We start from the raw sequence: 55,811 nt of genomic DNA on the forward strand, positions 1-55,811 counted from the left end.
GCCGCGCCTGTTGGCCATCATGACATCAGACGGATCAATTCCATGGGCGATCGCCGCAACGATCGCCCTGTTCAGCCTTGATCTGTCTGCCGCGCAGGCCGGCGCCAACTGGCTGGGCCGGTGCCGATTGCGTGCGCGGCGTGTTCGTACCCGGGCCACGACAGATGAAATGCTACCGACTATCGCGCCGCCAGGCGCGTCAAGGCGCCGACTCCCGGCTGTCGACGGTTGAATAACAGCAAGACGGCGCGGCAAGTCCGCCCTAACATGAGTTGAGGACCAGACCGGGAAATATCCGGCGGCAGACGGGGTGGACCAATCATGGAAGCTGTCCGACAGGGCCGCAGTCCGCAGATCTGGGCGATAGCCCTGGCGCTCGCCGTGCCGTTATCGGGCTGCCAGTCGAAAGGCGGCGTTTCCGAAGTGCTCGATCCGGCCGCGGTCGCCGCGCCTGCGGGACAGAATGGCGCCGCCAGCACCAGTCCGGCCCAGGCGAGCCAGTCGCTCGGTACCGGTTCGGCCAAAGTCACGATGCTGCTGCCCTTGTCCGCTTCCGGGACGTCGGGGGAAACCGGCAGGAAGATGCTCGACGGCGCCAAGCTGGCGATGACGGATATCGGCAATGGATTGCTGACGCTGACGATAGAGGACACGAAAGGCGACAGCGCGCAGGCCGGCAAATTGGCCGTGCAAGCCATAACGACGGGATCCAAGGTCGTCATCGGCCCGACTGAACTGCCGGCAGCCCAGCATATTGCCACGCTGTCCGGCTCGACGCGCCCTCTGGTTCTGGCGCTTGCCGACAATTTCGCCGGCAGCGCCGGGGTTTATGCCGTGCGCCTCAGCGAAGCCGACAGCGCCGCGGCTGGTGCCGCGGGGCTCGCCGCGAAAGGCCGCAAGAAGTTCGTGTTGCTTGTCGCGGAAGGCTCGAACGCCAGCGCCGTGGAGAAGCGGGTGGCGAACGGCCTCAGCATCTATGGCGCGACGCTCGCGGTCACCTTGCCCTATTCGGCCGGCGACGGGGGCACCAAGGCTGTCGACCAGATGGGCTCACTCGTCGACGCTCCCGACGCGGTCATTGTTGCCAGCGGCGATGCCAGCCCCGCGCCCGTCCTTGCCGCCCTCAAATCAAAGGGCATTCCGAGGAAAGCGGTTTCAGTCGTCGGAACCGACCGTTGGCTGGAGCGCCCGATAGATCCACTGTTCGAGGGGGCATACATCGCCACGCTCGATCCAGGCGAAACCGGACCGATCGCCGACCGCTTCAGGACGACATACAACTACCCTGCCGACGTCAATGTCGCCTATGCCTATGATATGGTTGCCCTGACGGCAGGGATCGCCAGCGCGGTCGGACCCGACGGCTTCAGCAAACAGACCCTCGAAAACCCGAACGGGTTTCGCGGATCGACAGGTCTGTTCCGTTTTCGCGCTGACGGTTCCAGCCAAAGATCGATGCCATTCTATCGGATAGAAAAGGGTGCGCTCAAACTGGTTGCCAAATCGACGTCGGGTTTCTGACCGGCCGCCGGCGGGTCATCGCGCGAACGCCGCGCCGGCCTGATGGGTTGGCATGCCCGCCTGGTGATCGCGATCGGGGGCCTCGAGCTCGTGCTCGGAATTGTCCTGATCATGCGGGCCGGAGCCTTGCTTTCTCTCGACCGGCCCGTCCCTGCGCCATCCCTGGAAATTGCCGGCAAGCAAGCACCCCCGGCAACCGCGGCCATTCCCGACCGACAGTTGCGGGAACCGGCGCGGCGGATTGCCGAGAGCCTTGTCGCCCCGCCACCGGTCGACGTGTCGGAAATCGAGCGGGTCGAAGCCCGGCCGCCGCTCGGCGAACTCGGCCTAGCAATCCGCCCCAAAACGCCCATGCCGCAAAACTGGCGCGAAACCCTGCTCTACCGTCCGATTGCAACGTCGTCGGCGACTTTCGAATCGATGGGATGGAAACTGGCGATCAGCGGAGCTCTGGACATCGGCGTGGACCAGACCTGTTCGTTTCGCGACGAGGTCTGGCCCTGCGGCCAGCGGGCTCGCGCGGCCTTCAATGCCTGGCTGCGGGGGCGCGCGCTTAACTGTTTCCTGCCGCCGGAAACCGAGCGCTTTGCCATCGCAGCATCATGCCGGCTGGGCAAGCAGGATGTCGGCGCCTGGCTGGTGTCCAATGGCTGGGCGACGGCGCTGCCCGGCGGTATCTATGGCAAGGCGGAAACAATTGCCAGGAATGCCGGGATGGGTATCTTCGGACCGCCGCGATAGGCAGCAGTTGATCGTCAAAACGCGGGGTTTTTCGCAAACCCGCTTCGTCCCGGTATGGAAAAACACCATTCGGCCTTTTTCCATCAAATTGTACAGTTCCGCGAAACCGAAATTACGGCAGGCAGGCCTTATACCAGCCGGCCTGACAGGAGATCGGCCGATGACGAGACCAATGGCGACCACCACTGCCCGGCCCTGGAAGCAGGTCGCGTGGCTGACATTGCTGGGAACCGCCGGGAGCCTCGGCCTTTCCCTTGGCCTCAACTACCTGCTCCTGTTCAGCGACGCGCTGACGCCGTTCGCCCGCAGCATGATCACCGCGGGACTGCTGCCGGTGATCATCGGCCTGCCGCTTTTCGCGCTGGTCGGCTGGAATCGGGTCGAAATCCACCGCTACCGGCAGGAACTCAACAGATCCGGGACGTATGACAGGCTGACGGGCTGCCTGAACGGGCCGGTCTTCACGTCGATGGTCGAGCGACGGGCAGCCAGGCGATCGGGGCCAGGACCGCGCTCGGGCGCCTTCCTGATCATCCATCCCGAACATCTACGGTCCATCAACATGCGCTTCGGCCTTGAATGGGGCGACGAGGCCTTGCGGCTCATCGTCTCGACCATCCAGTCGTCGGTGCGCGAGGAGGACCTGATCGGACGCATCGGGGCCTCGATGTTCGGAGTTTTCCTCTCGGGCGCCACCGAAGCGGAGGCCAAGGAGATCGGCGAGCGTATCCGCACGCGCATCGCGCAAGTCTACTTCGCGCCAAAAGGCACCGAGGATGTCCTCACCATCAAGGTTGGCGGTGTGATGCTGGAGAGCGAAATGGAGTTCTCGGACATGTTCCGGTCCGCCGAACAGCACATGTCCGACGCCCAGGATGACGCCGGGTTTGAACTGACGCACCTCCACAGCTGACAGCAGCCGGCGGCGCCAAAGAGGGTCAATTCAGGAACCAGGGAAATCTGGTGCTGCGAGAGAGGATTGAACTCTGGCTATCTATAATAAAATCAATATCTTACGAGACATTTTGTAACACTGTGACGTCCGGAGAAATGACCTCGCCTGTCGGTCTATGGGTAGTCACCGCGTGGCGCGGGACGCGCCTTTGCCTAGGCCCCCTGTTGCGCTAGCATAGACACAAATTAGCTATGCCTGACGAATCGGATTTCGCTGAGGGGGCGAAAATTCATGGAAATGCAGCAGGTCCGCTATTTTCTGGCCCTGTCCAGCACGTTGAACTTCACCAGGGCAGCCGAAGAGTGCAACGTCACTCAACCTGCCCTGACGCGCGCGATAAAGACCCTTGAGGATGAATTGGGTGGAGAACTCCTTCGGCGCGAGCGCCAGCATTCTCATCTCACCGAGCTTGGCCGGCGTATGCTTCCTCTACTGCAACAGTGCTACGACGCGGCCACTTCCGCCAAGTCGCTCGCCAAGGCTGTGCAAAGCAGCGACGTGGCGCCTCTCAACGTCACCATTTCCAACAGCGTCAACATTGCGCTGCTGGTATCGCCGTTCACGGAACTTTTCCGCGCCTATCCTGGAGTGCATCTCAAGATCAACCGTGGCTCGCCGACTGCTGTCGTCGAAGCCCTCAAGAACGGCGAGGTCGAGCTCGCCGTCGCCGGGCCCTTGGGGCAGGCCTGGGACCGGCTCGACACATGGCCACTCTTCCAGGAGGGCATTGAGCTCGTCGTCAATTCGGATCATCCGCTTGCCCGTCGCAACGAGGCCGATGTCGCATTGAGCCAACTGGCCGGGGAGCCTGTGCTCAGCCGTATCGATTGGGAAACGAGCGATGAGCTGTCGCGATGCCTCGCAGCGAAAGGCTTGACGCCTCGCACCGCGCATGAAGTCGAAACCGACCACGACCTGCTGGCACTACTGGAGGCCAACGCCGGGGTGGGCTTTGTCTCCGTAACAGCACCGCGAACGCCCAATATCCGCCGACTCAAGCTTCGTGATGTCGATATCTCGCGGGTCGTCTCCGTCTACGCGGTCGCCGGCAGACATCGTTCGCCCGTGGCCACGACTTTGCTCAACCTGTTGCGATCGACGGACTGGTCGTCTTTTGGTGTCAGCGAGCCCGTCTGAGCGAGTTGATCAGGTCGTCGATCTCCATGCGTCGCCGGTAGTCGGGATCGACGAAGCGATCGGTGATGATCCCGTCCGTCCCAACGATGAAGGTTGCCGGGATCGGGAGGAACCAGCTGCTATTGCCCTGATAGTTGGGGAGATCGAGGCCAAGGCCCATCAGCCGCTCCATCTCCGCCCCGACCCAGATCGCTAGGTTGAGGGACAGGGCGTAGCCATTGTCCATGTCGGTCAGGAAGGGGAACCTCGCCCCGACCGCAGCCTTCATCGCCTTCGCAAACTTGCGCCGTTCGGGCATGATCACCACGACCTGGCCGCCGAGGGCGGCAATCTCGTGCTGGGCTTCGACGATGCCAACCGCGTTCAAGCGGCAATAGGGGCACCAATGCCCGCGCTGGAAGGTGATCACCGCTGGCCCCCGTTGCAAGACGTCGGCCAGACTGACCAGCCTGCCCTCGTCGTCAGGCAGCAGGAACCCCGGCATGATGTCGCCTGGCGCCGGCGCCATGGCGCCTGCCCCTTGTTCCTCCAGACGCGCCACCAGGCGGTCAACGGCATCGGCGAAATCCGCGTTCAGGCGACGCACCGCGGCGGCAATCACCGCCAACCGCTCGTTCAGGGACGCATCAAGTTCAATGGCAGCCTGGACGGACTGTTCAAATGTCATTGCCTCTTCGTCGGCGGCCATTTCTGCACTTTCATGGACTGCGTGCACCCTATCATTGGCCCCCCTCGGATAGGGCCATGCTTTCCTTGCATCGTTTCGATGCCCAACATGCATCGAGGCGACAGGGTTCGTATTCTGTTCGCGGCCTCCCCTCAATTCGTTACATCATGTTCCTGATATCCGAAGAGAAGGTCGGGAAGCCGTAGACCATGTCGGATAACTGCGATGCTGTGATGCCGTGCTTCATGGCAAGTGCGAACAGATGGATCAGCTCTTCGCCGGCATGGCCGACAATGTGAGCGCCAACGATCCTGTCGGTGGCCTCCTCGACGATGATCTTCGACCACGCCACTGTCTCGGCATAGGTCCTGGCGGAGAGCCAGCCGCGCATGTCGTTGACATGGACCTTCACCCCAAGTCCTTGCTCTTTCGCCTTGGCCTCTGTCAGTCCGACACCCGCCAAGGCAGGGACGGTATAGAGCGCCGATGGTATCTGGCCATAGTCCGGCCGGTGTCTCGGTCCGTCGACGATATTGCGGCCAACGATACCACCCTCGTAAGTTGCGACAGGTGAAAGCTGCGGAGAATTCCACACCGCGTCCCCGCAGACATAGACGTCAGGGTTCGACCGCGAACGCAGATGGTCATCGATCTCGATACGGCCTTCGCGATGCACGACGACACCAGCGCCAAGGTCGAGCCCCTCGACATTGGCAACACGCCCGGCGCAATTCACAACCCTGTCCGCGTCCACTGCCCGCTCGACGCCATCCGCCACAAAGGTGACGCGTAGTCGTCCTTCGGCCTTCTCGATCTTCTTGACCCAGGCAAGCGTGCGGACCCGAATCCCTATGCGTTCGCTTTCGCTGCGGATCTGGGCCACGGCATCTGCGTCGAATGCCCCCAGAAGATGCGGCAAGGCTTCGAGGATCGTTACGTCAACGCCGGCGCGCGCATAAACGTGGCCTAGCTCGAAGGCGATGACGCCGCCTCCGACGAACACGACTGCATGAGGGAGCACCGGATCATTGAGGACATCGTCGGAAATCGTCATGTGGTCGGCGCCAGGAATTGGTAGCGATCGCGGCTTCGAACCGGTTGCGATGACAATGCTGCTGGCTTCAAGCTTACGGCCGTCGACGCCGATGGCATTGCTGCCCATGAACGAGGCCTCGCCGACGATGACATCGACACCGCGCTTGGCCATCAATCCGGACAGCCGGGACGGAATGTCGTCGATAATGTCTTTTTCGCGTTCGATCAGGGCTCGCCAGTCGAGCCTCGGCCTGCCTATCGCAATCCCGTGCCTATCGGCCCGTTCGATCTCGTGGAGCGCATGGGCGGCCGCAACGAGCACCTTTTTCGGTGTGCATCCGCGATTGGGGCAAGTGCCCCCGAGCTCGCGTGCCTCGATCATCGCCACCGATAGCCCGGCAGCACGAGTTGCCACCGTCACGCCCATCCCGGCATTGCCACCGCCAAGGATCACGACATCATACTTTTTCATCGCGCCGCCCGCTGAGGTTCAATGGAGCTTGATCCGAGACCTGGTGCGCCTCGCCACCATCTCGCCAATCGAATCCAGGGTGGTCTTCGCGAGGCCGTGCACCGCCTTGAGATGCAGCTTGTAGAGCGAGCGATACACCAGCCGGGCGAGCACACCTTCAATCTTCAACCCGCCGATCAGCCTGCCGAATGAGTCGTAGTCGGCGAGCGAAACAAGGGATCCATAGTCTCGATAGCGGAAAGCCGGCGCGGCCCGTCCTTCGAGGCGCGCGGCAATCACCTTGACCAGGTGATCGGCCTGCTGATGAGCGGTCTGAGCGCGCGGCGGCAATGGCTCGCCTCCGCCAGGCAGAACACAGCTTGCGCAGTCGCCGATTGCAAACACGTTTTCGTCCTCCCCAGCTTGGAGTGTCTCATCCACGACCAGGCGGTTGATGCGATCCGTTTCGAGGCCATCAAGCTTTTTCAGGAAATCCGGCGCCTTGATCCCGGCCGCCCAGACCACGAGCTCGGCCGGCACGAACAGTTTTTCACCGAGCCTGATGCCGTCTTCCCTCACCTCGCTGACTCTGATGCCGCACCGTATCTGCACGCCGAGCTTGACGAGCAAACGTGCGGAAGCCTGCGCGATGTGCTCCGGCAGGGCCGGAAGGATCCGTGGCCCCGCTTCAACGATGGTGATGCGGATCAGTCTCTCGAAGTCGATGTTGTCGAGATTGTGCGAAGCAATCTCGCGCATCGACTTGTGAAGTTCCGCAGCCAGCTCGACACCGGTGGCTCCGGCACCGACGATGACGCAATGGAGCTGGCCGGGCGACAGCTGCTCGTATTGCGCGTTGGCACGCAGGCACGCGTCGATCATGCGTTTGTTGAAACGGGCGGCCTGCTCCGCCGTATCCAGCGAAATGGCGTGGCGCGCGGCACCAGGCGTGCCGAAGTCATTGCTGACGCTGCCGACGGCCATGACCAGCGTGTCGTAACCCAGCACGCGCGGCGGGATGACCTGTCGACCGTCATCGTCAAAGCTGGGCGCGACAAAGACCTGGCGTTTGGCACGGTCGATACCGACGACCTCGCCGATGCGGTATCGATAGCCGTGCCGGCTGGCATGGGCGATGTATTCGACAGCGTCGTGTGACGCGTTCAAGGCGCCGGATGCCACCTCATGCAGCAGCGGCTTCCAGATATGGGTGCGGTTGCGGTCGACAAGCGTGACGGAAAGCCGTCGCTTGCCGAACTTGCGGCCAAGACGCGTCGCCAGCTCCAGCCCGCCCGCGCCGCCGCCGACGATGACCACGCGATGCAGTGATGTGTCCACATGGGAAGGCGTCTCTGGAATCGTGCGGAAAAGAGCCGCGTCGTTGGCAAGCACTGCCTCGGGGACGAGCCGCATGCCGGGGGTGATGATCTGCATCCGTATTCTCCGTCGTTTCCGAGGCCCTGGCCGGTCATTCCTGCGATTCGTGGATGACGATGCCCTGCAGCATGTCGACCTCGCACTCCCACGGCTTTTCCGAGAGCACGCGCTGGCCATGTTCGTATCCCGCCTGCCAGCGCGTGCGGATGCCGGCGCGCGTGAAGTCGATGTCCTTGGTGTGGTCCTCGCCATCCAGGCGTGGCGAAAGCAGCCGAACGAGATGCATGACAGAGGGACAGCCATAGGATGCGAGTTCCCTGAACATCGGATCCTCGCGTCGTTCCTCGGGAACCAGCTTTCCCATTTCGCGCACGACGTGGCGCAGGCGATGCAATTGCTCCTGGCGGGCAACGTGGCTTCTGCCGCGGCTGGCATATTGGAGATCCTTCTGCCGCCCCATGACCTGCCAGATCGATTTCGGCTCCGTCGCGCGCGGCTGCCACATGTTGACGGCAAAGATCAGCGCGTCGCGCCGTGGGCGCTCGTCCAGGACGACCTCGATGGGCGTGTTCGAATAGATGCCGCCGTCCCAGTAGGGTTCGCCGTCGATGCAGACCGCCGGGAAGGCCGGTGGCAAGGCGCCCGACGCCATGATGTGCGCCGCCGACAGCGTCATCTCACGGGTGTCGAAGTATTTGAGTTCGCTGGTGTTGACGTTGACCGCGCCAACGGTCAGCCGCGTATGGCGCCTGTTGAGGCAATCGAAGTCGATCAAATTGTCCAGCGTCCGCTTGAGGGGATCCGTGGTGTAGTAGGAGGCATTCTCCACACCGACTTCGCGATTGACCCCTAACATGGCGCTTGGGTTTGGTTCGAAGAACCCCGGTATGCCGCGCATCACCGTGCCCATATTGGCAAAGATGTTGCTCGGAACCATCATCCGGAAAAACTCGTCGAGCGGGCTGCTGCGGCTGACGCCATCCCAGAACTCGCGCAGCCTCGGCAGGCGGTCCTGCGGTTCGTTTCCGGCGATCAGTGCCGCGTTGATGGCGCCGATCGAGGTGCCTATGACCCAGTCGGGTTCAACGCCGCCCTCGACGAGCGCCTGGTAGACGCCAGCCTGATAGGCGCCGAGAGCGCCGCCACCCTGCAACACCAATACGGTCTGTCTCTTGACCGAACCCTCAGCGATACTAGCGACCTCCGGCACGGGTTCCGACGTCGAGGGATTTCGAGAGATCTTGTTCATGGCGTTTGCGTTCCTCCTAGCCGGTTTCAGTGGGCGGTCCAGCCGCCTTCGATCGGCATGATGGCGCCGGTGATCGAGGCCGCATCGTCCGAGGCCAAAAACAGACAGAGCGACGCAACCTGCTCGACCGTTACGAACTGCTTGGTCGGCTGTGCGGCCAGAAGCACATCCTTGATCACTTGCTGTTCGGTGATCCCGCGCGCCTTGGCCGTGTCCGGTATCTGTTTTTCCACCAGCGGGGTGAGCACGTAGCCGGGGCAAACCGCATTGACCGTGATGCCCTGCTCGGCCACTTCCAGCGCCACCGTCTTGGTCAGGCCGGCAACGCCGTGTTTGGCTGCGACGTAGGCGGATTTGTATGGTGAGGCGACGAGGGCGTGGGCCGAAGCGACGTTGATGATGCGGCCCCATTTGCGCTCTTTCATCGCCTGCAGGGCGCGCCGGATCGTATAGAACGACGAAATCAGATCGATCGCCACGACGGCTTCCCATTTCTCGATCGGGAAGTCGTCGATCGGCGCCACATGCTGGATGCCGGCGTTGTTGACCAGGATGTCGATCGCCCCGAATTCTGCGATGGCCTTGTCCATCATGGCGGTGATCGCGCCGCCCTTGCTCATGTCCGCATTGTCGTAGCGAACGGTCACCTTGTGGTCGGCGGCCAGCTTTGCCCGCAGGCGCTCGATCTCATCGGCATCGCCAAAGCCATTGAGAACGATGTTGCAGCCCTTGGCCGCGAAAGCTTCGGCAATGCCTTGGCCGATGCCGCTGGTCGAGCCTGTTATCAGCGCCGTCTTTCCTGTGAGCATCGTCGTTTCCTTCTGTTGGAGGCGCGGCAGAGCCATTCTGCAGCCACTGCGGGCAACGGTCTTCGCGCCCAGGTCAGAAATCCTGATCAAGTATGGCGAGCAGCCCGAAGCAGCGGAAATGCCGTTGAGACATGGATTCGATAGCCGACGGTCTGACCGATGCGGCGGCGATGTAGACCTGAAGGCTGGGTTGTTTGACGTTGGGGCAGCTAGTAAGATTGAGCCGCAACACGGGTCGTGCCGTATGCTCGCCCGTCGAGGGGAGTTGCCGTGGAGATCAGCCAGGTCAGATATTTCTTGGCCGTTGCCAAGGAACTGAATTTCACCAGGGCTGCCGAGCAGTGCAACGTCACGCAGCCGGCGCTGTCGCGCGCAATCAAGCTTCTCGAAGACGAATTCGGCGGGGCGCTTTTCCACCGCGAGCGCCGCTTCACCCATCTGACCGAGCTTGGCCGCATGGTCGAGACCTATCTTGAGGGTGTCTTCGAGAACTCCCGCCAGGCAAAGCAGATTGCCGAGCAGTATGTGCATCTCAAGAAGACACCGCTCAAGGTCGGCATCATGAGCACGATCGCGCCGGACGAAATCATCGAGCTGATCGCGGCCGTCCGGGCGCATCACCCCGGTGTCGAGCTTCATCTTTGCGACGCAGATGCCGTGAGCCTGCGGCGAAGGCTGCTCGAAGGCGATCTCGAGGCCGCCATCTATGCCTTACCCTCGAACGTGCCCGACGAGGACGTGCACTCGCTTCCGCTCTTCCAGGAGCAGATGGTGATGGCCGTCCATCTGAACCATCGCCTCGCCAACCAGCGTAGCGTGCGGGTGAAGGATATGAGCAATGAAACTTATATCCACCGCAACAATTGTGAGTTTGCCGGCTATGCCGATGCCATCCTTGCCGAGCAGGGCGTCACCGTCAGCCCGGTCTATTGGAGCGATCGTGACGACTGGACGCTGGCGATGATCGCCGCCGGACTTGGCTTCGGTTTCATGCCCGAACATACCGCCAAGCACCCGGGCGTGGTGCCCTTGCCGATCACCGACCCGGAATTCTGGCGCGAGGTCAATCTTGTCACGGTGCGCGGCCGCAGGCATTCGCCCGCGGTTGGCGCACTGGTGCGCGAGGCCACGCAGAAGAGGTGGTTCGGCGAACGGGCGAAGGCATTGTCCGCCGCCGAGTAGCCTCTCGCGAGAAGCAGGCTGCCTCGTCATGCACGGGCGGCGGATCTCCTTCACCTCATCCGCACTCAGTTCTTTTTGATCGTCGAGGTCACGGACTGGATGACTTCGGTTGCCATCTTGAACTGGGCCTCGCGGTCGGTGATGCCATGCCGCTTGGCGATCCAGGCAAAATCACTGTAGGCGGCATAAACCGTTCCATCCGAGGTCTGGTAGACCAGGACGCGGACGGGCCAGTCGAGACCGGCCTCGGGATTGGAGGTGATGAAGGTCGTGCCGAGCGCCGGGTTGCCAAACATCACCAGCCGCGACGGCTTGACGTCGTTGCCGGCGTCCTTGCCGAGCTTTGCCTGGTCGATGACGCCGAAGAACTTGATGCCCTTCTTGAGGACATCCTTCCTGATGCGGGCGACAGTCTCGGCGACCGAGTAGTCGCTCTTTACCGTGACGACACCGTCCGAAGCGGCCGCCGGGACGACGACGGCCATCAGCACGGCGGCGCCGGCAATCATGGTCTTCATGTAGCTGTTCATGTCAGTCTCCTTGTTGGATTTGCCTAGTTTTGGTCGTTCGGTCTCAGGTCCTTGGCGTTTGCAGCACGCGCGCCACCGCGATGGCGCAAGCCAGGACAGCGGCGAGCACAGTCACGCATGCGGTCCAGCCGATCCGGTCGTAGACCTGTCCAATGACGAAGCTGCCGGCGAGCCCGCCTGCATAGTAGGATGCGAGATAGATGCCGCTCGCGGCGGCGCGGTCGCGCGACGCGGTCCGGCTGACATGCCCGGTGGCGATTGCCTGCGCCAGGAAGGTGCCGATGGCGACCAGCGCCATGCCTGAAAGCACCACCGGCAGGCTGCTTGTCAGAAGCAGGAGCAAACCCAGGATGGCCAACGCAAGTGTTGCGCCGATCCCGATCCTAGGCCCCAGTCCTGCCGCAACACGCCCGGCGAGCGGAGTGGTCAGCATGGAGGGCAGGAAGACGAAATAGACCAGCCCCAGAGCCATCGGGGACAGCGATAGCGGCGCGGCGACGAGTTGGAAGTTCACATAGGTGAAGGTGCCGATGAAGACGAAGAGGATCAGGAACCCGATGGTGAAACAGGCACGCAGCTCGACATTCATCAACGGGCTCTTCCACGCGGCGCGGCTAGGTTCCCTCCTGGCGTCAGCGCGCATCATTGCCGATGTCTTCTGCAGGGTGAGCCAGACAAGGGCCGCGCCAACCAGATTGAGAGCCGCGAACGTCAGGAAGTTGGTGGAGATGCCACACGTGTCGGCGACGGCGGCAGACATTAACCGTCCGAAGAAATTGCTGGCGACGTTGCCGGTCACATAGGCCGCAAGTGCGCCGGTCGTCTGCCGCGCGGAAAAGTGTTCGGCGAGATAGGCCATCGTCAGCGTGAACGCTGTCGACATACACAAGCCCTGGACGACGCGCAGCAGCGCAAAGATCACGATGCTGTCGGTGAGCGACAAAAGCGTCGTCGGTATCGCCAGCACCGCAAGGCTTATCCAGATGCCGTTGCGTCGATCTATGCCGCGCCCGAAGAGAGCGACAGCGATGCCGGCCACCGCCATGCCGAACGTGCTGGCATTGACGGCGAAGCCCATGGTCGCTCGACTGACGCCGAATTTGATCACCAGCGAAGGCAGGATGGCCTGGGTGGCGAACAGGTCGACAAGCGTCAGAAACGCGATCAGCGCTATCAGGCCGAAGCGCCAGCTGTCCGCGGCAATCATGCCAAGCCGCGCTGGTCCAGTGTGTTCGCTTGTCGTCATGGCAGGAAGCTCCCGTTGCGCACGTCCCCGGGCGATCACCCGAGGACGCGCTTTCAGATGCCGGTCATGAAAAGATCGCTCGAGAGCGACGTTCACATCATGTGATCGTCGTGCATCGCAGGCGGCAGAACGTCGGCCGAATAAAGCACAGCCGGAACCTTGCCGTTGTTCTTCCACCAATGGGCGAGTTGGCCGAATTCGGCCGTCACGTCGCCGGCCGGATGTTCGATGCCGACCTTGCAGGTGCTGCGGTATTCGGTGATCGAGCCTTCGACGATGAGGATGTTGGCGGGGCGAACATTGTGCTCATGCCACGGCACGACGCCGCCGGGCTGAACGACGAGCTTGCGCAGGCGCAGCATGTTGCCTTTCCAGGCCTCGCCCTTACTGCTCAGGTCGATCGCGGAGAGAACCGTGTCGACAACGCCGACCGGCTTGCTGGGATGCTCCTGGATGTCGCTCGTGGCCGCCTGGCCGGCAGGGCAGTCGCCGGCAGAAGCCGGCGCCACGGAAAAGGCAGCGGTCGCGGTAAGCAGTCCGAGTGTCAGCGCCAGGTTCAGCGGCGCCCGTAATGCAATAGTCTTGGAAGCCATGTTATTTCTCCTTTGTCAGTGCCCAATCGCAGAGGCGGGGCATGGGAAGAGAGTGACGGCAGCCTCGAAGAAAGAGAAATGCTGACTGGCTCTTAAATCGATACCTGAAAACTATGGTCGGAGATCACGACGCACGAAAGTGCGCGAGAGGTTCTGTCGCGCAACGCAGGAGTTTATTTGATTTTTATTCAGGCCGCGGTCCTGCGGATTGCTTGAGCCAAGGCACTTTCCGGCCAGCCATGCGCCTTGACGCTGTTGACGAAGGCAGATGCCGCTGGTGAGAACCTGCGCCCCGCCACGACCACCAGAGACACTTCCCGCCAGACTTCCGGGTCGATGACCGGCCGGACCTGCAAGCCCGGGATCACCGCGCTGAACTCGGGGATGAAGCAAATCCCGAGACCACCTGAGACCATGTTCTGGATCCAGTCCTCACGCTCGCTGGCGTAGGAGATCCTGAGCTTCACGCCCCGGTCATTGCACAGGCCGGCGAGGTGATCGCGATACTCGCAGTTCAGCCGCCTGAGGTAATTCTCGCCGTCGAGTTCGGAGATGGCGACATTGTCGTTGCGGGCCAGCCGATGGCCGTTTGGAAAGGCCAGGACGAAGCGCTCGCGATACAGCGGCGTGACATCGAACCGCTCCGGAAAACTGTTGCTGGACGCCATGATGGCAACATCGATTTCGCCGGATTCAAGCAGTTGCGAAAGCGAAGCCGGCACGCCTTCCACCAACTGCAGCTGGATGCCCTGCTGGCGCCTGTTGAATTCGGCCAGCAGGCCGGTGAAGCGGCGCGGACCGATGGTGCACATGACGCCTACCTTGAGATTGGCATTTTCCAGGCACAAGAACCGCGAGGCCTCCTGCCGCACTCCGGTCAGTTCGTCGAGGATCTGTTGAAACCGGGGGCGCAGCAGCGCGCCCAGGTCGGTCAGGTGGGTCAGGTTCCGCTCGCGGCGAAACAGCAGGCCGCCGACCTCGTCCTCCAGCTGCTGGATCGCACGCGACAGCGCCGGCTGGGTGACGTTGCACTTTTCGCCGGCGCGCGTGAAGTTTCGCGTCTCGCACACGGCCAGGAAGTAGCGGATGTGATGAATGTCCATGCCGATTTGTCCCGAATTGCAAACGAAGGTTTTTCGTAGCTTCGGAGCGTGCAGCAAAGCCTGTCTCGGCGCCAATGCACTACCGCTATAAAGTCGATAGCGGTCCGTCATGGCGCGGCGATCGCGCGTGGTAGGCATCGTGTTCGGCTGGGACTCGCCGAAAGAGACGATGGCGAGCAGGAGGCTCGCCATCGTCCTGGTGCCGGTGTTGCCCGGGGCGGCCCGAACAGCTCAGTTGGCGCCGCCGAGCGCCTGCAGGTTGGCGCAGAATTCGGCGTGCGGCTTGCTCATCGCCGCATCCTGACATTCCTTCATCATCGCGCCCTGCTTGTCCTTCGCCATCGCGTCCCAGGCGGCCTTGAACTCGGCCTTGGGCTTCATCGTCTTCATGCTGGCGTCGGTGAAGAAGGGTTGCATGTTGGACGGTTCGTCGAGTGCGCCGGCGAACGAAACGCCGCTCAGGACGGAAAGGGCAAAAGCGCCGAGGCAGATGGCCTTGATATTCATGGTAAGATCCTTCTCTGAGGTTGGGCAATCGTCCCATCGACGACTGCGGTATTGATCGGCAGCAATTTAAAACTCTGCGGTTCCTCCTTGCCGAAATGGACTTTGCTTCAGTCGGCCTGCAACTCGCCAATGCCATCTGCGTATGAAGTTTATGCCGGTTCTGCATCCTGCAGATCCTTGGCGGCACGCCGCTAGTTGGCACCACCCAGAGCGAGCACGTTGGCGCAGAATTGGGCATGAGGCTTGCTCATGGCGGGGTCATTGCACGCCTTGGTCATCGTCCGCCGGTCGTGCTTTGACATGGCGAACCAGGCCTTCTTGAACCCGGCCATCGGCTTCATCGTCGACATCGCGGCGTCGGTATAGAAGGTCGGCAACGCTGCCAGGTCGCTGAAGGGGTCGGCACAAGCCGCCCCGGCAAGAAGACCGAGGGCAATCGCCCCCAGACACGCAATTCGTATTCTCATGACACACGCTCCTTTGTGCTGAGGCGACCGCCTTGGTGCGGGGTTCAAGCAAGGTTCCCGGATTTCCGCCTGTCTGACAAAAGCTTGCGGCGTGTGGGCGATCGCAGCCAATGCAATCTGCCTATGGAGTTCATGCCACCTTGGCATTTCGCCGACGGAAGAAGTTGCGGCAGTCTTTCCATCAAACGCCCAGCCTGGCGTTTTGGGGATGGAGACTGAAACATGCATATCCAGACCGGAACCGAGACCGACCAAGCCGTCGTTGCAAGACCCACAGTGGATGACCGGCAGGTCGTGGACATTGTCCTGGCGAGCGACGCGCACGGCGCCTTTGTCTGGGGCGTCTTCGACCGCTTGCTTGACGAACCCAGCCTTTTCATCGGCAATATCACCGCGTCCGGCTTCGGCGCGATGGAGGCCGCTGTTCTGGCCTATGGCCTGGCGCTGGGCGGCCGGCGCGGCGCGCGCACCGCGCTCGCCAACTTCTGGCGACGCGTCAGCCACGCATCGATGTTTACCGTCAATGCGGCAAGTCCGCTGCGATCGATCCTGGAGCAGTCGATCGATATTGCGGTGATCCGCAACAAGAGCCGCCCACTGCAACTGAGCATCCTGGCCTCCAATGCCCGCACCGATGCCGTGAAGATCTTCGCCGGCGATCAGTTGTCGATCGACGCGATCCTGGCGGCCGCGACGATCCCGTTCCTCTTCCCGGCCGTCGAGATCGACGGGGAAACCTATTGGGGCGACGGCGATCTTTCGGCTTCGCCGGCCCTGCCGTCAGATGCCGGTCATCGGCTGGTGGTCACGGGCAAGCCGGCACTGTTCATGACGCCGTGCGCGGATCGCCGCCCCGCCGCCACTCCTTGTGCGATGAAGTGCGCCCCAACCCAGGCCATCTTCGACAGCCAACACCGCGCCGGCGCGGCCCTGTTCACGAGGCCCTGGACCGACTGGGGTGAGCTGACCGACATGCGTGACCGGGGACGCGAACGTGCCGGAGACTGGCTTTTCGCCGAGCATTCCATCGCAGACGAATGCTCGGCCGTCGACCGCAAGAACCGATACGTCTAGGCGCCTCCTTCCCGCCTAGCCGCACCTGCTTCGCACACTCCCGAACGCAGGCGCCCAGCCCTCCGGTGCCCCCGCCGGAGGGCTTTTTGCGTGTGGCCGCTTCAACATAGTGGCCGCGTATCAAATCCATGCCGAGACAGCATTTCAGCTCAGCATACGGATCGGGGACACTGCTGGCAGACAGGTCGCAAGGCCAGTCTTTCCCTCGAAACGCAACCAGGAGACACGACCGTGATCAATACCAGGACCCTCATCGGATCGGCCCTCGCAGCCGCCACTTCGCTCGCCGCCACGGCGGCCTATAGCGGCCCCGCCGCCAAGCCCAGTTTCTCGTTCGAGAAATGCTACGGCGTGGTCAAGGCCGGCCAGAACGACTGCCAGACCGCGACGCATTCCTGCGCCGGCACCGCCACCGCCGACAACCAGCCGGATTCCTGGCTCTACGTGCCCGCCGGCAGCTGCGCCAAGATCTCCGGCGGCAGCGACAAGCCGAAAGCCTGAACCATCCAGACTTCAAGCCACCCCTTGAAAGGAGCAGACCGATGCCCCGTGCGTTTCAACCCCTCGCGATTCCCGCATCAGCGGGCATCGGTCTCCGCTCCCCTCACATCGGTGAAATGCTGACCCGAAGGCCTTCCGCCGGCTGGCTCGAGGTTCATGCCGAGAATTACATGGGAGATGGCGCCGGCGTCGAGGCGCTGGAACGATTGCGCCAGACCTATCCGCTGTCGGTGCATGGTGTCGGCCTGTCGCTGGGCAGCGCGCGAGGAGTGAGCCCCGATCATCTGGAGCGGCTGCGCAAGGTCTGCGAGCGCTTCCAGCCGGATCTTGTTTCCGAGCATCTTGCGTGGAGCGTCGCCGACGGCGCCTACCTCAACGATCTTTTGCCGCTGCGCTACGACGAAGAGGCCCTGGCGATCGTGGCCCGCAATGTCGCGACAGTCCAGGATACGCTGAATTGCCAAGTGCTGATCGAAAATCTGTCCGCCTATGTTGCCTTTGCAGACTCCTCGATGAACGAGGCCGAATTCCTGGCCGAGCTCGTGGAGCGGACCGGCTGCGGACTGTTGCTGGATGTCAACAATGTCCAGGTCTCGGCGCACAATCTGCAATATGATGCAAAAGCCTTCATCGATGCGCTGCCAGTAGAGGCTATCGGTGAGATCCATCTTGCCGGACATGCGACCAATCACGTCGGGACCGACACCGTGCTCATCGACGATCATGGCTCGCGCGTGCCACCGGTTGTCTGGAGCCTCTACCAGCATGCCATAGACCGGCTCGGACCGCGCCCGACGCTGATCGAATGGGACACCGACGTCCCGGTTCTCGATGTTCTGCTCGGTGAAGCCATGTGGGCCGACATGCTCACTGCTTCGATCATGTTCAACCGCAAGCAAGCCGCCAGACAAACTGCGACAGTCACGCCGCAGCCGATGCCCACCTCCCTTTCCTTCGAAACCGAAACGACGACGAGCATGCCAGTGCTTGCCGCATTTGCAGCTGCCAGGGCCGCCCGGCCTTCTGCAGCGCTGCCCTCAATCGAGGAGGGATACCATGCTGCCGCTTGAGCATCTGCAGACCAGCATGGCGCGCTCCGTGCTTGCCATCGAGCCATTGGTCAGCGCGAAAATGCTGACCGCCGGCAAGGCCGATCCGTTGGCCCGCCTGCGCATTTATCAGAACAACACGCGCAGTTCGCTCACCGCGGTGCTGATGGCGGTCTTTCCCGTCACGGTTCGCCTTGTCGACGAACGGTTCTTCCGCTTCGTGGCGAGCGAGTTCATCCGGCGCCACCCACCGGTGGAGTCCCGGCTGGCGCACTATGGCGCCGGCTTCCCGCGCTTCCTGAAGACGATCGACACGCTTTCCGATATGCCTATCGTCGCCGAAACGGCGCGGCTCGAATGGGCCATTGCCGAGGCACTCGACGTGGCCTCGCTACCGCCTCGGACCCTGGCGGAATTTGACAATACCGATCTGGGGCCTTCGCTCGATATCCTGTTGCAGCCATCGCTGCGATTGATTGTCTCGCACTGGTCGATCCTGTCGGTGTGGACAGCGCATCAGCAGGGCGCGGCCGTCGACCACCACAGCCCCTGGACGAGGCGCTCCGAACGCGTGGCGTTGTGGCGCGCGGGAGACAGCGTCCGGCTGGTTCTGCTCGATCGCGCGAATTTCGCCTTCCGGCATTCCCTGAATCACGGTCTTGGCCTGGAGCACGCAACAACCCGTGCCCTCGCCCTCGATCCGGCGTTCAACCTCGTGTCCGCGCTCGTGCGCCTGTTCGGCGACGGGCTCGTCACAAACCTGCGCATCGCCGCGCATCCCCTCTCGAACTGATGGAGACAATCATGTCCGCAATTTCAGATCATTCCTCGACCAGCCTAGGCGGCTTCGTCGCTGTCTACCGGCGCATCATCAAGCTGCCAGAACGCATTCCATTTTCGCTGATCCAGCTTGCGGCCCGCGTCGCGGTCTCACATGTCTTTTGGCAATCCGCGCAGTCGAAGCTGGCATCCTGGCCGGTGACGCTGCAGCTCTTCGCCAATGAATACAATCTGCCGTTCATCGATCCGTCGATCGCGGCGCCGCTCGCAACGGCCGCGGAACTCACGGGTTCGGTGCTGCTCTTCCTGGGGCTATTGTCCCGCCTTGGCGCACTGATGCTGCTCGGTGTCGTATCGGTAATCCAGATCTTCGTTTTCCCGGAAAACTGGGCCGAGCATCTGCTGTGGGCCTCGCTGCTGCTGCTCGTGCTGACCCGGGGCGCTGGCGTCTTTTCGCTCGATCACGTTGCAGAGCGGTCTTTTTCAGCATCCAGAAAGTGAAGATGTCGACCAGATAGGGAAGCACGATGCGCATCTTCATCGTCCATGCCCACCCCGAGCCCAACAGCTTCAACGGCGCCCTGACCCGCGCAGCACAGGCGGCACTGTCCCGGGCGGGACACGAGGTCATTGTTTCCGATCTCTATGCCATGGGCTTCAATCCGGTATCAGATCGCCGCAACTTCACGACCATCCGAGATGCCGACTATTACCGCCAGCAATCAGAGGAGGCGAACGCGGCTGCCCATAACGGGTTCGCCCCGGACATCCAGGCCGAGATGGACAAACTCTTCTGGTGCGACGCCTTGATCCTGCAGTTTCCCCTCTGGTGGTTCGGGCTGCCGGCGATCCTCAAGGGCTGGGTTGACCGGGTGTTCGCGGCGGGTGGCCGTGTCTACGGCGGCGGCAAATGGTATGATCGCGGTGTCTTCGCAGGAAAGCGCGCGATGTGTTCCGTCACGATCGGAGGACCGCCGCCGATCTATTCGAGCCGCGGACTGAATGGGCCAATCGCTGAAATCCTGTTCCCGATCAACCACGGGATGCTCTACTTTGTGGGGTTTACGGTGATCGAGCCGTTCCTTGTGCACGCACCAGCGCGCATCAGCGACCGTGAGCGCCGGATGTGCCTCGATCGTTACCGTGAACGCGTCCTCGGCCTCGCGCATGCCCCTACTGTCGCTTATCCGAAGCTCGCGGACTTTGACGACACACACGTTTTGAAATCGGCGTGAAACAAGTTGGCGCTGTTCATCAGGACAGTGAACCGCGCGCTGGCCAAAGCCGCATGGGACTAGCCTAAAGGCCGCTTGGATCCTTGGCGTCCAGCGCCATCTGCCAGTCATACTCCATGACCGCCTTGGCGAATGCGGCGATGGCGGGCGAAGGCGAGCGCTCCGCGACGGACACCAGCGACACTTCGCGCACAATCTCGGGATCGACAACCAGCCGGTGGCAGACGCCTGGCTGGCTGGCCGAAAATTCCGCGATGAAGCATACGCCCATCCCCGCCGCGACCATCGCGAGGATCCAGTCCTCGCGCTCGCTGCGATAGGCGCTCTTGATCTCGAAGCCGAGGTTTTGGCAGAGCGCGTCGATGTGGTTGCCGTATTCGCAGTTGATGCGCTCGAGATAGGGCTCGCTGCGCACATCGCTCAGCTGCAGCGTATTGCGCGTCTCGAACGGATGTCCAGTCGAGAAGGCGAGGCCGAAGCGCTCCGTATAGACCAGCTCCGCCTTAAGCCGGTGATCGAACGGCTGCGGCCGCGCCAAGAGCGCGATATCCAGTTTGCCTTCCAGCAAGAGATCGCTGAGATGATCGGCGGCGCCTTCGATCACAGTGACCTCGATGCCGGGATAGCGTTCGCGGAAGGCATTGAGGAAGCCGATGAAGCGCAGCGGGCCGATGGTGCACATGACACCCAGCGTCACTGGCGCCGTCTCCAGCGACAGGAAGTTTTTGGCCGTGCGCTTGGCATGCTCCGAGCGCTGCGCGATCTCGTCGAGGTGACTCCGCATCAGCCGGCCGAAATCGCTGAGCTGGACATGGCCCTTGTCGCGATGGAACAGGAGACCGCCGAGTTCCGCTTCAAGCTTCTGGATGGCGCGCGTGAGCGCAGGCTGGGTGACGTGCGCTAGGTCGGCCGCACGACGAAAGTTGAGCGTCTGGCAGGCTGCCAAAAAGTAGCGAATCTCATGCATTTCCATGACACATCCCCACTGATGCCCGGCATGCATCGCCGCAATCAGAAGTCGGCATTATCGGCGGTCCCTATCCTTAGGTAAACTTTCTCCGCTGTCCATGGCGAGGCCAATACGGCGGGAGCAGGCTTGTCGCCCTTGGCGAGTGTTTGGGATCGAGCTGGAGGAGAAAGCCGATGCTGGAGCGCAACAAGGACAATCAGCCCGATCAGGAAAAACTGGAGGCGCTGCTGGGAAGAATGGTCGGCGATCTTGGCGCGATCACCACAGGGGCCGCTGTGCTGTTGGGAGACAGGCTTGGCCTGTTCTCGGCGATGAGCGAAGGCGGCAAGATGACCGCCGGACAGCTTGCCAAAAGGACCGGCACCCAAGAACGGCTGGTCCGCGAATGGCTCTCGGCGCAGGCGGCAGCCGGCTATGTCGAATATGAAGAGGCCGGCGACAGCTTCTACCTCAGCCCCGAGCAGGAGCAGGTTTTCGTCAACGAGGACAGCCCGGCCTTCATGGCTGGCGCTTTCGAGGTGGTCTCGACACTGTGGCTGGACGAGGAGAAGGTCAGGCAGGCCTTCCGCTCTGGCAAAGGTCTTGGCTGGCACGATCACAGCGCCTGCCTGTTCCGCGGCACAGAGCGCTTCTTCCGGCCGGGCTACAACGCCAATCTGATCGACTCCTGGCTGCCGGCGCTCGACGGCGTGGTCGACAATCTTGAAGCGGGCATCGAGGTCGCCGATGTCGGCTGCGGCCACGGCGCCTCGACGGTGCTGATGGCCAAGGCCTTTCCGAAATCGCGCTTCACCGGCTTCGACTATCACGCGCCGTCGATTGAGCGGGCGCGCGCCGTGGCAAAAGAAACCGGCGTCGCCGGCAACACGCGCTTCGAGGTGGCGGCGGCCAAGGATTTTCCCGGCACTTACGATCTCATCGCCTTCTTCGACTGCCTTCACGACATGGGTGATCCGGAAGGTGCCGCCAGACATGTGCACAAGGCGCTGAAGCCGGATGGCACGTGGATGATCGTCGAGCCCTTCGCCAATGACAAGCTTTCGGCGAACCTCAATCCGGTCGGCCGCATCTACTACGCCGCCTCGACCTTCATCTGCACGCCGGCCTCACTGTCGCAAGAGATTGGGCTGGGGCTCGGCGCACAGGCCGGCGAGGCAAGGCTGCGCAAGGTCGTGTCGAGCGGCGGATTCAAGCGGTTCCGCCGCGCTACCGAAACACCGTTCAACATGGTCCTCGAGGCCCGCCCGTGAGGTCCGTGGCGCAAAGAGTTTTCGCAATCGATTGGAGGGAGGCATGACCGCTTACAACGTCGTTCGGTTCCGCACCAAGCCGGGCAAGGAACAGGCATTCATCGATGCGCACAAGAAGGCGACGCTTGACGTCGAAGGCTTCCGCAAGGGCGCGCTCGTCAAGACCGGCGATCGGTCATTCTGTGTCATCGGCGAATGGAACGACATGGACAGCCTCGCGGCGGCACGGCCGCAAATGATCGGCCTCCTGGATACGATGCGTGACATGCTGGAAGACCTCGGCGGCGACCTCGGCGTGACCGATCCCGTCTCGGGGACGGTCGTTGTGGATATCAAGACCTGAAGGCCGATCGGCTCTGAAGAATGCGCGCCTCGGGGCTAGCTGGAAGTAGCCAACTTGATGATTCTGCGTGGATAGCCGGCTCCGCGTGCTGCAGGCCCCCGGCAACCTGCGCGGACGGGAGTTGCAAGCGGGGCCTGAGCTCGTTGCGAGATTGGCGCGTGCTGCGAGAAAGGATTGAACTCTAGCTTACATTAATAAATCAATGACTTATCGGCTATTTTGTAACATTGTGACGACCGCCAGAATGACCGTGGATAACCTTCGAATCGATGGGCGTGTTTGCCTCCATGAGGCGCTCTTTAACCTCTAGTAACGTCGGCTGAATAGAAGCTGGGCGCGCCGCCGACGTGCTCGTAGACTTCCGCGACATTGCCAGAGGTCACTGCGACGCCCGGAAGCACAATCCACGGCGGCACAGCATTGCCGGTCAGCCCGACAATCGCGGCCGCGGCAGCGATCTCCCCCTGTTCGAAAGGCCGTTGCGCCGCAACGCCCTTGACGATCGTTCCTTCGCGAAGGGCCTCAGCGATCGCGCTACCGAGATCAACCGTGGTCATGACCGGGATCCGGGAGCGGCCAGAAAAAGCCGGCAGCGATGCAACTGCTGGCTCGTCCCAGACGACAAACAGTCCATCAAGATCAGGGTTGGCATCAAGGTAGAGACCGACAGCGCTGCCGGCATTTGCTGGCACTTCGAATTTCAGCTGCGTCAGCGTGATGTCCGGGCGCTCGTGCCGCATCCACTTGCCGAATGCGATCTCACGCTGCGCCGTCGCGAAGAAGTCGACATTGTAGGCAGCCACACAGACTGTGCCGTTCTGCCGGATGTGCGGAGAAATCAGACTGGCGGCGATCTGGCCAAGCCCGAAATTGTCGGACGATATGACACTTACATAGTCGGTTTCTTGAAGCAGGCCGGAAGGCGCGTTGTCGAGCAGGACGAGCTTGATCCCGGCGACCGCCAGTTTGCGGAAAGCTGCGGCCACGGCCGTGCTTCCGACGGGGATGCTGATCACGGCATCCGGCTTCGATAGCACCAGCCGTTCGATCGCTGCGATCTGGGTGGCCGGGTCGTAGCCGCAATCGACGATGTCGACGACGACGGCGCCCGCCTGCTCCAAGCCTGCCTTGATGCCCGCGATCTGGCGCTGCGCCCAGTCCGAAGCGGTCGTGTGCAGAACAATCGCCACGCGGAAGGCTCTTTCCCTGGCGCGCTCCAGCATGTCGGCAGACGGGCGCAGCAATTCGGGAGATGCCGGCCGTTCGCCATGTGGTCCCAGGCCTGCAACCAGCGGACGCGCAACAGACGAAACCGGCAACACACATCCGGGTGGCATTGCCGCATCAGCTCTCTGCATCCCGTTGCTCCTCCCATCCGCCACCTCTGCGGGCAGCTGTATTGAATCAAACCTACCGCAGGGGTTCGGGTTTGCAAGCGCCACGGCTGATCGCGGCGACTGAGCGACAGCCGGTTGGGCGGGCTGCAAGCTCAACCGCCTGTCGTCGCCGTCTTCTCGACAGCAGCCAGCAAGTTGGCAACCCCGGCGTGGGCAAGCGGCGTGCCCGATACGATCCATTCGCTGAGGAACGCGGGGGCGAACAGTTCGGTCACGGCGACAGATGCGGCGCCGACAAGTCCAGCCGACCGCCCCATGCGCGAATGGACAATACTGATATCGCGGCTGATGAGAGGCTGCGCGTGCCCGTAGATGCCCTCGCGGATCGCCGCCAGGCAGATGTCCCCCGTTTGGGACAGTTCCCCGCCGAGAACGATCATCGACGGATTGAGGATATTGGCCAGCGTCGCCAGGACTGTGCCGATCAGCCGTCCGGATTGCGCCAGCAGGTCGGCCGAGAACGGGTCGCCGAGGCGGGCCGCCGTGCCAATGTCGGCCGCCGTCACCGTCCCGGTCGCGGCGAGCGTTTCGCCGAGAAGACGGCTTCGCCCCTGTTCTGCCGCTAGTAGGCCGGCCTGGGCGATGGCATCGCAGCCGGCGACGGTTTGCAGGCAGCCAACATTGCCGCAACCGCAAATGCGCTTGTGCGGCTCGCCGGCGTAAACATGCCCTATCTGTCCCGCTATGCCTTGCGCGCCACGATGCAGGCGGCCGTCGACAACGATGCCGGCGGTGATATCCGAGCCAAGGTCGACATAGAGCAAGTCGCGGCTGGCTTCCGCCGACAGGGCGCTTAGTTCACCCATCGTTTCCATCTGCACGGCGCCCCGCACCCAGACTGGCGCTTGGAAACGATGTATCAAACGCTCCAGAAGCTTCGCCTCGTCCCAAGCAGGCATCGCACTAAGTTTGGGGATCGCCAGGCTTTTTGAGTCCCTCTGCTCGACCGACCCCGGCGCTCCCAGACCAATCGCCCACAGCGGAGCACCATCCTTGCCGAGCGACCATTTGAACAGCGCCTCGAGCCGATCGAACAGCGCCTGCGCTGGGGAAGCGGCGTCGAAATCTTCGTAGTGCTCAAGGATGAGCCGCCCGTCCAGATCGGCGAGACCGAGGCTGATGGTGTCGCCGTCGATGTTGGCAACCAGAATGCGCGCGGCCTCCGATCGAAACCGCACCAGACGCGGCGCACGCCCGCCTATGGAGCGCCCAACACCGCCTTCGTCGACAAGGCCGAAGGCAGCAAGCGTCGAGAGGCGGTCCGTGACCACGGCGCGGCCGAGCCGGGCTTCTCGTTCGAGGTCGAGGCGCGTGCAAGGTTCACTCGATCGCAGAATGTTGAGAAGCGAAACAAGACTCTGGCGTTCGGCTTCGAGGGCTTTGACGCGGTCCGTCGTCGCCGGAGAACCCGTCTCCCCGGATCGATCTGCATCCGCAACTGCGGTGCGTCCCAAGCCAGTCCTACCCACAGCCGATCGCTCCTTCGTCGTCCAACATGGACGAGCGCTTTCAGAAGACGCAATGCCTAATTTCGTCGCTAACACAGAAAAGTAAATTGACTTTTGATTTTTATCAACTAAAGATCCGTTTCAAGATGCAAAAGCATATCGGGACGTGTCGGAGGAGACGCCATGACTGCTTGGAAGCTGGCCTATCACGCCAATTGCTGGGGTCCACTTGGGGGCGACGCCGTTGGCGTTACCTCAATCAACCGATTGGCCTACCGGACCTTCGGGGACATGGCCGTGGCCGCGCGCGATATTGCAGCAGCGGGCTATGATGGCATCGAGTTCTTCGACGGCAATGTAGTCGAAAGCGCAGGCGACCATTACGCCGCCATCCGCAATATCCTCGCCGACACCGGCCTGTCGCTGGTCTCGGTCTATGCCGGCGGCAACTTCATCTTCAAGGACATCCTTGACGAAGAACTGGCTCGCGTCGCCAAGGCGGCGGACGCAGCCCGTGCGCTCGGCGCCGAGCACCTGGTTGTTGGCGGCGGCGCGCGGCGCCACGACGGGACGCGGCTAAGCGACTACGATGCCTTGGCTTCGGCGCTCGACAAGGTGATGGCAATCGCTGCGGAGCACGGCCTGAAGGCTCACTATCACCCCCACCTATCCACCATCGTCGAGAACCCCGACGAGGTGCGGACGATCTTCGGCAAGACCGCAATCGGGTTCTGTCCTGACACCGCGCATCTGGCCGCTGCCGGAGGCGACGTGGCAGCTATGGTGCGCGAGCACGCATCACGCATTTCCTATGTCCACCTCAAGGGCTGGCAGCGCGACCCGTTCGCCTTCGTGCCGGTCGGCCGGGGCGATTGCGACAACGGCGCCGTGATCCGGGCCCTGAAGGACATCCGTTACACGGGTTGGATCTGCAACGAACTCGACGCCTGGGCCGATCCTGCCGCCGGCGCGCGGGAAAGCCACGCCTTTGTGCAAGCGGAACTTGCCAAAGTCTGAAGTTACCGACCGGCATAGACGCCGGGAAGCGCCTGTAACTGCAACAACGAAAACCAAACAACATCAGGGAGGAAACACCATGCGCATGAAAACCTTGCTTCGGTCGACGGCAATCTGTCTGACGCTCGGCCTCGGCCTTGTCTCGAACGCCGCCTACGCCACTGACCCCGCCCAGGCGCTGACCGAGATCGGCCAGCATGTGATGAGCCTCGGACCGAACGGCGAGAAGCCGGAAGCCGCCTCGAGCGTCAAGCTTACCGATGAGGAACTGGCAAAGATCAAGGAGATGCATGCCAGGGCCGCCATAGTCATGCACTATGCCGGCAACGACTGGTCGCAGGCGCAGATCGAAGGCCTCAAAGCGCAGTTCGCCACCATGGGGATCGAAGTCGTCGCCGTCACCGACGCAGGCTTCAAGCCCGACAAGCAGGTGTCCGACCTCGAGACCGTCATGGCCCAGAAGCCCAATATAATCGTGTCCATTCCGACCGACCCGGTCGCGACCGCGGCGGCTTACAAGGCGGCCGCCGACGCCGGCGCCAAGCTCGTGTTCATGGACAACGTGCCGAAAGGCTTCGTGGCCGGTAAGGACTACGTCAGCTCCGTTTCTGCAGACAACTACGGCAACGGCGTCGCCACAGCGCACCTGCTGGCGCAGGCGCTTGGCGGCAAGGGCGATGTGGGGCTGATCTTCCATGCAGCCGACTTCTTCGTCACCAAGCAGCGCTACGACGCTGTCAAGAAGACGCTGGCCGAGAACTATCCGGACATCCACGTCGTTGCCGAGCAAGGCATCGGCGGTCCCGACTTCTCAGGCGATGCCGAGAAGGCGGCTGGAGCTCTGCTCGTCGCCCATCCCAGCATCAAGGGCATCTGGGCGGTGTGGGATGTGCCCGCGGAAGGCGTCATATCCGCCGCCCTCACCAATGGCCGGGACGATCTGGTGATCGTCAATTGCGACCTCGGCGAAAACGTCGCCATCAACATGGCGAGCGACGGCCCGGTAAAGGGCCTGTCGGCGCAGCGGCCCTATGACCAAGGCGTGACCGAGGCCATGCTGGCCGGCTACGGCCTGCTTGGCAAGCAGGCGCCGGCCTATGTCGCGCTGCCGGCACTGCCGGTAACCAAGGCCAATCTCGCCGATGCCTGGCAGCAGGTCTACCACAAGCCGGTCACCGACAAGATCAAGCAAAGCATGCAGTAAACTTCGCACACAGGTCCTCCCGGTGGCGATGGTTCGGCCGAGTTCAAGCAGAAGCGCAGCGTTTCTGTCCGACAGGCCGAACCAATCCCCCACACGACGCAACCTTTGTTTTGCCCCAGGTGTTGTCATGACCACTGCCAACGCAGCCGAAGCCGTCCGAATGCGAAATGTCAGCATGCGTTTCGGCGGTGTCCGGGCGCTTGACGACGTTCATCTCGACGTTAGCCCGGGCGAAGTGCACGCGCTGCTCGGTGAGAACGGCGCCGGCAAGTCTACAATCCTGAAAATTCTCCGCGGCGTGCAGCCGCCAACCTCCGGCACGGTCGAGATCGGTAGCGTGCCGCTAGCCACCTTCACCGCCGAGGCCGCGCGCAATGCCGGTGTCGCTATGGCGTTCCAGGAAATGAGCCTGATTCCGACGCTGACGGTGGCGCAGAATGTCTTCCTCAACCGCGAGATCATGACCAGCTCCGGGCTCATCGACGACAGAACCGCGGTGGCCGAATCGCGAAAGCTTTTCGCGCGCATGGGCGTCGAGATTGACCCCAGCGCCAAGGTCTCCGACATTCCGGCTGGACACCGACAGCTCACCGAGATCGTCAAGGCGACATCGCAACCGTGCAAGGTCTTGGTGCTGGACGAGCCAACCACGGCGCTGTCGCAGAACGAGGTCGAGCGGCTCTTCGACTATGTGCGCCAGCTTCGCGGCCAGGGCGTCGCCATCGTCTATGTCTCGCACCGTATGGACGAGATCTTCCGCATCGCCGACCGCGCTACCATCTTGCGCGACGGCAAGCACATCATCACCGCGCCGATGTCAGAGTTCACGCTGGAATCGATGATCGCCCATATCATCGGCCGACGCTCTCGCGGCTTCTCCGACGTGGTGCGCGAGACGGCGATGATCGGCGAAGTGCTGCTCGAAACACGCGGCCTTTCGGGCTCCAGCAAGCCTATCGGTATCGATCTGACGCTTCGCCGCGGTGAAGTAGTCGGCGTCGCTGGCCTGCTGGGCAGTGGGCGCTCGTCGTTGGCGCGCGTGCTGGCCGGGGTCCAGCCGATGACTAGTGGCGAGATCCGGATCAAAGGCAAGGTGGTTTCGATCGCTAGGCCGCGAGATGCCATCGACGCCGGCATTGCGCTGGTGCCGGAAGATCGCGCACGGCAGGGATTCGTCGCCTTCCATTCGGTGGAAAGCAACATCGACCTGCCCAACCTTGATCGCCTTTCGACCAAGACATTGGTCGATCGCACCAAGTCGGCGGCACTGGCCGAAAGCTCGATCCAGCGCCTGCGCATCAAGACCGACTCGCGCAAGGCGACCATCAGGACACTGTCGGGCGGCAATGCGCAGAAGGTGGTCATCGCCAAATGGCTGGCGACCGAACCGGAGGTGCTGATCCTCGACGAACCAACCGCCGGTATCGACATTGGTTCGAAATCGGAGATCGTGACGCTGATCCGCAACCTCGCCAAATCCGGCAAGGCAATCCTGGTGCTGTCGTCGGAGTTGCAGGAACTGCTCGCCGCTTGCGATCGAATCCTGGTGATGTCGGAAGGCCGCGTCGTGCGCGACATCGCCCGTCACGACCTCGACGACGCCGCCAAGGTGGACTCGATCGACAGTCTTCAGCACGCCGAACAGAAACTCAACAAATTCATGCAGGAAGCCCGCGGAGGAATTATCCAATGACCGACACGGCCGCATCAGCCAGCAAATTCTCGGCACTGGCCAACTGGCGTGAATACATCATCTATATCGGCTTCGTGGTTATCTTCCTCGTCTTTGCCGCGACGCTTGGCGACAGGGGCTTTCTCGACCCCAACAACCTGTTGAACATTATCCGTCAGACCGCGATCATCGCCGTGGTCTCGGTGACGATGACCTTTGTGCTCAGCACCGGCGAGATCGACCTGTCGGTCGGGGCAGTCGCGGGCCTCGCTTCCGTCGCCACTGCAATGGGCATCGACCAGTTCGGCATCCCCGGCGGCATCCTTTACGGCCTGGGCACCGGCGTCGTCGTCGGCGCCGTCAATGGCTGGCTGACCACCGGCATCGGAATTCCCTCGTTCCTCACCACGCTGGCCATGATGGGCATCGCACGCGGCGTCGCCATGTGGATCAGCGGCACGGCGGCGATCCCCATACTGAGCAAGCCCTACGCGGCGGTCTTCGGCGCCGGCAACATCGGCCCGATACCAAGCCTGTTGGTCTGGGTGGCAATTATCGGCATCGCCGGCCACATCGTGCTTCGCCGCACCACGTTCGGACGACGCGTGCTGGCCACCGGCGGCAACGAGACATCGGCACGCTACTCCGGGGTCAACACCGCCTCTATAAAATTCCGCGTGCTGATGCTGTCGTCCGTGGCGGCCGCCTTGGCCGGCATGCTCTATGCGGGCCGTCTCCATTCCGGCCGCTTCCAGTTCGGCGAAGGCGACGAGCTTTCGGTGATCGCCGCAGCCGTGCTTGGCGGCACCAGCCTGTTCGGTGGTGCCGGCACGGTGGTCGGCTCTATCATGGGCGCGCTGATGATTGGCCTGATCAACAACGGCCTCGTGCTGATGGGACTGGAATTCAGCCAGCAGTTGATCGCTCGCGGCGCCATCATCATCATTGCAGTCGCCATCAGCCAAACGCGCAAGCGTTAGAGGGACCGAGGAGACCACAGGCTGGGCGTTGCCAGGCATCAGGCTTGTGGTGCGCAGGTCCGACGCGTCGACCCGAAAAGATAGTTGCAGCAAGGGACATGCCATGTCTGACACCTTCTTCAATCCGCATCAGCGGGCCACCGTGGAGGCCGCGATGGCCCGCATCATTCCAACCGACGATACTCCAGGCGCACGCGAAGCCGGTTGCGTGGACTTTGTCGACCGCTATCTCTCCGGTATCGGCTACATCTTCGCCAAGCCCGACGGCTCCGGCTTCGAAGTTCTCGAAGGCGCATCGGCCAAGGCCTGGATGCAGCGCATCGAAATCATGCGCCAACGCTATGTCGCCGGACTGCTCGACCTCGACGCCCGCGCCCACGAGAGATTTTCGGCCAACTTCGTCGCGCTGGCGCCACAGCAGCAGGACGATATCCTCCACGAACTGGAGCAGGCCGGCACGCGTGCGCCGACGACGCTCGCCGTCAACGACGCGCTCGCTGGTCCGGTTTCGCCCCAACCCGCGCTGCAGCAGACCTCAACGGAGGTCGATCTCGATTTCCTGCCGTTGCTGGTCACCCACACGCGCCAGGGTTTTTATGCCGACCCCATCTATGGCGGTAACAGGAACCGGATCGGCTGGGAGGTGATCGGTTTTCCCGGCCCCGCCTCGCTGAAGGATGTGCACACGGGCCGCTACACCACGCTGCAGTATTTCGCCGACGGCGAAGCCGATAAGGTCAGGGAGTTCCACGATGGCCTATAAGACTAAACCCGCGAGAACCGACGTCGTGATCATTGGCGCCGGCGCGTCCGGCGCCGCCGCAGCAAAGGTGCTTTGCGAAGCCGGTATCAAGGTGGTGGCCCTCGAAAAGGGGCCGTGGCGGAAGAAGGAAAGCTTTGGCGGTGACGAACTCGCCAACATCAATCGCTACAATCTGTGGCCGGACCCGATCCTCAATCCGCGCACCTGGCGCGAGACCGCCTCAGACGACGCGCGTTCCGAAATGTTTTGCCCGGTGCCGCAGATGGTTGGCGGCGGCACCGTCCACTGGCAGGGTTGGTTGCCGCGCTTCACCGAGAACGATTTCCGCCTGCGCACCGTGGCCGGCGACCTGCCGGGCACCAGCCTTGCCGACTGGCCGATCACCTACGACGAGCTCGAGCCTTACTATCTCAAGGTAGAATGGGCATTTGGCGTGTCCGGCCAGCCCGGCGCCAACAAATTCGAGTCGCACCGCTCGGGCGGCTATCCGTGTCCGCCAATGCCGATGTCGCGCTATGCACAGAAGTTCATCAAGGGCTGCAACGCGCTTGGCTGGAACGCCTTCCCGACGCCGCAGGCCGCCTTGTCGCGCCCTTTCAACGGTCGCAAGGCGACGGTGGTCAGCGCTTTTGCACAGCAGCACGGGGACCCGACGGGAACGCGCTCGTCGGCGCTCAACGTTTTCATCCCGGATGCCGTTGCAACCGGCAATTTCGAGCTGCGGCCGGACTGCGTGGTTCGCGAACTTACTCTGGACAGCCAAGGCAACATCAAGGCAGCGATCTACCAGGACGCCGACGGCAACACGATAGAGCAGGAGGCTGATCTGTTCATTCTTGCCTGCGGCGCGATGGAAACCGCACGCCTGATGCTGCTGTCGAAGTCCGGACGCTTCCCCACCGGCGTTGCCAATGGCAGCGACATGGTCGGGCGCAACGTTACGTTTCACGAATATTCGGCAGCGGTCGGCACCTATGACGATCCGGTCTATGCCTGGGCCGGCGGCGGCTATGTCAGCGCTTCGACCTTCCAACATTACGAACATGACGCATCGCGCGGCTTCGTCTCCGGCGGGCACATCGCGGTGGCGGGCGTCGGCATCCCGCTGCCCATCAACTGGCGCATGCCGGGCACGCCTTCTTGGGGCGCCGAGGCTAAGAAGAACGACCGCGACCACTTCAGCCATTCGCTGGCGATTGCCATGGTGCTGCACGACATGCCCCAGCACGACAATCGCATAGACCTCGACGAAACGGTGGTCGACGCCTGGGGACTGCCGGTCGCGCGCGTGACAATCAAGCCGCACCAGAACGATCTCGACCAGGGACGCTTCCTGATCGATCGCGGTGCCGACATTCTGGAGGCCAGCGGCGCTTTGACCATCCGCAAGGTCTATGCTGACCGCGTCACCGGCAATTGCTCGCACCAGCATGGCACGGCGCGGATGGGCGACGACGGGGCGACCTCGGTGCTCAACAGATGGTGCCGGGCGCACGAAGTCGAGAACCTCTACGCAGTCGACGGATCGCCTTTCCCGACCGGCACTGGCGCCAACCCGACGCTGACCATCATGGCCAATGCCTGGCGCGTCGCCGACAAGATCATCGCCGAACGCGGGGCGGCAGCGTGATGGCGGGCGGGAGGCCGCCAAGGCCGCCCGCCACGTCCCCGATCGACCGCAGCAATGGAGAGCGCCATGAGCGGCAACCGTTTCGCTGGAAGGCGTGGCCGAATCCGCCTCGGGATGGTAGGCGGCGGCGAAGGAGCCTTCATCGGCGCGGTGCACCGCATCGCCGCCCGGCTCGACGATCGCTACGACCTGGTCGCGGGAGCCTTGTCTTCGGACGCGGGGCGCGCGGCGCGATCCTCTGCGCTACTCGGTCGACGCCATCGAGAAACTGAACGCCAGTGCAATCGGATAACAGAGTGGTCGCGAACGGGATGTTTTGGACAGGTCGCTAATCGGCCATGGGGGTTCACTCGCGAGCACCGGTGGCCCTCTTCTAAGGAGAAAGCGTTTTCATGAGCTTGATGACTTCTTTATGCCGCTCAAGATACAACTCAGCCGCTAACGAGCGAACAGGCTTGGTGGCGGAATACCAATCGCCATTGATGGGCCGGGATATTTGAGCGAGCCGCCAGCTTGTCCACGGCCGGATGTGGTTCCAACGCTTGGCGCTATAGAAGGCCCATATGACGCTTGGATCTTGCTTAGTATGGGCCTGATGCTGGCGAACTGACACCCACTCGCCGCCAGACAGGCGCAACGCTTTTCGGGCCGCCTTAGCCTCATCAGACGTAATCTGAAGCTCGCCATGCAGATGCAGCTTATTGTGATCCGAGACCTCCAGCGCGAACCACCTATCTACCTTGCGCCCAAGCGATCCTTCCAGCTGCCTGGCGATACGCTTAGACAGCCACCCGGCAGTTGATCCCTGTCCCCTAGCGCTCGCCTCGACGTCGTCGGACAGGCGCAGCGTGAAGGCCTGCACCTCTCCTTGTGATCGAAGAGCATGGTGGAACCACTCCAGCCGAGCAGGATCACTCAGGTCGCGCCAGGGCGCCGGGACAACGTGCTTGCGCAGGCCGTTGACGATCACATCATAGTCGCGCCAGAACCGGGCCTGTCGACGCTCTTCTGCATCGGTCAGGTTCTCGTGCTTGTAGGGTGTGCTGGAGGGCATGTGGTCGTTGATTATGTGAAGGACAGGGAACAGAGGGTGAGAGGGTGTAGCGTAAGTAACTGAAGTCCCTCCAGTCGAACGCAGCTTGTCTAACTCCGCAACCGCTTGGAAAAGCGGGCGAAACAGAGCGTCGCGATAGACGGATTTGACACGTGTTCTCTTTACTTTGTTGTCAACCCGCTCCTCTGCTTCGAGGGCGTTGAGTGCGTTTAGATCATCGTCACTGAGGGTGTCGAAGTCGTCATTGTCGCCGCTTGTGTTCTGAATATGCGCCTGGCAACCAGGCGCGGAACCGCTATAATCCATCACATCACCATCTGATAAGACCGGTCGCGTTTGGGAGACGCCGGCCGGTCTTTTTTTGCTGGTGAGGGTTATAGCGAAAACCATCCGGCCTGTTCGTCGGGGTTGTCACTTTCCTGAAGCAAATGATGGCGTCGACCTGTTCGCTGCGGCCGACGACCGGATCAGTGCGACGAGCCATGGTTGGGCGCGCCCAAGGAAATCACCGGAAGGCCGTGGACAACCAAGGCGCGTATTTGTCCAATCAACTGTCGAATTCCTGACCACTGATCTATTCGCTCACTCGCACAGGCACCGGTGCTACTTGGTCTTTAAGCGCGCGCTGTGGGTGCTCGTCTCTACGCGATGACTCGGTTGGGCCTCCATATTAGATAAGCGTCTATCTGGCTCGGGAGCTCTATTGAGCGTAGTCGTTGAATCGCTATTTAGCCCTTGGGCTCTTTAGCGTTGCCTAGGCTGGTAGCTCTTCGAGGTAGCTGGCATCAGGGAAGCGCTGTGACTGCTATTCGCGGTCTGGCCGCTGTCTCTCGACGTTGGAGTGTGTCGTCTGCTGCTGGTGAGCTTGCCTGTCAGTTTTAGGGGTGCGTTCGTCTGGTTGCGGGAGTGCGAAAAATTAAATTCGGGGGTTGGTTTGTCAACCGGATGCCAACTTAGTGGAAACTAGTTGTCATGTGGCGAATGATGACTTTACAGGAAGTGGTTTACATCGGCGTAAACCGTGGCCTGGGTGGGGATGGACCTGGCCTGGGGAATGGTTGACCTGCTGGTTGCCGGCGCCAACCGTCAGGCTTGAAGTCGACTGCATCCCATGAGGAGAGGCGCTTCCGTTTTTCAGATCTTGGTGGCGCCAGGACGCATCCGGATAGATAAACCGCTATTTTTCCTAGGACATCGCTTTTTCCAAGGGCAACGTTCTGGGGCATTTTGCCCATACAGGGATGTTGGTTGGTTCCTGGGGATTCGCATTGGCAGATCATGAGCACGGCACCTTCTAGCTTATGTGTAGGTGCGGCTCACCGATCTTGCGCCGGCGGTTCTCCGATGCGTTCGACAACCCGCTCTAGACCAAGGACAAGGTCCACGCCAATGAGGAAGAGGCAAGGGCTGCGCTGACGGCGATCCGGCGCGCCCTGCACCACGGCGAATACACTACGAGAACCTGTCTCCCGAAATGGGAATTGAGCGGCTAACCGAATACGGAGAGTTCTGACAGATCTCGGCGCGGGTGCTCTACAAACATTATATTAGCGTTTACTAACTTTTGAAGGTGTCAGGCAAGTGTAGGCACAGTGGTCGATACCAGGTTGGTCCAAGGCAAAATAAAGATAGTTGCAAATACATCACGCACTTTTAACACCGTCCCGGCTATTGTCGTGGATGAGGGGTTTACTTGGTTTGGGAGAAATACGTGAATAAATTCCTTGTAGTTCTGGTTGGTGCCGCCCTGTCGGCAAGCACGGCCTCGGCAGCCGACATGGTGGCGGCACCGATCGCGGGGTCGACCTACGACTGGAGCGGTTTCTATGTCGGCGGCCATGTCGGCTTTGCCAATGGCGACATCACGGCAACGGACGTAACCGAGCCGAACGGTGGGTTCTTCACCGACGCCGTGCCGGCCGGCACCGAAGGCTTCGACTTCAACAAGGGCGCCGTGGCTGGCGGTATTCATGCCGGCGCGCAGTGGCAGTGGGGCCAATGGGTTCTGGGCGGCGAGGCTACCTGGACGGCGACGGGCATAAAGAAGACCATCACCAGCCCTTACTTCCCGGACAGCGACACCGAGTCCGCCAAAATCTCGAACTACGCCACGGTCGTCGGTCGCGTCGGCTACGCCTTCGATCGCGTGCTGATCTACGCCAAGGCGGGTTATGCAGGCGGCAAGGTGGATTTCCGCGCCCGAGACAACGACGCCCTCGTGACCTACGAGAAGAATGAGTGGCAGAACGGCTATGCGCTCGGCGCCGGCATCGACTATGCCCTCACCAATAACCTCTCGCTTGGCGTGGACTACACCCACGTTGACCTCGGCCATAAGACGAGCACGGGCAACAACGTGTTCGATGACGGCACCCTCGGTGCTAATCCCGAGACCTATCGCACCAAGGCAAAGGTCGATGCCGTGATGGCCCGGCTGACCTACAAGTTCGGCATGGGTCAGTAGTTAGAGCCCATTACGGGCTCCAGCAGATCAGATCTAGGCGTCAAGGGGAGCTCCGCAAAGAGCTCCCCTTTCCTTTTTTGCACTCTTCTCTTGCTATGTATCCCCGATTAGCACGGTAAGAATTTACCGTCCGGGCTGCGGAGGACGAACGTCTTGACGCACCGACTCACAGCGGTTTTGAAGGCTCTAAACTGCAGGTGAGAGCACTGGCTAGCCGCCCTCATTGTGATCGGCGGCTTTAAGAAACAGAAGGACTTCCTGGTTGCCTCGCGGTCAGAGGGATGACGACGATAATCCGCCGCGGGTGCCCGCCTATGCCAATCCACCTCGGAAAAGCGGGGGCGGTGGTTCATGGCATTGGCCGAACCGGCGCTGATTTAGGAACGGTCTAGTCGGGGGATTGAGGGATGCCCCCGGCTGTTTTGCGCGAAAGACTTGGTGAACCGGCATACGGGTTGATCGGACGTGACGGTCAGCCGTCCCGCTTGCGCATTCGGCGTCGCTTTTCGTTCAACCGTTTCTCAGGCGGCCAGGCAGTGATGATATGCTTGCCGTCTGAAAGGACGTAGATGCGTTCGCCCAAGCGATCGATTTTGACAGAATAGATGGCTGTCGTTTTTGACCGCTTTTCGATGACTTTGGCAAAGCCGGTCTTGATGTCCCGAACCATGTTCGAGAACTCGCCGGGTCCAAGAACGATGCCGTAGCGGATGAGTAGCTGACGATGAAAGTGCCAATGCTTTTCCGGGATCGAAGCGCCGAGCCATCGTGGATTGAGGTATGGCTTCTTGCTCATCGGCAACTGCTCGATTTCTGAAACACCTGCCGAAGCAGTTGCACTCGTTCTAACGTCGGAGCTGGGTCGGTTTCGCCGCTCACGAGTCTGATGAATTCAATCCATGCGAATTCATTTGGCGTGATGGAGGTCTCTGCGGTGCGCCATCGGTGGGTGACAACTGAGATTTCGTCTTCGGCGTCCGTCATTTGCCAAAGATCCCGCGCAGCACAGCCCTTGCCCTCGACGTCAGGCTCGGGTCCGAGTAGTTGGAAGCCTTTCGAATTTCCTCCAACCAGGCCGTCTCGTTTTCGGTCACAAGGGTCCCGAAGATCTTCCGGATTGCCAACTCTGTGGTGTCGCCGCCGAGCTGCTCGACGGCCATCATGAAGAGCAGAGCGGGATCGCATTCGAGTGCCTTGGCCAGAGCCGGGACCCGATCGAGCGGCAGCTTGCTGTTGCCGACCTTGATGTTCGTCAACATGTTGTGTTGCGCGAAACCGGCCTCGGCTGAGATGAGGGACTGCGTTTTTCGCGGCTTCAGCTCGAGAATTCGCCTTTCGACGAATTTGGCGAGCCTTGTTTCGGAGTAAGGTTTGGTTGTTGTTTGCTTTTTCATAATAAATCTCTCTCTTTTCACAGCATAATTGCGCTGCTTGATGAGAGTTATAGCGATCGACTTGTGGGTTATTTCTCTAGCAATATGGCGTAACGTTTTGTATAGCGATCGCCACGCGGTTTTCTGCGTGACGCCACGCCCGGCGAGATCCGAGCGGGTATCGTAAGGGGGCGGACCGGGACCTATGCAGGCTTAGTGGTCAGCTTTTTGACCCGAAGACGGATGCCATCTGTTGCTCTGCACCGGCAGCGGTGTTCACTGTTCCCTCGCGGGCGCAAAGGTCCACATACCGCGCTATCCGAGAAGTGGCGCATATAAGGGTCTCGATCGAATGCCGAAGAAACTCAAGGTCTATCAAACCTCCATCGGCTTCTTCGACCTTGCCGTCGCAGCACCATCGATGAAAGCTGCCGCAGAGGCTTGGGGTGCCGATCCCGACATCTTCAAACGCGGATTCGCGAAACCGACGGTAGACCCCAAAGTCGTGGCAGCAACAATGGGCGCGCCAGGCGTGGTGTTGCGGCGGCCGGTCGGATCGCTAGGGGAATTCACTGAGAAGGCTGTGCTTCCTAAAGCACCCAAGGCGGTTCAGCGGGCTCCGCAGGATCGTGCGCAGCGCGCGGACACCAGCAAACAAGCCGAGATGAAATCCGACGAGAAAGCGAAACGGAACGCTGCGGTCGCTCTCGAAAAGGAAGAACGACGTGAGGCCCTCGATCGCGCAAAAGCGGAGGCTGAGAGCGAGCGTGCACGTAAGCAAAGCGAGCGGTTGGTCGCCAAGGCGAATGCCGCTTTCGAGCGGGCTCGGAACCGCCATAACAACACCATGGACTCTATCGCACAGCGACGAGAGGAGTTGGACGAAGAGGAAGCCAACGAGAGCCAAAGATGGGAACGCGAGCAGCAGGCGCACAACGACGCGCTGAAGGAGGCAGAGACGTAAGCAGGCGGTTCCACTGGTGCTGCTTCCTTAGGTCCTGTTCTCACGCGCGGCTTATGGCTAGCGCGAACATCATTTTTGGTGAACTGAGGGCCGCGGCAAATGTCTACGAGGACAAATCGTAGTGCGGGAATTTGTCCAGTGCGGCCTTCTTTGCGGCAATTGTCACGTCGCCATAATGGTCACCGGCGGTCCTTACTGCATGGCCCTGTATCGCATCAAGAGTCCGACCGGAGATTCCCAGCTCCCGCCCAACCGTTTTGAAACGATGCCGCCAGCCATGGTTCGGGCTAACGCCTTCGGGGATTACCTCCAGGGACTGAAGCCACTGGCTCACGCGACCGGCGACGGTGCGTGCCGCGGAGATCCCATCCTTACGATTTGTATGAAACAGTGGGCCTTCTTGAGCAGCATCGACGAAATCCGCAAAGCCCATTTCGACCAGTTGCAGATGCAGCGGCACGTCCCTGTAGCCACCCGCCTTCACCGTGCCAGCCTCCGGGGTGATCCGCATGACATAGGTCTCACCTTCCTTGCGGAAGTCTTGCTTTCGTAGCTGGGTGATTTCGGCAATGCGCGCGCCGGTGAAAGCACACAGGAGGGGAGACCATCTCTTCGCCGCTGTTGTCTGTGACGCTTCGGTGGTTCGGGCGTTGTCAGTTTTGGCTGGAACGTAGTCGCGGGCCTTTCGGAGAATGGCAGTCGCTTCAGGCAGCGTAAAACCCTTCTCGCGGCTGAGGTGCTTTTTCGGCGCGTCCTGCCGAACCCGCTCGGCGACATTCGATTCCAGGCGGTCGTTATTAACGGCCCACGACAAGACGGTGCGCACCGACGCCAAGTCAACGTCAGCAACCGTCTTTGCAGACAGCGTCGTCAATCGCGCATCACGCCATTCCAAGAGGTTCTGCTTTGTAAGGCGTCGCGCATCATTATGGCCAATGAATTGGGCCAGGTTAGCAAACACCGGCGTCCAGCGCCTTTCGGCCTCCCTCCCCTTTCCAACTGCCTTGCGTGACTTGATATAATCCGCCAGCAATCCCTTCAGCGGAACGGGGGGTAGTTCATCATCAATCGGCTTCGTCTCGGCGATGAGGGGGTGGGTCGGCTTGCCTGTGAAATCGCCCTCATCCCTTTCGGCGACACGGGATAGGGCCTCGTATTCGGAAATGCAGATCGCACGCGCCAGTGTGCGCCACTCTTCGGTTCCAAACTCGGCAGTGGTGTTTCCGATCGCCCGGAAACGGTCAATCCGATTTTTGACCAATTCGGCAAGATCCCGATCGTTCAATTGACCGGCCATGCCCCGTCGCAACTGGGCTACGTTGCCATCGTCAATAGAGGCGGAGGCCCACTGCGGATCGGCATTTCTGAGCCGCTCATCTTGAGCAAGCCGATCGTTGTAATTGCGGAGGGCGATCTGGTCGAACGACAACGGGTAGCGGCCGATCGCGACGGGTCGATCGCCCGCTTCCGCAGCACGGCGCTCGCCGAGGGCGATCTTATGCTGAAGGGCGGCGACCGCGCCTGGTAGAGCTTTCAGTGCCGTCCTATAATCAGGCCCAAGCGCTGTTCGGAGCTCTGTCTTGCCGTTCATGAAGGGCCGAAGGTCCCTAGGGACTACAAGCCGAGCAAAGTAGCGACCGTCTCGATTAAGGAGATTTCGATCACGTCCAGCCATAACTTCCGTCCATTTGTTACACAATTTGTAACGTCAGAATGGACAGAAGGCCTTCTTTGTCAAGGGTTGGAGCGATTTCAAAGGGATAGGATGGTGCTGCGAGAGAGGATTGAACTCTCGACCTCTCCCTTACCAAGGGAGTGCTCTACCACTGAGCTACCGCAGCCGCTGATGGCGGGGCTTCTGCCATATCGAACCGGCAAGCGCAAGGCCAAGAACAACGCTTCTGTGAAAGCCTTTGCCGAATAGCTTTCAATGACATGGCGGCGCCACAATGTTGGCTATCCCTGAACGGCAGGTTTGGCCGGGTCGTCGGCCGGGACGGGACGATGAGCGACAAGACGATATCACCGAAAAAGGGCGGCACGGACCGCAAGGACCGGCTCGCCGAGCAATTGCGCGCCAATCTGCAGAAGCGCAAGGCGCAGTCGCGCTCGCGCCGCACGGGTGAAGCCGACCAGAGGCCGGACGGGCTCGGTGCGGCCCAGGAAATACGGAAAGATTAACTCAAATCGGCCACTCTTGGCCCGGATGCGTGGAAATCCTATTTCTTGAACCACACCGGCCAATGGTCTAGACGGGCCGATACTCAAACGATTGAACCGGCCTTTTTGGCCGAGAGGGACATTCTCCAATGGATCGCATCAGAATTGTCGGCGGCAACAAGCTTGCCGGGAGCATTCCGATCTCGGGCGCGAAAAACGCCGCTTTGCCGCTGATGATCGCCTCGCTGCTGACCGACGACACGCTGACGCTGGAAAACGTGCCGCATCTGGCCGATGTCGAGCAGCTGATCCGCATCCTCGGCAATCACGGCGTCGATTACTCGGTCAATGGCCGCCGCGAGAAGCAGAATGAAGGCTATTCGCGCACCATCAACTTCTCCGCACGCAACATCGTCGACACGACGGCGCCCTACGAGCTGGTGTCGAAGATGCGGGCTTCATTCTGGGTGATCGGCCCGCTACTGGCCCGCATGGGCGAGGCCAAGGTATCGCTGCCCGGCGGCTGCGCCATCGGCACGCGCCCGGTCGACCTGTTCCTCGAAGGCCTGCAGGCGCTTGGCGCCGATCTCGACGTCGACACCGGCTATGTCATCGCCAAGACCAAGAATGGCCGCCTGGTCGGCAACCGCTATGTCTTCCCCAAGGTCTCGGTCGGCGCCACCCATGTGCTGATGATGGCGGCTTCGCTGGCCAAGGGCGAGACAGTGCTGGAAAACGCCGCCTGCGAGCCTGAAATCGTTAACCTCGCCGAATGCCTCAACGCCATGGGCGCCAGGATTTCCGGCGCCGGCACACCGACCATCACCATCGACGGTGTCGAATCGCTGTCGGGCGCGCGCGTGCGCGTCATTCCCGACCGCATCGAGACCGGCACCTATGCCATGGCGGTCGCCATGACGGGCGGCGACGTCGTGCTCGAAGGCGCGCGGCCGGAACTGTTGCAGACCGCGCTGGACGTGATTTCGCAGACGGGTGCCGAGATCACCCAGACCAATTCCGGCATCCGCGTGAAGCGCAACGGCGCCGGCATTTCGCCGGTCGACGTGACGACGGCGCCCTTCCCGGCCTTCCCGACCGATCTGCAGGCGCAGTTCATGGGCCTGATGACCATGGCCAAGGGCAAGTCGCGCATCACCGAGACGATCTTCGAGAACCGCTTCATGCACGTCCAGGAACTGGCCCGGCTCGGCGCCCACATCACGCTTTCGGGCCAGACGGCGATCGTCGACGGCGTGGCGAAGCTGAAAGGTGCGCCGGTCATGGCCACCGACCTTCGCGCTTCCGTCTCGCTGGTCATCGCCGGCCTCGCCGCCGAAGGCGAGACCACGGTCAACCGCGTCTACCACCTCGACCGCGGCTTCGAGCGGCTGGAGGAAAAACTGTCCAATTGCGGCGCGGTGATCGAGCGCATTTCCGCCTGACGATCGAACGGCGGCAGCTTCGGACGGAGGCTGCCCGGGCGGCCTTCATCCCCCTGCCAGCACCGCAAAGCCGAGGCAATTGCCTCGGGCGGAAGTCGTGTCGCGGTTGCACCGGCCGGAAAGACCGCCTAACAGAGGGCTGAAACCAACCTTAGGTACAAATCCCGCATGGCCCTCAAGCTTATCGCGCTCGACGACCAGGATCTGAGCATCGTCTCGGCCCATGTCCAGGACGCCGTGATGAAGGTGTCGGACCTCGAATTCCTGCCTGCGGCCAAGCGTTTTGTGCTGACCATGAACCGTTTCGTCTGGGAGGCGAAGTCGGGTCTGTTCCGCCAGCACAATGAGCGGCGGCAGGCCGTGCTGCATTTCGACCGGGTGCTGGGCGCCAAAACCAATGGCATTGCCCGCGACAAGCCGGCCGAGGTGCTGTCCCTGCTGGCGATCAGCTTCATCGAGATCAGCAAGCCGGCCGGCATCGTCGAACTCATCTTTTCGGGCGGCGGCACCATCATGCTCGATGTCGAATGCATCGAGGCCCGCCTTGCCGACATAGGCGGCGCGTGGGAAGCCACGTCGCGCCCCATCCACAAGGCTTGAGCGCCCATGGCCATCACGCTTCGCCAGTCCGACGCCGATTTCGAGCAGCGCTTCGCCGCTTTCCTGACGACCAAGCGGGAAGTGTCCGAGGACGTCGACGCAGGGGTTCGCCAGATCATCGCGCGTGTGCGCGCCGAAGGTGACGCGGCACTGATCGACTATACGCAACGATACGATCGGGCCGATTTGAAGAGCCTCGGCATTGCCGTGTCGAAGCAAGACATTGCGGCCGCTTACGAGACGGCCGATCCAAAGGCGATCGAAGCGCTCGAATTCGCGCGCGATCGCATCCGCTCCCACCACGAGCGGCAGCGGCCGAAGGACGATCGCTACACGGATGCCGCCGGCGTCGAGCTCGGCTGGCGCTGGACAGCGATCGAGGCGGTTGGGCTCTATGTGCCGGGCGGCACGGCGAGCTATCCAAGCTCGGTGCTGATGAACGCCGTGCCGGCCCGGGTGGCCGGCGTCGAGCGCGTTGTCATGGTGGTGCCGGCGCCGGGTGGCATCATCAATCCGCTGGTGCTGGTGGCGGCCGACATATCAGGCGTGACCGAAATCTACCGCGTCGGCGGCGCGCATGCGATCGCTGCCCTTGCCTATGGCACAGAGACCATAAAGCCGGTTGCCAAGATCGTCGGACCGGGCAATGCCTATGTCGCGGCGGCCAAACGCCAGGTGTTCGGCACGGTCGGCATCGACATGATCGCCGGCCCCTCGGAAGTGCTCGTGGTGGCCGACGGCAGCAACAATCCCGACTGGATCGCCGCCGATCTGCTCGCCCAGGCCGAACACGATGTGTCGGCGCAATCGATCCTGATCACCGACGATCCGGCCTTCGGCAAGGCGGTCGAACAGGCGGTCGAACGGCAATTGCAGACCCTGCCGCGCGGTGAAACGGCAGCGGCGAGCTGGCGCGATTTCGGCGCGGTGATCGAGGTCGCGACTATCGAGGCCGCGCTGCCGCTGGTCGACCGCATCGCCGCCGAACATGTCGAACTGGCCATCGACGATGCCGAAGGTTTCCTGTCGCGGATGCGCAATGCCGGCGCCGTCTTTCTCGGGCGCCACACGCCGGAAGCCATCGGCGACTATGTCGGCGGCTCCAACCACGTGCTGCCGACGGCACGCTCGGCGCGCTTCTCGTCAGGCCTGTCCGTGCTCGATTTCGTCAAGCGCACCTCGATCTTGAAACTCGGGCCGGAGCAATTGCGCGTGCTCGCGCCAGCGGCGATCGCGCTCGCCGAGGCGGAAGGGCTCGACGCGCATGGCCGCTCCGTCGCCATCCGGCTGAACATGTAGGCCGAGATGACGGGCTCCGATCAAACCCGCGCAAAACTGATCGATGTCGAACTCGATGAATCGATCGGCCGTTCGACGCCCGATGTCGAGCATGAGCGGGCAGTGGCGATCTTCGACCTGATCGAGGAGAACAGTTTTCAGCCCGTCAACGACAGCGGGGCCGGCCCCTACCGGCTGAAACTGTCGCTGGCCGAGCAGCGTCTGGTCTTTGCCGTTACCCGCGAGGACGGTACCCCGGTGGTCACCCACATCCTGTCGCTGACGCCGCTCAGGCGCATCGTCAAGGATTACTACATGATCTGCGAAAGCTACTACGACGCCATCCGCTCCTCGACGCCGAGCCATATCGAGGCGATCGACATGGGCCGGCGCGGCTTGCACAATGAAGGTTCGCAGACGCTGATGGACCGGCTGTCCGGCAAGATCGACATCGACTTCGACACGGCGCGCCGGCTGTTTACGCTGGTCTGCGTGCTGCACTGGCGGGGCTAGCCCTGGCACCCGGCGCCCTGCCCCGCTCGATCCTGTTCGTGTGCGGCATGAATGCCGTGCGCTCGCCAATGGCCGAGCAACTGGCGCGCCGGATGCTGCCCGCCACTATCTTCGTCGCTTCGGCCGGCGTGCGCGCCGGCGAGCGCGACCCATTCGTCGATGCCGTGCTGGCGGAGGAGGGCCTGTCGCTGGGCGAGCGTCATCCCAGAACGCTGGACGATCTCGAGGACGACTATTTCGACCTGATCGTGACGCTGGCGCCGGAAGCGCACCATGCCGCGCTGGAACTCACCCGCTCGCTCGCCGTCGAGGTCGAATACTGGCCGACACAGGACCCGACTGGCGCCAGCGGCACGCGCGAACAGATCATGGCGGCCTACCGCGAGGTGCGCGAGCGGCTGAAGTTGCGCATAAGCCGACGTTTCTTGGCTTCAGAGGCAAAAAACGCGACGGATTAAGCGTGTTCACAAGCGGACGATTATCATATAGGTTCCGCCGAAATTCCAGCCGGGGCGCTGGAACTGCCATCCAAGCAAAGGTATCGAATGCCGAAGGAAGAAGTCCTCGAGTTTCCGGGTGTCGTGACGGAATTGTTGCCGAACGCGATGTTCCGGGTGAAGCTCGAAAACGAACACGAGATCATCGCCCATACGGCCGGCCGCATGCGCAAGAACCGCATCCGCGTGCTGACCGGCGACAAGGTTCTGGTCGAGATGACGCCATACGACCTGACCAAGGGCCGCATCACCTACCGCTTCAAGTAAGATCAAGCCTGACTGGTCCGCGATGAGCATTTTGCAGAAGCTGGTGCTTGCTTCGGGTTCGCCGCGCCGCATCGAACTGTTGCAGCAGGCCGGCATCGAGCCGGACCGTATCATGCCAGCCGATATCGACGAAACGCCGCTGCGTGCGGAGCATCCGCGCTCGCTGGCCAAGCGGCTATCGACGGAAAAAGCCGAGAAGGCGTTCGCCTCGCTGAAGACCGAGACGGACTATGCGCCAAGCTTCGTTCTGGCCGCCGACACGGTGGTCGCGGTCGGGCGGCGCATCCTGCCCAAGGCCGAAACGCTGGACGATGCCGCCAACTGTCTCGGGCTGCTGTCCGGCCGCTCTCACCGGGTCTATTCCGGCATCTGCCTGATCACACCGGGCGGCAAGCTGCGCCAGCGGCTGGTCGAGACGCGGGTGCGTTTCAAGCGGCTGCCGCGCGAGGAGATCGAAGCCTATGTCGCCTCGGGCGAATGGCGCGGCAAGGCCGGCGGCTATGCCGTCCAGGGTCTCGCCGGCTCGTTCGTCGTCAAGCTGGTCGGCTCCTACACCAACATCGTCGGCCTGCCGCTCTATGAGACGGTGGCCCTGCTATCGGGCGAAGGCTTCAAGATCCATCAGAACTGGCTGACCGCACGGCCATGAATTCCGACTCCAAAGTCACGCCGCTGCGGCCAAAGCGCCCCTGCCCCGAATGCGGCAAGCCGTCGGCGCGCGACACCTTTCCGTTCTGCTCGGCCCGCTGCAAGGACATCGACCTCAACCGCTGGCTGAAGGGCGCCTATGTCATCAAGGCCCGCGACGACGAGGAAGAACCCGACGCCGACGAGCCCAAGTAAGACCGAGATCGCCCGTCAGGCAGCCTCGGTCTTGCGGCTCACGCGCGCCCAGGCCGGCAGCCAGTCGCCGTGAGCGGCCAGGAGATCGTCGACCAGTGACCAGATCTGGTCGAGGTCGAGTTCGGCCGCCGTGTGCGGATCCATCATCGCCGCATGATAGATGTGCTCGCGATTCTCGCTCATCAGCGCCCGCACCGTCAGTTCCTGGACGTTGATGTTGGTGCGGATCAGCGCCGTCAGCTGCGGCGGGAGATCGCCTATATAGGTCGGCTGGATGCCGGAAGCATCGACCAGGCAGGGCACTTCGGCAGCGCAGTCGCGGGGCAGCGAGGTGATGCAGCCATTGTTGCGGACATTGCCGTAGATAACCGATGGTTCGCCGGTCCAGACCGAGTTCATGATCGAGGAGGCATACTCCCTGGACTCCTCGACCTCGATGCGCTGCGCCGAGCGGTAGGCCTGCGCCTGGTCTTTCCAGCGCTCGATCTGCTCGATGCAGCGCTTGGGGTATTCGTCGAGCGGAATGCCGTATTTCTCGATCAGATCGGGGCGACCTTCCTTGATGAAATAGGGCGTGTATTCGGCGAAATGCTCCGAGCTTTCGGTGACGAAATAGCCAAGCCTGGTCAGCATCTCGTAGCGCACCTTGTTGGGGCAGCGCGGATTCCAGCCCGGCTTGGGCGCGCGACCTTCGCGATAGGCGCGCACGAGATCCGGATAGAGGTCGCGGTAGGAGCCGTCGGGCTGGCGGTGCTCGAATTTTAGGTAGAAGGCCATGTGGTTGATGCCGGCCGAGCGGTAGCGGATGTCTTCGTAGGGAAGGCCGAGATCATGCGCCAGTTCCATCGCCGTGCCCTGCACCGAGTGACAGAGCCCGACCTGTTTGATGGCGGGGTATTTCTCCGAAATCGCCCAGGTGTTGATCGCCATCGGGTTGACATATTGCAGCATGATCGCTTCGGGGCAGACGGCGAGCATGTCCTCGCAGATCTTCCATAGATGCGGCACGGTCCTCAGGCCGCGCATGATGCCGCCGACGCCGAGCGTGTCGGCGATCGTCTGGCGCAGGCCATATTTCTTCGGCACTTCGAAATCGGTGACGGTGCAGGGCTCGTAGCCGCCGATCTGGAAGGCGACTACGACGAAATCGGCGCCGGCAAGTGCCTTGCGCTGGTCGGAATAGGTCTCGGCCTTCGCCTTCACGCCGAGCGTCGCGATCAGCTTGTTGACGACGATGGCGCTCTCTTCCAGCCGCTGCGGATTGATGTCCATCAGCGCGATCGTCGCGCCCGAGAGTGCTGGCCGCTGCAGCACGTCGCCGACAATGTTCTTCATGAACACGGTCGAGCCGGCGCCGATGAAAGTGATCCTGGGATGTCTTGCCATACTAACCTCCGGCATATGTTCAAGCCACGTCGAAAGCGGCTCGGACGAGCCGTTCGGTGTAGGCGGTCTTGGGATTGGTGAGGACCTCGTCGACAGGTCCCTGCTCGACGATCTTGCCGTGCTGCATGACGATGACGCGGTGGCATAGCGCGCGCACCACCTTGAGATCGTGCGAGATGAAGAGGTAGCTGAGGCCGCGCTCGTCCTGCAGCTTGCGCAGTAGGTCGATGATCTGCGCCTGGACGGAGAGGTCGAGCGCGGATGTCGGCTCGTCGAGCAGGATGAATTCGGGCTCAAGCGCGATGGCGCGGGCGATCGCGACGCGCTGGCGCTGCCCGCCAGAGAATTCGTGCGGGAACCGCGACAGGATATCGCCCGGCATGCCGGCGCTGACCAGCGCCTCACGCACCCGGTCCACCCGCTCCGCCCGCGTCGCGCCGATGCTGTTGACGACCAGCCCTTCCTCGATGATCTGGCCGATCGTCATGCGCGGATTGAGCGACGAGAACGGATCCTGGAAAACGATCTGCATGCGCGAGCGCAGCGGCCGCATCTCGTTGCGCGACAGGCCCTGGATCGGTTGGCCGTCGAAACGGATTTCGCCGCGCCTGGTGTCGATCAATCTCAGCAGCGCCTGGCCGAAGGTGGTCTTGCCGGAACCGGATTCACCGACCAGCCCCAGCGTCTCATGGCGGCAAAGCTTGAGGCCGAGATCGTCGACGGCGACCAGCTCGCGCCAGTCCGGCTTCAGGAAACTGCCGTGGCGCAGCATGAAGCAGACGCGCACATCATTCGCCTCGAGGATGGCGCCGCTGCCCTCAGGAAGCGGTTGCGGACGCCCGCGCGGCTCCGCGGCGAGCAGCCGCTGCGTGTAGGGATGCTGCGGGTCGGCAAACAGCCGTTCGGTGACGTTGTGCTCGCACATCGCGCCATGCTGCATGACATAGACATAGTCGGAGAATTTGCGCACCACTGTGAGATCGTGGGTGATCAGGATCACCGCCATCCGCAGCTCTTTCTGCAGATTGCGGATCAGGTTGAGGATTTGCGCCTGGACGGTGACGTCGAGCGCGGTGGTCGGCTCATCGGCGATCAACACGTCAGGATTGTTGGCCAGCGCCATGGCGATCATCACGCGCTGCCGCTGACCGCCCGAAAGCTGGTGCGGATATTGCTTGAGCCGTGCTTCCGGCTCGGGGATCTGGACGTGCCGCAGCAGCTCGAGCGCCCGTGCCCAGGCTTGCCGGCGGCTCACCTTACGGTGCACCCGGATCGCCTCGACGATCTGGCTGCCGACCGTATAGATCGGGTTAAGCGAGCTCATCGGCTCCTGGAAGATCATCGAGATGCGGTTACCGCGCAGCTTGCGCCGCTCGCTCTCGGGAAATTTCAGGATGTTCTGGCCGTCGTAACAGATGCTCGATTTCGGCGACACGGTGGCCCGGCGCGACAGCAGCCCCATGACGGCGCGAGCCGTCACCGACTTGCCGGAACCGGATTCGCCGACGATGGCAATCGTCTCGCCACGATAGAGCTGGAACGAGATGTCCTTGACCGCTTCGACAACACCGTGCTCGACCTTGAAGGCGACCTCGATATTGCGGGCGTCGATGATGGGCTGGTCCTGGCGCCCGTCATGGTCATGACGGACGGTGGGGGCGAAGGATTCGGCGAGTACGACGGTCATCCCAGCCACCTCAATACGGATCGACGGCATCGCGCAGGCCGTCGCCCAGCGCGTTGAAGGCAAAGACGGTGGCGAGCACGAAACCGACCGGCGACAGGATCCAGGGATAGGTGCCGATGACGGAATAGGTCGCGGTGTCCTGAAGCATCAGGCCCCAGGAGATCAGTGGAGGCTTGACCGCGAAGCCGAGGAACCCGAGGAAGCATTCGAGCAGCACCACCGTCGGGATTGCCAAGGTGACGGCGACGATCACGTGGCTCATCACATTGGGCAAGATGTGCTGCAGGATGATGCGCCGGTCGGTGGCGCCGACCGCCATGGCGGCGCGCACATATTCGATGCGCGCCAGCGCCAACGTCTTGCCGCGCACCTCGCGCGACATCTGCGCCCAGCCCAGCGCCGACATGACGATGATGACGAAAGCGAGGAAGACATTGGTCGGCGCAGTGACGGGGATCAGCGTCGTCAGCGCCAGATAGAGCGGCAGCTGCGGGAAGGCGAGCACCAGTTCGACGAAGCGCTGCATCCAGATATCGAACCGGCCGCCGAAATAGCCGGAAACGGTGCCGACGGTGGTGCCGATGACGGTTATGATGAAGACGACCGTCAGCGCGATCATCAGCGAGACCCGTGAGCCATGGATGGCGCGCGACAGCACATCGCGGCCGAACTTGTCGGTGCCGAGGAAATGCACCGGCTGGCCGTCCATCGAGGCGAAGAAATGCCGGTTCGCCGGTATTAGTCCGAAGAGCTTGTAGGGCGCGCCCTCGGTAAAGAAGCCGAGCAGCCTTGGATGGTCGTAGTCGGGGCCGACCACGGGCTGGAAGGTGACCGGATCGAGGTCGGCCGAATCGGCCAGCGCATAGACCCGCGGCCGCGCAACGAAATTGCCGTCCTTATCGTGGAAGGAGGGCAGTTGCGGCGGCGCGAAGCCGACATCGGTCGCCTTCGGGTCCATCGGCGCCAGGAACTCGGCGAACACGGCCATGACCAGCAGCAGCACCACGAGCCAAAGCCCGGCCATGCCGGTCCAGGAGCGCTTCAGCCGGCGCCAGACGAGCGCGATATAGCTCTCGTTGCCGCGCGCCGGTTTGGCGACGATAGGCCCTTCGGCGGGCAGCGGCGGCGGTGATGGATCGCGGGCCAGCATCTAGCTCTCTCCGTATTGGCGGATGCGCGGGTCGAGCAGGACGAGCAGCATGTCGGCGATGATGTTGCCGACGATCAGCGTCGCCGCCAGCACCATCATGAAGGTGGCGGTGACGTAGACATCGCCGACCGCCATCGAACCGACAACCGCCGGGCCGACGGTCGGCAGCGCGAAGATGATTGCCGTCTCGATCTCGCCGGTGAGCATGTAGGGCAACACCACACCCTGATACATGACGAGCGGATGCAGCGCATTGGGCACTGCGTGGCGCATGACGACGGCGCTGCCGGTCAGGCCCTTAGCTCTCGCGGTTTCGACATATTGCGCGTTGAGGGTATCGAGCAGATTGCCGCGCATGACCCGCATATTGTAGGCGAGGCCGCCGAAAGTGGCGATCGCGACCACCGGCCAGACATGCTTGACCAGGTCGACGAACTTCGCCCACGACCATGGCGCACCGCCATATTGCGGCGAGAAGAATGAGCCGATCTCCGACACGTTGAACTGGAAGACCAGCAGATAGACGATGATCAGCGCCATCAGGAAGCGCGGCACGGTCATGCCGAGGAAGGCGATGGCCGAAAGCGTCGAGTCGATCCAGGTGTATTGCCTTGTCGCCGCCCATATGCCGAAGGTGATGCCCAGCACCGAGGCAAGCAAATGGCAGACCAGCGCCAGGAGCAGCGTGCGCGGCAGGCGCTCGCCCACCACATCGGCGACCGGCTTGTTGTAGTAGAGGCTGTAGCCGAAATCGCCGCGAGTGATGATCCCGCCGATCCAGTTGAGGTACTGGACGGGCAGCGGCTTATCGAGGCCGTGTTCGACGCGGTAGGCCTGGGCCTGCGCATCGGCCTCGGCGAAGGAGGCACCGCCCTGGTTGATCAGCTGCGAACGGATGTAGTCGGCATAGTCACCAGGTGGTGCCTGGATGATGGCGAAGGTGACGAGGCTCAGGATTGCGAGGACCGGTATTGCCGACGCTATGCGCATAGCCAAGAATCGCAGCATGGACGGTCGGCTTCCTCATTTCGCCGGACGCTCCCATCGAGGGTCGTTCGGAGGGTTGGTTTGCCCTGGCCGCGCCAGCGGCGCGGCCAGGTCTCTTTTGGTCAGGGGAGGTAAACTTACATCGGACCCTTGTCTCCGGGCTTGCCCGGGAGCTCCTGCGGGAACAATTCGTATTTCGCCTGCTTGTCGGCCGCGACGAAAACGCGTTCGCGGACGATCGAATCCTCGGCCCAGTTGAACATGAAGATCGGCGTGCCCTGCGGAATGTTCGAGAAACGCTTGTTGACGATCAGCGCGCCGGGATATTCCGTCAGGCCGACATTGTAGACATGTTCCGTCGAGATCTTCTGGAACTCTTTCATCAGGCTGGCGCGTTTGTCGTTGTCTTCCGACGCGACGAACTTGTTGACGATGTCGACCAGGTCTTTTTCGAAAGGCATCAGGTCGACCTCGCCGCTTTCCGGCGCGCGGTGGTTCCAACTGGTCTTCGGACCGACAGGCGCGAGCTGCTCGGTGTTCTGCACGACCGAGGTCAGTTCCTGGTCGTTGCGCCGGATCAGCCAGTCGAAGCGGCCGGAGTATTGCGAGGCATCGCGCTGGGTGCCGTTGAGGCCGTTGAGCACGACCCTCAAGCCCAGCTTTTCCATCTGGGCGACAACACCTTCGGCGAGGCTTTTGTCTGTGCCGTAGTCGTTGTTGACCAGCATCACGATCTCGACGTTCTTGCCGCCGGCGGTGCCGGCCGGGAAGTTCACGAAACCGTCGCCGTCGGTATCCTTGAGGCCGGCCTTTGCGAGTTCGGCCTTGGCGCCAGCGAGGTCGAACGGATAGTAGACGGTCGACTTGCGGTCATAGAAGCTGGTGCCCGAGGAGAAGCCGCCGGGATAGATGGCGGTGAACGGCCCTTTGACCAGGGAGTCGCCCAGCGCCTTGCGGTCGAGCGCCATGGTGACGGCCTTGCGGAAATCCTCATTGCGGTTCAGCTCGCGAACCGCCTGGCTGCGTTCGTCCGGGTTGCCCCAGCCGTTGGCTGAAAAATTCATGCGCAGATTGTAGCCGATGAGGCGTGGACCGAAGGCGAGCCGTGCCGGCGCGTTCGCTTCAGCGGCGCGCTTCAGCGAGGCGACAAAGTTTTCCGGCTGCTCGAGGTTGGAGAAGTCGCCCGAGCCGGCGACCGCCTGGACGTCGCGGTCGGCCCAGGTCGACAGCTTGTACTGCAGTTCGTTGAGGTAGGGCAGCTGGTTTCCCTTTTCATCGACCTTCCAGTAGTAGGGGTTGCGGCGCATGACGATGATGTCGTCCGGCCGGTATTCGACCGGAACCCAGGCGCCCATCACCGGCATGTTCATATATTCCGGCGGGAAGGCGTTCTTGAACTGGTCGTAGGTGTTCTTCGAATATTTCGGATGCTGCGGCTTCAATATGTGCGCCGGGCCGGGACAGAAGGTGCCGTAAGCCATGGCGTAGAGGTACTGTTTCGGAAAGGCGTCCTTGAACGTCCATTCGACAGTGTAGTCGTCGATCTTCTTCAGCGTCGTGCCGACGCCGAAGGTTTCGGGCGTCGCGCCATTGAGCGGCGAGACGTTCGGGTCGACCACCTCGTCATCCCAATAGAACATGACGTCGTCGGCGTTGAAGGCCACGCCATCGGACCATTTCGCGCCCTCGATCAGATGCATGGTCAGCTTGTGGCCGTCCTTCGACCAGTCCCAGCTTTTGGCCAGATTCGGCAGCGGCTCGGTGTCCTTGGCTTCGACCTGGAACAGCGGCGCCGTGCGCGTCAGGCATTCGGAGAGGCCGATATCGATGCCGCCCCAGCCCTGCGTTTGGCCGGCGCCGTAGTTCCAGCCTTCGGGCCGGCCGCCGATGACATGGCGCATGGTGTCGCCATAGACGCCGATGCCGTTGGGCATGTTGGCCGTCTTGAAGACCAGCGGCTCCTTCGGCAACCTGTCCTTGACCGGCGGCAGTTTGCCGGTCTTGACGTATTTTTCGGTCACCCAATCCGGCTCGTGATATTCCGGCAGGGCCTTGAACTCCAGGATGGAGTCGCGCGCCACGTATTTGATCTTGCCCTCGGCCGGAAAGGTCGCCGGCACCGGCGGGACTGTCGGCTCTGAAGCGAAAGCGTTGAGTGCCGGAACCGAGACGCTCAGCGCCAGTCCGGCGGCAATGCCAATGCTGCGTAGGTTTCTCATAGTCTCCTCCCTCATGTTCAGACGTTTTCTGCTGCTCGTCTCTGCTCGGACGGCTCAATGCGATGGACCTGCCTCCCAAGGTCCGCCGCCGCGCCCGGGTTTTTCAGCCGGCCTGTTTGAGCGCGGCTTTTTCGGCGCGCAATTCCTCGATCGAGCGCACGTTTCGCCGCGCAGCACCCGCCCATTCGCGGGTCTTGACCGCGGATTTCGACAGCCGCTCCTTGGCGGCAGGAACCGCATGCGCATATTGCGGCAGCCATTGAGCCTGGGCGACGACCATTTCGTCCACCATCTGCCAGACTTCCTCCGGCGTCGATACCGCACCGACCAGCGGGTCATGCAGCACGGCCAGTTTCAAGAGATCGATGTCGCCTGATACCGCGGCATGGACCGACATGCGCTGGACGTTGATCGAGGACATGCAGGTGGCCGCACAGGCCTCCGGCAGCGTGATGCCGGCGGCCATATTGATGCCGAAACGGTCGACGAAACCGGGCGACTCGATGATGGCATCCTGCGGTAAATTGGTGATCACGCCGTCATTCCTGACGTTGAAGTGGCCACGATAGACGCGGTTGGTCTCCAGCGCCTCCAATATGTGGCTGGCATGTTCGTTGGAGCGCTTGGCCGGATCGATCGGCTTCGACGCCGCTTCGAGGAATTGCGGATACTCCGTCTCGAACCAGTTGCGGGTTTCGGTGGAGTAGCGGAGATAGCCGCCGGTCTCGCCATGGATCCAATCCGACATGTCGATCCAGCGCGTGATCTCGTCGGGGCGCTTGCGGTACCATGGCAGATATTCGGAGAGATGGCCGTTGCTCTCGGTCGAATAGACGCCGAAGCGCTTCAAGACATCGATGCGCAGCTTTTCCTGCTGCGAATAGACCGGATGCGCCTCGAAGGCGGCAACCAGTTCATCCTTGCCGATCTTGCGGCCATTCAGCCGCAAATCGATGAACCAGGTCTGGTGATTGATGCCGGAACAGACATAGTCGAGCTCGTGCCTGGACTTCGCACCAAGCACCTCGGCGATCTGCTCGGCACCATGCTGGACGCCGTGGCAGAGGCCGACCGTGTCGACCTTGCCGTACTCGATCGCCGCCCAGGTGTTCATGGCCATCGGGTTGGCATAGTTGAGGAATTTGGCGCCCGTCGCGGCGACCTCGCGTATGTCCTTGCAGAAGTCGAGGATCACCGGAATGTTGCGCTGGCCATAGAGGATACCACCGGCGCAGATCGTGTCGCCGACGCACTGGTCGATGCCATATTTCAACGGAATGCGGATATCGTCGGCATAGGCTTCCAGACCGCCGACCCGCACACAGCTGATGATATAGCGCGCGCCTTCGAGCGCCTTGCGGCGATCGGTTGTCGCGGTCACCCTGGTTGGCAACCCATTCGCCTCGACGACCTTGTCGAGAATAGCCTTGATCATCCCGAGATTGTGTTCGCTGAGGTCGGTCAGCGCGAATTCGATATCCCTGAATTCGGGCACGCACAGGATGTCGGTGAACAGTTTCTTGGTGAATCCGACACTGCCGGCACCGATGATAGCGATTTTGAAACTCATCAGCCGTACCTCATCCTGTTCCAGTGACAGGCCGGGAATGACAGGGGTGGGTCGCAGCCACATGCCATGGCAGGTGTACGGGACAAGCCGGATTCCGGCCTGCCAACCTCCCTGTCCGCTCCTCGCCTGCGGATCTCTCTCGCTTTTCGAGGGGGATTATGCCCTTATTCACGAGCGCGACCAGAGAAGGATTATGCTTTCAAGGGTAATTTTGTGCTACGAGATTTGATCGCCAACGGACAGTCGATGCGCACCATCTCGCTGCCGCGCGGCCGGCAGCGCCTGCATGCCATGCCGACAAGCACCGGCTATGAGGTGCGCGAGGACGAGATCTATGACTGGGACGGACGCAAACGCGGCCAGACGCCGTTCACCGTGCTCCAGCACACGATCAGCGGCACCGGCCGGCTGCGCTACGAGAACCGCAACTATCGCCTGCAAGAGAACGACACGCTGCTGGTGCTGGTGCCGCAC

At 62.1% G+C, this 55,811-nt stretch carries 55 protein-coding genes, 1 tRNA gene and 1 pseudogene (1 of these 57 only partly in view); 32 read left to right on the forward strand and 25 right to left on the reverse strand.

The features are described from left to right. Positions 1-321 precede the first annotated feature (321 nt). The 4 genes from D3242_RS27065 to D3242_RS27080 all read left to right on the forward strand — a co-directional run bounded on the left by D3242_RS27065 (position 322) and on the right by D3242_RS27080 (position 4,354). Positions 322-1,521 (forward strand): type 1 periplasmic-binding domain-containing protein, encoded by a 1,200-nt coding sequence (locus tag D3242_RS27065; RefSeq protein WP_064980372.1) that lies wholly within the window; start codon positions 322-324, stop codon positions 1,519-1,521. Positions 1,522-1,563: 42 nt separating this feature from the next. Beyond that, a complete protein-coding gene (locus D3242_RS27070) occupies positions 1,564-2,262 on the forward strand; it encodes a thermonuclease family protein (protein ID WP_064980374.1) in 699 nt (232 codons plus the stop codon). A 160-nt stretch (positions 2,263-2,422) separates the two neighbouring features. Beyond that, positions 2,423-3,175: a GGDEF domain-containing protein gene (locus D3242_RS27075; RefSeq protein ID WP_223217871.1), complete on the forward strand. Its 753-nt coding sequence runs from the start codon at positions 2,423-2,425 to the stop codon at positions 3,173-3,175. A 273-nt stretch (positions 3,176-3,448) separates the two neighbouring features. Beyond that, positions 3,449-4,354 (forward strand): LysR family transcriptional regulator, encoded by a 906-nt coding sequence (locus tag D3242_RS27080; protein WP_064980378.1) that lies wholly within the window; start codon positions 3,449-3,451, stop codon positions 4,352-4,354. Here D3242_RS27080 and D3242_RS27085 read toward each other — a convergent pair. From D3242_RS27085 to D3242_RS27105, 5 genes are all read right to left on the reverse strand, one after another. Continuing rightward, complete coding sequence (locus D3242_RS27085; protein WP_064980381.1) at positions 4,338-5,042, reverse strand: peroxiredoxin-like family protein; 705 nt, start codon at positions 5,040-5,042, stop codon at positions 4,338-4,340. The genes D3242_RS27080 and D3242_RS27085 overlap by 17 nt on opposite strands. 139 nt (positions 5,043-5,181) lie before the next feature. Further along, positions 5,182-6,528 carry a dihydrolipoyl dehydrogenase family protein gene (locus D3242_RS27090; RefSeq protein WP_064980383.1) on the reverse strand — a complete coding sequence of 449 codons (1,347 nt, stop codon included), beginning with the start codon at positions 6,526-6,528 and terminating at the stop codon, positions 5,182-5,184. Between the two features lie 18 nt (positions 6,529-6,546). Further along, positions 6,547-7,941 carry an NAD(P)/FAD-dependent oxidoreductase gene (locus tag D3242_RS27095; RefSeq protein ID WP_223217870.1) on the reverse strand — a complete coding sequence of 465 codons (1,395 nt, stop codon included), beginning with the start codon at positions 7,939-7,941 and terminating at the stop codon, positions 6,547-6,549. Positions 7,942-7,975: 34 nt separating this feature from the next. Continuing rightward, positions 7,976-9,133, reverse strand: a complete 1,158-nt coding sequence (locus D3242_RS27100) for a patatin-like phospholipase family protein (RefSeq protein WP_081295856.1) — start codon at positions 9,131-9,133, stop codon at positions 7,976-7,978. 26 nt (positions 9,134-9,159) lie between these two features. Beyond that, positions 9,160-9,942 carry a 3-hydroxybutyrate dehydrogenase gene (locus tag D3242_RS27105; RefSeq protein ID WP_064981609.1) on the reverse strand — a complete coding sequence of 261 codons (783 nt, stop codon included), beginning with the start codon at positions 9,940-9,942 and terminating at the stop codon, positions 9,160-9,162. A gap of 270 nt (positions 9,943-10,212) precedes the next feature. Between D3242_RS27105 and D3242_RS27110 the strand changes: the two genes are divergently transcribed. Next, positions 10,213-11,124 carry a LysR family transcriptional regulator gene (locus tag D3242_RS27110; RefSeq protein ID WP_064980387.1) on the forward strand — a complete coding sequence of 304 codons (912 nt, stop codon included), beginning with the start codon at positions 10,213-10,215 and terminating at the stop codon, positions 11,122-11,124. A 65-nt stretch (positions 11,125-11,189) separates the two neighbouring features. Here D3242_RS27110 and D3242_RS27115 read toward each other — a convergent pair whose 3' ends face one another. The 6 genes from D3242_RS27115 to D3242_RS27140 form a co-directional block, all read right to left on the reverse strand. After that, complete coding sequence (locus tag D3242_RS27115) at positions 11,190-11,654, reverse strand: DUF302 domain-containing protein (protein WP_064980388.1); 465 nt, start codon at positions 11,652-11,654, stop codon at positions 11,190-11,192. 43 nt (positions 11,655-11,697) lie between these two features. Continuing rightward, positions 11,698-12,900 (reverse strand): MFS transporter, encoded by a 1,203-nt coding sequence (locus D3242_RS27120; RefSeq protein WP_064980390.1) that lies wholly within the window; start codon positions 12,898-12,900, stop codon positions 11,698-11,700. A 92-nt stretch (positions 12,901-12,992) separates the two neighbouring features. Then, entirely contained in the window at positions 12,993-13,493 is a 501-nt protein-coding gene (locus D3242_RS27125; protein ID WP_064980392.1) for a cupin domain-containing protein, read from the reverse strand. A 188-nt stretch (positions 13,494-13,681) separates the two neighbouring features. Then, positions 13,682-14,596, reverse strand: a complete 915-nt coding sequence (locus D3242_RS27130) for a LysR family transcriptional regulator (RefSeq protein ID WP_064980393.1) — start codon at positions 14,594-14,596, stop codon at positions 13,682-13,684. Positions 14,597-14,827: 231 nt separating this feature from the next. After that, positions 14,828-15,103, reverse strand: a complete 276-nt coding sequence (locus D3242_RS27135; protein ID WP_027169812.1) for a hypothetical protein — start codon at positions 15,101-15,103, stop codon at positions 14,828-14,830. Between the two features lie 191 nt (positions 15,104-15,294). Further along, a complete protein-coding gene (locus tag D3242_RS27140) occupies positions 15,295-15,570 on the reverse strand; it encodes a hypothetical protein (protein ID WP_064981611.1) in 276 nt (91 codons plus the stop codon). A gap of 222 nt (positions 15,571-15,792) precedes the next feature. Here D3242_RS27140 and D3242_RS27145 point away from each other — a divergent pair, with 222 nt between their 5' ends. The 6 genes from D3242_RS27145 to D3242_RS27170 all read left to right on the forward strand — a co-directional run bounded on the left by D3242_RS27145 (position 15,793) and on the right by D3242_RS27170 (position 20,209). After that, the gene (locus D3242_RS27145; RefSeq protein ID WP_064980395.1) at positions 15,793-16,644 is read left to right on the forward strand and encodes a patatin-like phospholipase family protein; all 852 of its coding nucleotides are present in this window, start codon (positions 15,793-15,795) and stop codon (positions 16,642-16,644) included. Between the two features lie 231 nt (positions 16,645-16,875). Beyond that, positions 16,876-17,145, forward strand: coding sequence for a BufA1 family periplasmic bufferin-type metallophore (locus D3242_RS27150; RefSeq protein WP_064980396.1), 270 nt, complete (start codon positions 16,876-16,878; stop codon positions 17,143-17,145). 41 nt (positions 17,146-17,186) lie between these two features. Next, positions 17,187-18,215 carry an MNIO family bufferin maturase gene (bufB, locus tag D3242_RS27155; protein WP_064980398.1) on the forward strand — a complete coding sequence of 343 codons (1,029 nt, stop codon included), beginning with the start codon at positions 17,187-17,189 and terminating at the stop codon, positions 18,213-18,215. Next, complete coding sequence (locus D3242_RS27160) at positions 18,202-18,987, forward strand: HvfC/BufC N-terminal domain-containing protein (RefSeq protein WP_064980400.1); 786 nt, start codon at positions 18,202-18,204, stop codon at positions 18,985-18,987. Before bufB ends, D3242_RS27160 begins: the two co-directional genes overlap by 14 nt. A gap of 11 nt (positions 18,988-18,998) precedes the next feature. Then, positions 18,999-19,475, forward strand: coding sequence for a DoxX family protein (locus D3242_RS27165; protein ID WP_064981614.1), 477 nt, complete (start codon positions 18,999-19,001; stop codon positions 19,473-19,475). Positions 19,476-19,501: 26 nt separating this feature from the next. After that, a complete protein-coding gene (locus D3242_RS27170) occupies positions 19,502-20,209 on the forward strand; it encodes an NAD(P)H-dependent oxidoreductase (RefSeq protein ID WP_064980402.1) in 708 nt (235 codons plus the stop codon). Positions 20,210-20,273: 64 nt separating this feature from the next. Here D3242_RS27170 and D3242_RS27175 read toward each other — a convergent pair whose 3' ends face one another. Further along, positions 20,274-21,182 (reverse strand): LysR family transcriptional regulator, encoded by a 909-nt coding sequence (locus tag D3242_RS27175; RefSeq protein WP_064980404.1) that lies wholly within the window; start codon positions 21,180-21,182, stop codon positions 20,274-20,276. Positions 21,183-21,352: 170 nt separating this feature from the next. On the opposite strand from D3242_RS27175, the gene D3242_RS27180 reads away from it, so the two are divergent. Continuing rightward, the gene (locus D3242_RS27180; RefSeq protein WP_064980406.1) at positions 21,353-22,429 is read left to right on the forward strand and encodes a class I SAM-dependent methyltransferase; all 1,077 of its coding nucleotides are present in this window, start codon (positions 21,353-21,355) and stop codon (positions 22,427-22,429) included. A 43-nt stretch (positions 22,430-22,472) separates the two neighbouring features. Then, a complete protein-coding gene (locus D3242_RS27185; RefSeq protein ID WP_064980408.1) occupies positions 22,473-22,772 on the forward strand; it encodes a putative quinol monooxygenase in 300 nt (99 codons plus the stop codon). Between the two features lie 299 nt (positions 22,773-23,071). On the opposite strand, the gene D3242_RS27190 is transcribed toward D3242_RS27185, so the two are convergent. Together D3242_RS27190 and D3242_RS27195 are read right to left on the reverse strand one after the other, a co-directional pair. Then, positions 23,072-23,962 carry a substrate-binding domain-containing protein gene (locus D3242_RS27190; protein ID WP_167470464.1) on the reverse strand — a complete coding sequence of 297 codons (891 nt, stop codon included), beginning with the start codon at positions 23,960-23,962 and terminating at the stop codon, positions 23,072-23,074. A gap of 299 nt (positions 23,963-24,261) precedes the next feature. Then, a complete protein-coding gene (locus tag D3242_RS27195; protein ID WP_167470465.1) occupies positions 24,262-25,713 on the reverse strand; it encodes an ROK family transcriptional regulator in 1,452 nt (483 codons plus the stop codon). 195 nt (positions 25,714-25,908) lie between these two features. Between D3242_RS27195 and D3242_RS27200 the strand changes: the two genes are divergently transcribed. The 7 genes and pseudogenes from D3242_RS27200 to D3242_RS34045 all read left to right on the forward strand — a co-directional run. After that, entirely contained in the window at positions 25,909-26,634 is a 726-nt protein-coding gene (locus D3242_RS27200) for a sugar phosphate isomerase/epimerase family protein (RefSeq protein ID WP_245435306.1), read from the forward strand. 79 nt (positions 26,635-26,713) lie between these two features. Next, positions 26,714-27,838, forward strand: coding sequence for a substrate-binding domain-containing protein (locus tag D3242_RS27205; protein WP_064980411.1), 1,125 nt, complete (start codon positions 26,714-26,716; stop codon positions 27,836-27,838). A 160-nt stretch (positions 27,839-27,998) separates the two neighbouring features. After that, the gene (locus D3242_RS27210; protein WP_223217869.1) at positions 27,999-29,531 is read left to right on the forward strand and encodes a sugar ABC transporter ATP-binding protein; all 1,533 of its coding nucleotides are present in this window, start codon (positions 27,999-28,001) and stop codon (positions 29,529-29,531) included. After that, complete coding sequence (locus tag D3242_RS27215; protein ID WP_064980414.1) at positions 29,528-30,490, forward strand: ABC transporter permease; 963 nt, start codon at positions 29,528-29,530, stop codon at positions 30,488-30,490. Before D3242_RS27210 ends, D3242_RS27215 begins: the two co-directional genes overlap by 4 nt. 103 nt (positions 30,491-30,593) lie before the next feature. After that, positions 30,594-31,253 (forward strand): gluconate 2-dehydrogenase subunit 3 family protein, encoded by a 660-nt coding sequence (locus D3242_RS27220; protein WP_064980416.1) that lies wholly within the window; start codon positions 30,594-30,596, stop codon positions 31,251-31,253. Beyond that, positions 31,243-32,883: a GMC family oxidoreductase gene (locus D3242_RS27225; RefSeq protein ID WP_064980417.1), complete on the forward strand. Its 1,641-nt coding sequence runs from the start codon at positions 31,243-31,245 to the stop codon at positions 32,881-32,883. Before D3242_RS27220 ends, D3242_RS27225 begins: the two co-directional genes overlap by 11 nt. Positions 32,884-32,937: 54 nt before the next feature. After that, positions 32,938-33,135 (forward strand): annotated as a pseudogene (locus D3242_RS34045) (gfo/Idh/MocA family oxidoreductase); the annotation flags it as partial. 121 nt (positions 33,136-33,256) lie between these two features. On the opposite strand, the gene D3242_RS27235 reads toward D3242_RS34045, so the two are convergent. Beyond that, on the reverse strand, positions 33,257-34,243 hold the full coding sequence (locus D3242_RS27235; RefSeq protein ID WP_147377493.1) for a hypothetical protein: 987 nt from the start codon (positions 34,241-34,243) through the stop codon (positions 33,257-33,259). Between the two features lie 1,405 nt (positions 34,244-35,648). Here D3242_RS27235 and D3242_RS27240 point away from each other — a divergent pair. Further along, a complete protein-coding gene (locus tag D3242_RS27240; RefSeq protein WP_223217868.1) occupies positions 35,649-36,401 on the forward strand; it encodes an outer membrane protein in 753 nt (250 codons plus the stop codon). Between the two features lie 472 nt (positions 36,402-36,873). On the opposite strand, the gene D3242_RS27245 is transcribed toward D3242_RS27240, so the two are convergent. Beyond that, on the reverse strand, positions 36,874-37,197 hold the full coding sequence (locus D3242_RS27245; RefSeq protein ID WP_064980420.1) for a hypothetical protein: 324 nt from the start codon (positions 37,195-37,197) through the stop codon (positions 36,874-36,876). 184 nt (positions 37,198-37,381) lie between these two features. Continuing rightward, entirely contained in the window at positions 37,382-37,795 is a 414-nt protein-coding gene (locus tag D3242_RS27255) for a transcriptional regulator (protein WP_064980422.1), read from the reverse strand. Between the two features lie 331 nt (positions 37,796-38,126). On the opposite strand from D3242_RS27255, the gene D3242_RS27260 reads away from it, so the two are divergent. Then, a complete protein-coding gene (locus D3242_RS27260; protein ID WP_064980424.1) occupies positions 38,127-38,738 on the forward strand; it encodes a hypothetical protein in 612 nt (203 codons plus the stop codon). A 103-nt stretch (positions 38,739-38,841) separates the two neighbouring features. Here D3242_RS27260 and D3242_RS27265 read toward each other — a convergent pair whose 3' ends face one another. Together D3242_RS27265 and D3242_RS27270 are read right to left on the reverse strand one after the other, a co-directional pair. Continuing rightward, the gene (locus D3242_RS27265) at positions 38,842-40,329 is read right to left on the reverse strand and encodes a site-specific integrase (protein WP_196774161.1); all 1,488 of its coding nucleotides are present in this window, start codon (positions 40,327-40,329) and stop codon (positions 38,842-38,844) included. Between the two features lie 175 nt (positions 40,330-40,504). Then, positions 40,505-40,579 (reverse strand) — tRNA-Thr (locus D3242_RS27270). A 94-nt stretch (positions 40,580-40,673) separates the two neighbouring features. Between D3242_RS27270 and D3242_RS27275 the strand changes: the two genes are divergently transcribed. The 9 genes from D3242_RS27275 to yacG all read left to right on the forward strand — a co-directional run bounded on the left by D3242_RS27275 (position 40,674) and on the right by yacG (position 46,338). Then, the gene (locus D3242_RS27275) at positions 40,674-40,919 is read left to right on the forward strand and encodes a hypothetical protein (protein WP_019860403.1); all 246 of its coding nucleotides are present in this window, start codon (positions 40,674-40,676) and stop codon (positions 40,917-40,919) included. Positions 40,920-41,047: 128 nt separating this feature from the next. Then, on the forward strand, positions 41,048-42,340 hold the full coding sequence (murA, locus tag D3242_RS27280; protein ID WP_010914066.1) for a UDP-N-acetylglucosamine 1-carboxyvinyltransferase: 1,293 nt from the start codon (positions 41,048-41,050) through the stop codon (positions 42,338-42,340). Between the two features lie 168 nt (positions 42,341-42,508). Continuing rightward, positions 42,509-42,940 (forward strand): DUF2948 family protein, encoded by a 432-nt coding sequence (locus D3242_RS27285; RefSeq protein ID WP_019860404.1) that lies wholly within the window; start codon positions 42,509-42,511, stop codon positions 42,938-42,940. Positions 42,941-42,946: 6 nt separating this feature from the next. Then, positions 42,947-44,239: a histidinol dehydrogenase gene (gene hisD / locus D3242_RS27290; protein ID WP_019860405.1), complete on the forward strand. Its 1,293-nt coding sequence runs from the start codon at positions 42,947-42,949 to the stop codon at positions 44,237-44,239. Positions 44,240-44,245: 6 nt separating this feature from the next. Beyond that, the gene (locus D3242_RS27295; protein WP_019860406.1) at positions 44,246-44,731 is read left to right on the forward strand and encodes a UPF0262 family protein; all 486 of its coding nucleotides are present in this window, start codon (positions 44,246-44,248) and stop codon (positions 44,729-44,731) included. Next, a complete protein-coding gene (locus D3242_RS27300) occupies positions 44,719-45,189 on the forward strand; it encodes an arsenate-mycothiol transferase ArsC (RefSeq protein WP_080643811.1) in 471 nt (156 codons plus the stop codon). The genes D3242_RS27295 and D3242_RS27300 overlap by 13 nt, the downstream gene beginning before the upstream one ends. Before the next feature lie 87 nt (positions 45,190-45,276). Beyond that, the gene (gene infA / locus D3242_RS27305) at positions 45,277-45,495 is read left to right on the forward strand and encodes a translation initiation factor IF-1 (RefSeq protein WP_006200926.1); all 219 of its coding nucleotides are present in this window, start codon (positions 45,277-45,279) and stop codon (positions 45,493-45,495) included. Between the two features lie 22 nt (positions 45,496-45,517). Then, positions 45,518-46,144, forward strand: a complete 627-nt coding sequence (locus D3242_RS27310) for a Maf-like protein (protein ID WP_064980427.1) — start codon at positions 45,518-45,520, stop codon at positions 46,142-46,144. Then, on the forward strand, positions 46,141-46,338 hold the full coding sequence (yacG, locus tag D3242_RS27315) for a DNA gyrase inhibitor YacG (protein ID WP_019860409.1): 198 nt from the start codon (positions 46,141-46,143) through the stop codon (positions 46,336-46,338). Before D3242_RS27310 ends, yacG begins: the two co-directional genes overlap by 4 nt. A 15-nt stretch (positions 46,339-46,353) precedes the next feature. On the opposite strand, the gene melA (D3242_RS27320) is transcribed toward yacG, so the two are convergent. The 6 genes from melA (D3242_RS27320) to melA (D3242_RS27345) all read right to left on the reverse strand — a co-directional run bounded on the left by melA (D3242_RS27320) (position 46,354) and on the right by melA (D3242_RS27345) (position 55,337). Continuing rightward, positions 46,354-47,724, reverse strand: coding sequence for an alpha-glucosidase/alpha-galactosidase (gene melA / locus D3242_RS27320; RefSeq protein WP_027047248.1), 1,371 nt, complete (start codon positions 47,722-47,724; stop codon positions 46,354-46,356). A 19-nt stretch (positions 47,725-47,743) separates the two neighbouring features. Beyond that, positions 47,744-49,411 (reverse strand): ABC transporter ATP-binding protein, encoded by a 1,668-nt coding sequence (locus D3242_RS27325; RefSeq protein ID WP_064980429.1) that lies wholly within the window; start codon positions 49,409-49,411, stop codon positions 47,744-47,746. Between the two features lie 10 nt (positions 49,412-49,421). Next, positions 49,422-50,561: an ABC transporter permease gene (locus D3242_RS27330; RefSeq protein ID WP_019860413.1), complete on the reverse strand. Its 1,140-nt coding sequence runs from the start codon at positions 50,559-50,561 to the stop codon at positions 49,422-49,424. Then, on the reverse strand, positions 50,562-51,569 hold the full coding sequence (locus D3242_RS27335; protein WP_019860414.1) for an ABC transporter permease: 1,008 nt from the start codon (positions 51,567-51,569) through the stop codon (positions 50,562-50,564). A gap of 116 nt (positions 51,570-51,685) precedes the next feature. Beyond that, complete coding sequence (locus tag D3242_RS27340; RefSeq protein ID WP_064980430.1) at positions 51,686-53,767, reverse strand: ABC transporter substrate-binding protein; 2,082 nt, start codon at positions 53,765-53,767, stop codon at positions 51,686-51,688. 103 nt (positions 53,768-53,870) lie between these two features. Then, entirely contained in the window at positions 53,871-55,337 is a 1,467-nt protein-coding gene (gene melA / locus D3242_RS27345; protein ID WP_019860416.1) for an alpha-glucosidase/alpha-galactosidase, read from the reverse strand. A 66-nt stretch (positions 55,338-55,403) separates the two neighbouring features. Here melA (D3242_RS27345) and D3242_RS27350 point away from each other — a divergent pair, with 66 nt between their 5' ends. Next, a protein-coding gene (locus tag D3242_RS27350) for an AraC family transcriptional regulator (protein WP_019860418.1) crosses the window boundary here: on the forward strand, positions 55,404-55,811 show its start. 648 nt of this gene lie beyond the right edge of the window; 408 of the gene's 1,056 nt are visible here — the first part of the coding sequence; its start codon is at positions 55,404-55,406; the stop codon falls past the right edge of the window.

It is taken from the genome of Mesorhizobium jarvisii (assembly GCF_003601985.1).
GTDB classification, from domain to species: domain Bacteria; phylum Pseudomonadota; class Alphaproteobacteria; order Rhizobiales; family Rhizobiaceae; genus Mesorhizobium; species Mesorhizobium jarvisii.

Coding starts and splice junctions, on each gene's coding strand:
- D3242_RS27065 (WP_064980372.1), top strand. CDS start 322: ATGGAAGCTGTCCGACAGGGCCGCAGTCCGCAGATCTGGGCGATAGCC.
- D3242_RS27070 (WP_064980374.1), top strand. CDS start 1,564: ATGGGTTGGCATGCCCGCCTGGTGATCGCGATCGGGGGCCTCGAGCTC.
- D3242_RS27075 (WP_223217871.1), top strand. CDS start 2,423: ATGACGAGACCAATGGCGACCACCACTGCCCGGCCCTGGAAGCAGGTC.
- D3242_RS27080 (WP_064980378.1), top strand. CDS start 3,449: ATGGAAATGCAGCAGGTCCGCTATTTTCTGGCCCTGTCCAGCACGTTG.
- D3242_RS27085 (WP_064980381.1), bottom strand. CDS start 5,042: ATGGCCGCCGACGAAGAGGCAATGACATTTGAACAGTCCGTCCAGGCT.
- D3242_RS27090 (WP_064980383.1), bottom strand. CDS start 6,528: ATGAAAAAGTATGATGTCGTGATCCTTGGCGGTGGCAATGCCGGGATG.
- D3242_RS27095 (WP_223217870.1), bottom strand. CDS start 7,941: ATGCAGATCATCACCCCCGGCATGCGGCTCGTCCCCGAGGCAGTGCTT.
- D3242_RS27100 (WP_081295856.1), bottom strand. CDS start 9,133: ATGAACAAGATCTCTCGAAATCCCTCGACGTCGGAACCCGTGCCGGAG.
- D3242_RS27105 (WP_064981609.1), bottom strand. CDS start 9,942: ATGCTCACAGGAAAGACGGCGCTGATAACAGGCTCGACCAGCGGCATC.
- D3242_RS27115 (WP_064980388.1), bottom strand. CDS start 11,654: ATGAACAGCTACATGAAGACCATGATTGCCGGCGCCGCCGTGCTGATG.
- D3242_RS27120 (WP_064980390.1), bottom strand. CDS start 12,900: ATGACGACAAGCGAACACACTGGACCAGCGCGGCTTGGCATGATTGCC.
- D3242_RS27125 (WP_064980392.1), bottom strand. CDS start 13,493: ATGGCTTCCAAGACTATTGCATTACGGGCGCCGCTGAACCTGGCGCTG.
- D3242_RS27130 (WP_064980393.1), bottom strand. CDS start 14,596: ATGGACATTCATCACATCCGCTACTTCCTGGCCGTGTGCGAGACGCGA.
- D3242_RS27135 (WP_027169812.1), bottom strand. CDS start 15,103: ATGAATATCAAGGCCATCTGCCTCGGCGCTTTTGCCCTTTCCGTCCTG.
- D3242_RS27140 (WP_064981611.1), bottom strand. CDS start 15,570: ATGAGAATACGAATTGCGTGTCTGGGGGCGATTGCCCTCGGTCTTCTT.
- D3242_RS27145 (WP_064980395.1), top strand. CDS start 15,793: ATGCATATCCAGACCGGAACCGAGACCGACCAAGCCGTCGTTGCAAGA.
- bufB (WP_064980398.1), top strand. CDS start 17,187: ATGCCCCGTGCGTTTCAACCCCTCGCGATTCCCGCATCAGCGGGCATC.
- D3242_RS27160 (WP_064980400.1), top strand. CDS start 18,202: ATGCTGCCGCTTGAGCATCTGCAGACCAGCATGGCGCGCTCCGTGCTT.
- D3242_RS27165 (WP_064981614.1), top strand. CDS start 18,999: ATGTCCGCAATTTCAGATCATTCCTCGACCAGCCTAGGCGGCTTCGTC.
- D3242_RS27170 (WP_064980402.1), top strand. CDS start 19,502: ATGCGCATCTTCATCGTCCATGCCCACCCCGAGCCCAACAGCTTCAAC.
- D3242_RS27175 (WP_064980404.1), bottom strand. CDS start 21,182: ATGGAAATGCATGAGATTCGCTACTTTTTGGCAGCCTGCCAGACGCTC.
- D3242_RS27180 (WP_064980406.1), top strand. CDS start 21,353: ATGCTGGAGCGCAACAAGGACAATCAGCCCGATCAGGAAAAACTGGAG.
- D3242_RS27185 (WP_064980408.1), top strand. CDS start 22,473: ATGACCGCTTACAACGTCGTTCGGTTCCGCACCAAGCCGGGCAAGGAA.
- D3242_RS27200 (WP_245435306.1), top strand. CDS start 25,909: ATGGCCGTGGCCGCGCGCGATATTGCAGCAGCGGGCTATGATGGCATC.
- D3242_RS27205 (WP_064980411.1), top strand. CDS start 26,714: ATGCGCATGAAAACCTTGCTTCGGTCGACGGCAATCTGTCTGACGCTC.
- D3242_RS27210 (WP_223217869.1), top strand. CDS start 27,999: ATGCGAAATGTCAGCATGCGTTTCGGCGGTGTCCGGGCGCTTGACGAC.
- D3242_RS27215 (WP_064980414.1), top strand. CDS start 29,528: ATGACCGACACGGCCGCATCAGCCAGCAAATTCTCGGCACTGGCCAAC.
- D3242_RS27220 (WP_064980416.1), top strand. CDS start 30,594: ATGTCTGACACCTTCTTCAATCCGCATCAGCGGGCCACCGTGGAGGCC.
- D3242_RS27225 (WP_064980417.1), top strand. CDS start 31,243: ATGGCCTATAAGACTAAACCCGCGAGAACCGACGTCGTGATCATTGGC.
- D3242_RS27235 (WP_147377493.1), bottom strand. CDS start 34,243: ATGGATTATAGCGGTTCCGCGCCTGGTTGCCAGGCGCATATTCAGAAC.
- D3242_RS27245 (WP_064980420.1), bottom strand. CDS start 37,197: ATGAGCAAGAAGCCATACCTCAATCCACGATGGCTCGGCGCTTCGATC.
- D3242_RS27255 (WP_064980422.1), bottom strand. CDS start 37,795: ATGAAAAAGCAAACAACAACCAAACCTTACTCCGAAACAAGGCTCGCC.
- D3242_RS27260 (WP_064980424.1), top strand. CDS start 38,127: ATGCCGAAGAAACTCAAGGTCTATCAAACCTCCATCGGCTTCTTCGAC.
- D3242_RS27265 (WP_196774161.1), bottom strand. CDS start 40,329: ATGAACGGCAAGACAGAGCTCCGAACAGCGCTTGGGCCTGATTATAGG.
- D3242_RS27275 (WP_019860403.1), top strand. CDS start 40,674: ATGGCGGCGCCACAATGTTGGCTATCCCTGAACGGCAGGTTTGGCCGG.
- murA (WP_010914066.1), top strand. CDS start 41,048: ATGGATCGCATCAGAATTGTCGGCGGCAACAAGCTTGCCGGGAGCATT.
- D3242_RS27285 (WP_019860404.1), top strand. CDS start 42,509: ATGGCCCTCAAGCTTATCGCGCTCGACGACCAGGATCTGAGCATCGTC.
- hisD (WP_019860405.1), top strand. CDS start 42,947: ATGGCCATCACGCTTCGCCAGTCCGACGCCGATTTCGAGCAGCGCTTC.
- D3242_RS27295 (WP_019860406.1), top strand. CDS start 44,246: ATGACGGGCTCCGATCAAACCCGCGCAAAACTGATCGATGTCGAACTC.
- infA (WP_006200926.1), top strand. CDS start 45,277: ATGCCGAAGGAAGAAGTCCTCGAGTTTCCGGGTGTCGTGACGGAATTG.
- D3242_RS27310 (WP_064980427.1), top strand. CDS start 45,518: ATGAGCATTTTGCAGAAGCTGGTGCTTGCTTCGGGTTCGCCGCGCCGC.
- yacG (WP_019860409.1), top strand. CDS start 46,141: ATGAATTCCGACTCCAAAGTCACGCCGCTGCGGCCAAAGCGCCCCTGC.
- melA (WP_027047248.1), bottom strand. CDS start 47,724: ATGGCAAGACATCCCAGGATCACTTTCATCGGCGCCGGCTCGACCGTG.
- D3242_RS27325 (WP_064980429.1), bottom strand. CDS start 49,411: ATGACCGTCGTACTCGCCGAATCCTTCGCCCCCACCGTCCGTCATGAC.
- D3242_RS27330 (WP_019860413.1), bottom strand. CDS start 50,561: ATGCTGGCCCGCGATCCATCACCGCCGCCGCTGCCCGCCGAAGGGCCT.
- D3242_RS27335 (WP_019860414.1), bottom strand. CDS start 51,569: ATGCTGCGATTCTTGGCTATGCGCATAGCGTCGGCAATACCGGTCCTC.
- D3242_RS27340 (WP_064980430.1), bottom strand. CDS start 53,767: ATGAGAAACCTACGCAGCATTGGCATTGCCGCCGGACTGGCGCTGAGC.
- melA (WP_019860416.1), bottom strand. CDS start 55,337: ATGAGTTTCAAAATCGCTATCATCGGTGCCGGCAGTGTCGGATTCACC.